Raw genomic sequence first — 57,671 nt, forward strand, 5'->3', positions numbered from 1 at the left:
AGCGTAATTTCACCTTGAGCAATGGATGCACGAATACCGCCACCATTCTGCATCGCAATTTGTGTTGGCACAGATTCATTAGCTTTAGAAAGCATACCATCTGCAATCAAGTTTCCTAAATTGGTCTCTTTCGTACGAACATCAGTACGTTCACCATTCAAGGCAACTTCACTGTACCCTACTACTTCTTGTTTTAATTCCTCCAGCGGTTCACTTAACTCATCAAGTTTATTACGCGCCCATTCATCTTCTTCATAAACATATTCACCGTTCTCATCTTGACTAACGAGATCAAGTAATTCACCATTCCACTCTGACAGTACGCCTTCATCATCGAAAACAATGTCTAAAGAGCCTAAATATTTATGATATTCATTGGCTTGAACGATTAAAGTTGGTTCTCCATCTTCATTTTTTACAACTGGCTCTTCTAATGTCGTATGAGAATGTCCTCCAACAATCACATCGATACCTTGAACAGCTTCAGCTAATTCCTGATCTGGCGTATAACCTAAATGTGAAAGTGCAATAATTTTATTAATTCCTTCTTCTTCAAGCGCTGCTACTGTATTGCTAGCCATTTCAACTGCATCTTCAAAAACAATGGCTTCATCTGGGTTCGCCAAAAATGAAGTGTCCTCTGTTGTTAAGCCAAATAATGCTACTTTTTCGCCATCTACTTCTTTAATAATGGCAGGATAGATCTTACCGTTTTCTCCAGGATATCCAAACTCATTTACTTTTAATTGGCTTAAAATCTCATCATTCTCAACATTCACATTTGCACTAACAAATGGAAAATCCGCATTGGATACAAAGTCAGCCAACACTTGCGAATCTTTGTCAAACTCATGATTTCCAAATGTCATAGCATCATAACCTAAACGATTCATAAATTGTAAGTCCGCTTGTCCTAGGTACATATTGAAAAATAATGTACCTGAGAATACATCCCCAGCATCAACTAATAGTGTATTTTCTTTTTCATCTCTTAGTTGATTCACTGCAGTAAACAATCTTGGAACATTTTCTAAATGAGCATGGGTATCATTTGTATGAAGGATACTCATTGAGAATGGCCCCTCATTTTCCTCTTCTACCGCGATGTCTAACTCAACTAATAACGGATCATGATCACTAGCTCTACCATGCTCCTCCATGTATAGAGAATTGATATTTAAAATATCTACTTTTGCAGCTTCTGCTAAATGATTCGATACTAAAATATGATCAAGTACTTGCATATTTCCTTGGTAATTATACGTATACTGTTCGTTTTCCGGTAAAGTATCAACCATATTCGTTAACTCTTCACCTTTTAATGTTTCTAATGTGGGAGTGAATTGAAAATCATTCATATCCCCTAATACAACAACATTCGCATCTGGGTTTTTAGACTCTATATCTTTCACAAACCCATTTACAGCTTCTGCTAACTGTATTCTTTGTGCTTCACTCACTAATTCCGGAGGTTGATTCTTCCCAAATAGTGGTTCATCACCTGACTTAGAATTAAAGTGATTAGCAACGACAATCACATCTTCTCCATTAAATTCAAACTGTGCTGCTAGCGATTTTCTTGTATCTTGGAAAATTTCATTCGTCGGATCGATGCGACCTGGGTTCAATGTTAATTGACCGTCTTCATACGTAACTGCGTCGTTAGCCCCGCCTTTGGGTGCCTCTTTTAAAGTAACTCTTTCTGGATTATAGAGATATCCTACTCGGATATTCCCACCCGGCTGACCACCATCTTGCTTGTCTTCTGGTGCAATATCTGCCCAGTCATACGTCGGACCACCATTTGCGGCAATGGCTGCAATTAATTTCTCATAACTAGCTTTTGCCGTTGTTATACCATCATCAGTCGGGCCATTATCATCTTGTACCTCTACAAGACCAATAATATCCGGTGAATTTAACTCATTAACCATTGACTGCGCTATTCTATTTGTCTTTTCTTGGCTTGTACCTTCATAATAATTTTCAATATTATAAGAGGCAACTGTTAATTTTCCTTCATCCTTGCCAAGTTCTGTCGTTACTTCTTCTTTTTCCGATTCAATAAGATCTGGTAAAGAATCCATATCCACTAACACTTTAAAGTTGCTATAACCATAACTAATTACACCGGTGACTGTACCATCAAAACGATCACCCGTTTTAGCTACATAATTATCCTCTTCTAATAAAAGATGCAGTCTTTCTGGATTTGCATTATCTTCCGTTAATAAAACCCCACCTTGATCCGTATAGAGTTTATCCTCTTCTTGATTCGCAATGACAGGTATTTCACCATATTTTTGAGGTGCAACAACTTGAGGATTCTCCACTGCGACGCGCATACCCTCTAGACTCTCATAAAAATCGATACCATCTTCCTCAGGGTCAAAAGATTGCATTTCATCATTATCAATAATATCATGAGGTAAAGGAAGATCTTTGCCTAAAACAATTGCTTCTGGCAGGTCATTTCCTGATGATTCAATGCTTACCCTCCCATTTTGGGCATTGATTTCAGTCATGGCTAAATCTGTTTCTAACTTTTCACTATATCCGTCAAGAACCCATTCTTTCACAAGCCCATCCACTGTAACCTTATCTCCAACTTTTACTTGATGCGTAGGCTTGTAGACGAGAATCCCTTCTGATGTATGGGGATTATCATCGGGTGTATCATCTTGCATATAAAAATTACTGTTATCTACTACTTTTGTTACAATACCTTGTACAGCTGTTACGTTCTGATTTACATAAGGAGACTCATGCCCCGCTCCTTGTATATCACCAATGCGCAGACCTTCAACACCATCAGATGGCTCTTCCTCTTCCCCATCATCAGGGTTTCCATCAGCAAATGTAAATGCAGTTGGATTTTTCAAGCCAGGTACGGTAAAATATGCTTCAAGATTGCCTGTTATTTGTACTTTTTCACCTATAATATCAGGGTTAGTCTGTAAGCCAAATGTCGCACGAAAGCTGCTAGACACTTGCACAGGTAAAATTTTTGACGAATCTTGTTCATTCGCATCATCAGCTATCGCAATATTATAGTCATTACTAAAAGGTGGATTAAAATTGTAATTATTCGTCGAAACTGTATGACCTACTATGTAACCTTCTACTGTTGCATTTCCTTCGTTATTTTCAATCGCTTCATTCACCGTCAATACATCTTCTTGTGCTGCTTGTCCCGCTAGAGGGCTGAAGCTAGAAAATATTAACATAAAAATCATCAATAAGGCCAACCATCGATTACTAGCTAATTTCATTCTGTTCCTCCTTCAAATTATTATTAATCTTTCAACAACTGAAATATACCAGTTTTTCTATGATTCGTGTTTATTTATAACAAAAATTCTACATTTTTTGCCAAAAATAAGCTGAAAGTACTTTCTTCATTCATCAATTAATAGGTATTTTGTTTTATTATTATGAATTTTCAGTACGAATTGCTTAATAACTATTAAAATATTGCTCCTTCAAACGAAGATCACACTCTTACCCTTTTACTGGATAAAAAAAACACTGAGGCTATAAGCCTCAGTGTTCTATAAAATCTATTACACACGGTCACTTCCAAAGAAGTTTTTGAAAGATTGTAATGTTGTATCACGGTTAAGCGCGGCAATTGATGTTGTTAAAGGAATACCTTTAGGGCAAGATTGCACACAGTTTTGTGAGTTACCACAGTTAGCAAGACCACCGTCACCCATAATTTCCTCTAAACGATCTGCCTTATTCATTTCACCCGTTGGATGAGAGTTGAATAAACGCACTTGAGAAAGTGGTGCCGGTCCGATAAAATCAGATTTGCTGTTTACATTTGGACACGCTTCTAAACATACACCACAAGTCATACATTTTGATAATTCATAAGCCCATTGGCGTTTTTTCTCTGGCATACGAGGCCCTGGACCTAAATCATATGTTCCATCAATCGGAATCCATGCTTTTACTTTTTTCAATGAATCAAACATGCGACTACGATCAACTTGTAAATCACGTACTACCGGGAATGTTTTCATTGGTGCTAAACGAATTGGTTGTTCTAATTGGTCGATCAGAGCTGTACAAGATTGACGCGGTTTGCCATTAATGACCATAGAACAAGCTCCACAAACTTCTTCCAAACAGTTCATGTCCCAAGTAATTGGTGTTGTATGCTCCCCTTTTGTATTTACCGGGTTTCTTCGAATTTCCATTAGAGCAGAGATCACATTCATATTTGGACGATAATCAAGTTCAAATTCTTCTACATAAGAATCTGAATCAGGACCATCTTGTCTTGTAATTTGAAATAATACGGTTTTAGACTTTACTGCTGCTTCTGACACGATTAATTACTCCCCTTTCATCGAGTTTTCTCTTAATGTTTCGTTGTATAGTCACGTTTACGTGGCTTAATCAAGCTGATATCCACTTCATCGTAATGGAATTGTGGCGCTGATTTGCCATCAACGAATTTAGCCATAGTTGTTTTTAAGAATTCATCATCATTTCGATCAGGGAATTCTGGTTTATAATGGGCACCGCGGCTTTCGTTACGGTTATATGCACCAATTGTAATAACACGAGCTAATTGAAGCATATTTTGTAATTGACGAGTAAACGCCGCCCCTTGGTTACTCCATTTTGCTGTATCGTTAATGTTGATATTTTCATATCTCTCTAACAATTCAACAATTTTAGCATCTGTTTTTAATAAACGATCGTTATGACGAACAACTGTTACATTATCAGTCATCCATTCACCAAGTTCTTTGTGAAGGATATATGCATTTTCTGTTCCATCAAGAGACATGATTTTATTCCATTTCTCTTGTTCTTGTTGAACTGCACCTTCGAATAATGAAGAAGATAAATCTTCACTTGATTTCTCTAATCCTTCAATATATTCAAGCGCTTTTGGTCCAGCAACCATACCACCATAAATGGCAGAAAGCAATGAGTTAGCTCCAAGACGGTTACCACCATGTTGTGAATAATCACACTCACCTGCAGCAAACAATCCAGGGATATTTGTCATTTGATCATAATCTACCCATAAACCACCCATTGAATAGTGAACAGCTGGGAAGATTTTCATTGGTACTTTACGAGGGTCATCACCTTGGAATTTCTCGTAAATTTCAATAATACCACCCAATTTAATATCTAATTCTTTCGGGTCTTTATGTGAAAGATCAAGGTAAACCATGTTTTCACCATTGATACCTAGTTTTTGGTTTACACAAACATCAAAGATTTCTCGTGTAGCAATATCACGAGGAACTAAGTTACCGTATGCCGGATATTTTTCCTCTAAGAAATACCAAGGTTTCCCGTCTTTATATGTCCAAACACGACCACCTTCACCACGTGCAGATTCACTCATTAGACGTAGTTTGTCATCTCCTGGTATAGCAGTTGGATGGATTTGAATGAACTCACCATTTGCATAATACGCGCCTTGTTGATAAACGATTGATGCAGCAGAGCCTGTATTAATAATAGAGTTAGTTGATTTACCAAAAATAATTCCCGGTCCACCAGAAGCCATAATGACAGCATCTGCTGCGAATGATTGGATTTCCATTGTTTGTAGGTTTTGCGCTACTACCCCGCGACAAACTCCGTCATCATCAATGACAGTTCCCAAGAACTCCCAACCCTCATATTTTGTTACTAACCCTGCTACTTCGTGACGACGCACTTGCTCATCCAATGCATAAAGCAATTGTTGACCTGTTGTCGCACCAGCAAAAGCAGTACGGTGATGCTGTGTTCCGCCAAAGCGTCTAAAATCTAATAACCCTTCAGGTGTACGGTTGAACATAACACCCATACGGTCGAATAAGTGAATAATTCCAGGTGCTGCTTCTGCCATTGCCTTAACTGGAGGTTGGTTAGCTAAGAAGTCACCACCATAAATTGTATCATCAAAGTGAATCCAAGGAGAATCCCCTTCACCTTTTGTATTTACTGCTCCGTTAATACCACCTTGGGCACAAACAGAGTGAGAACGTTTAACCGGCACTAAAGAAAATAATTCTACTTGTCCGCCAGCTTCAGCAATTTTAACAGTTGCCATCAATCCGGCTAATCCGCCACCGACAACAATAACCTTTCCTTTACCCATATCTGACTCACTCCCTTAATACTAATACCTCTAAAAAAAACCGAACAAATTATAGAAAAATGTATGTATTCATTACACGAAAGCAAAAATAGCACGAATACCTACAATTGATAATGCGATAAAAATGACTAAAGTTACATAAGTTGAAATCAATTGTGATCTAGGAGATACTGTAATTCCCCAGCTTACCATGAAGGACCATAAACCATTTGCAAAGTGGAAAATTGCAGATAATACACCAACGATGTAAAATGCTAACATGAATGGGCTAGACAAAATATCAGCCATCATATCATAATTTACTTCGGCACCGAACATTGCTGCAATACGAGTCTCCCAAACATGCCAAACGATGAAAATCAATGTAATTACACCGGTTACACGTTGAACTAAGAACATCCAGTTTCGGAAAAATCCGAATCTTGAAGTGTTATTTTTTGCTGTAAACGCAATGTAAAGACCGTAAATTGCATGATATAACAAAGGTAAGAAAATAATAAATATTTCTAGGAAATATCTAAAAGGAAGACTTTCCATGAAATGTGATGCGCTATTAAATGCCTCTTCTCCCCTAGTTGCAAAATGGTTCACTACTAAGTGTTGGATCAGAAAGACCCCAACAGGTATAACTCCAAGTAATGAATGCAATCTGCGATTTAAAAACTCTCGATTACCCGCCATAAGTTTACCCCCTTGAATTTGTAGCATGACACGCTGAATATGTACATAACAAATCCTTCGCATCACTAAGAAAATGCAAATCATTTTCAAAACATTTATATGACATGTCCATTTTACTCCCATCGCCCATTAGCGTCAAGAAAACGGATACAGATTTTGTCGATATTACGAAAATTTTTTCTATTCTAGTTTCACTCAAAAAACCAATGATATAGTTTTTTCAACCCTATTTGGCGGTATATTAAAATAGCTTAAATCACGCAATAATATTCATATTTTACGCATAAAAATGCATTTACATTAGATTATTATTAGTGTTAAGATTATTCCCATAATTTACACCAGTTTTACAAACTAAAAATTTTTCCCTTTTCACTGTACGTATTCGTTTTTTCCAAGTAAATTGTATATATTAGACTTTATGAAAGAGGGGAGATTTAGCATAATATGCCATCTCAAGAAGCCCAAATAGAACAAACCGAAAACATGGCAGAATCAATTGAACCAAACAAAGAAATGATTTCATCCTTTGGCTATGAATTAATTAGAGAAGAACTTTTACATGATTTACTAGGTAAAGACGCACCAGATATCTTATACTGGGCAGGCAAGAGACTAGCACGTAAATATCCTCTTCAAACAGAAGAAGACTTATTCAGCTTCTTTGTCGAGGCTGGTTGGGGAAAATTAACGAAAAACCTCGAAAACAAAAAAGAAATCGAATACGAGTTAACAAGTGAAGTCATTCAAAAGCGCTGTAAAGAAAATGCTCACGCAACATTCCAATTAGAAGCTGGTTTTATTGCTCAACAAATCGAACAGAAAAAAGAAGTGATTTGCGAAACATTCGAGCACCCACGTAAAAAAGGTGGAAAGGTCCTCTTCACAGTCAAATGGGATAAAAAGGACTTTATCCACACCTAATAAATATACCCAACAGTAAAAAAAATCCAAACATCATTCTTTTTAAGGCGTTTAAATGGTGTTTGGATTTTCCTATCTTATACTACTGCTAGCTCATTTAATTTTTTATTAAATCCCCAGCTAAATTAAACGTTTGATGTAAAGCTTGAGCAGCATTTAACATATGCGCTTGGTCGATCACAGCCGAGACCTTTATTTCAGATGTACTGACCATCTTTACAACGATGTTATTAGCAGCTAATACATTAAACATCTCAGCTGCTACTCCAGGATTTGAAATCATTCCTGAACCGACAATCGAGATTTTCGCCAATTGTGATTCCCATTCAATCTGATCATAACTTAATGCTTCTCGATTTTTTTCTAGTATTTTTACAGTCTCTGTAAGATCTTGGTTTTTAATTGAAAAAGATAAGCCTGATGATTTATCATCTGTAATACTTTGTATAATAATATCAACATTTATATGTTCTTTCGCCAAGAGTGAAAAGATGGATGAAAGGCTTATTAAAGGGTCTTTAATCCCTAGTACAGATACCCTTGTAATATCATCTTCAAAAGCAACCCCTCTAACAACTAAGTTCTCTTCCATTTCCGCAACCTCCTCTATAATTGTACCTTCTTCTCGTTCCATACTAGAACGTACTTCAAGCTTTACATTGTAATTTTTTGCAAACTCAACTGCTCTTGGATGTAGAACGCCTGCACCAAGATTAGCTAATTCAAGCATTTCATCGTATGAGATAGATGGAAGCTTTCTTGCATTTTTTATATAGCGTGGATCAGTTGTGAATACACCTGTTACATCGGTGTATATATCACATTTGTCCGCTTTTAATACTGCTGCAAGAGCTACGGCTGTTGTATCAGAGCCACCCCGACCTAATGTCGTTATTTGGCCAGTCTCACTTAAACCTTGAAAACCCGCTACGATAACAATTCTCCCTTTCTTTAACTCTTGTGAAACAGGTTTTGTGTCAATATCAGTGATTCTTGCGTCACCATGTACTGATTCCGTTTTAATCCCTGCTTGCCAGCCCGTATAGGAAGTTGCCTCATAACCTTTTGAATTTAGTGCAATTGTTAATAAAGAGATCGTAACTTGCTCACCTGTAGATAACAACATATCCATTTCTCTCTTACTCGGAGCGGGTGATAATTCTTTTGCCATACCAACTAATTGATCAGTCGTTTTGCCCATAGCCGACACAACAACAACGATATCATTACCATTATTTTTTTCTTCAATGACACGGTTGGCTACATTTTGAATATGATCAACCGAGCCTACGGAGGTTCCACCAAATTTTTGTACAATTAAGCCCACTTTTCTCCCCTACTTTCAAGTCATTCGTTTTTATTCCCTGCCGCCTGTATGTACAACCAACACATTTCTACCCATATTCGGCATAAAAAAAAGCAATGAGATGAAACCCATCCCATTGCTGTGTAGTCAAACGTATGAACAATCTACGTACACACAGTGAGATAGCCCTCCAAGACAGATAGTCTTGACAATCCTGCATTTATTCAATGCAGAACCAGCGAAGAAAATATTGAGTCTTTCTTCACTTCGGCGAATATTCCCTTTCAAAGTCCTTCAAACGAAGCTCAATCTTCTAAGGAACTTTTACTAATGAAACTCGCACCTCTACCTTCACTTTCAAGTTAAAAAGTGATTTGATATAAAGTTAAAAACACTATACCATATTTGTTTTTTTCAGACAATGTCTATTCATGTAACTTTTCATAAAGTTCTTGTGCAACTTTTAATGGTAAGCCAGATTCCCTAAGGTCTTCTACACTAGCTGATTTCATTTTTTTTACAGAACCAAAATCTTTTAATAACTGCTTTTTTCTTTTTTCCCCAATACCATCAATTTCATCAAGAAGTGACTGAAATGCACTCTTTCCACGAACTTGTCTATGAAATGTAATCGCAAATCGATGCACTTCATCTTGAATACGTTGTAATAAATAAAATTCCTGGCTATTTCGAGCGAGGGGAATGATCATTAATGGATTTCCATAAAGAAGTTGAGATGTTTTATGCTTATCATCTTTGACTAATCCTGCTAGTGGAATATCTAAACCGAGTTCATTCTCAAGCACATCTCGAACGACTTCAACATGTCCTTTTCCACCATCAATGATAATTAAATCAGGTAGGGGTAGCCCTTCTTTTAAAACCCGGCTATATCTCCGTCTCGTCACTTCCCTCATAGATTCATAATCATCTGGTCCTTTAACTGACTTAATCTTATATTTCCGATACTCCCTTTTTGCAGGCTTACCATCGATAAAGACAATCATTGCTGAGACAGCATCGGTACCCTGGATATTGGAGTTATCAAAAGCTTCAATGCGATAGGGTGTGTAAATTCCTAGCTCCTCACCTAAGCTTTCTATTGCATTCACCGTTCTTTTCTCATCACGTTCAATAAGCGAGAATTTTTCTTTTAAAGCAATCTTTGCATTTTTATAGGCAAGTTTCACTAGTTCTTTTTTTCTCCCTCTTTGAGGAATAAATATTTTTACATCCAAAAGCTGCTCAGCCATCGTCACATCAACAGAGTCTGGCAAGTAAATTTCCTTTGGTTTAAAATGATTAGCTTGTTCATAAAAACGGCCGAGATAGGTGAGCATCTCTTCTTCAGGCTCATTATAGATTGGAAACATAGATACATCTCTTTCAATAAGTTTCCCTTGCCTAATAAAAAATACTTGTACACACATCCAACCCTTATCAACCGCATAAGCAAACACATCTCGGTCAGTAAAATCCGTCATTGTAATCTTTTGTTTTTCCATCGTCGTTTCTATATGGATAATTTTATCTCTGAAATCCTTTGCTTTCTCAAACTCTAGCGCTGCGGACGCTTCTTCCATTTTCGTTGAAAGTTCTTTTTTGATTTCTTTATAACCACCATTTAAGAAACGAGTAATCTCATCTGTCATTTGTTTGTATGTGTCAGATTTTACTTCATTTACACAAGGAGCTAGACATTGTCCGATATGGTAGTATAGACAAACTCTATCTGGTAAGGTGTTACATTTTCTTAAAGGATAAAGGCGATCTAATAATCTTTTTGTTTCATTGGCCGCCTGCACATTTGGATATGGCCCAAAATATTTCCCTTTGTCTTTTTTTACTTTTCTCGTGGTAATTAATCTCGGATGTCTTTCATTTGTTAATTTAATAAAAGGATAACTTTTATCATCCTTTAGCATGACATTATATTTGGGATCATGCTTTTTAATTAAATTTAACTCTAATAATAACGCTTCCATATCGGAAGAGGTCACGATATATTCAAAATCGTCAATTTCATTTACAAGCCTTAATGTCTTTCCATCATGTGAACCGGTAAAATAGGACTTAACCCGATTACGAAGCACTTTCGCCTTACCGACATAAATAATTGTCCCTTGGCGATCTTTCATTAAATAACAACCTGGTTGAGCTGGTAATAAAGGTAATTTATTTTTTATATTATCATTCATAGTTAGCTGTCACATCCATACCTAAAAAGAATATCATTGCAGGAGGAAACCATACCCTTCTTACTGATTTTGCCATACTTGTACTGTAAAAAAAACCCCGATCTTCTAAAAGTAGAAGCCGGGGTTTGTTTTATGGTACTTCTTATGCACCATGTTTTTGAAGCAATTCAACTAATGCTTCTTTCGGTTGGAAACCAACCACTTTATCTACTTCTGCACCATCTTTAAACACGATGAGAGTCGGGATGCTCATAACTCCAAATTTACCAGCAGTTTCTTGGTTATCGTCAACATCAAGTTTAACGATTTTTACTTTATCTCCCATTTCTCCATCAATTTCCTCAAGAACTGGTCCAATCATTTTACAAGGTCCGCACCATGGTGCCCAGAAGTCTGCAAGTACAAGACCTGAACCAGTTTCAGCAGTAAAGTTTTGATCTGTTGCATGTGTGATAGCCATAATATTTATATCCTCCTAATAAATAACTAAAAAATCTTATCGAAAGTATATCATCGATTAATAATGGATGCTATTATTTTGCTCGTATAGATTACCCATTTTTTTATTGTATCATACTGAACCTTTAAAAAGGATTCAATGTCTATATTATTCAACATTAATCTTTTTGCCAACATAGTAAAGAAGCGAGTAGTAAAATTCTACCCGCTCATATCAGATGTAAACGAAAATTATGCATTTACAAGTAATTCTTTAAACTCTTTTGTTAGTAATGGAAGGACTTCGAATAAGTCGCCCACAATACCATAATCCGCTACTTTAAAAATATTCGCTTCTGGATCTTTGTTGATGGCAACAATAATCTTTGAATTGGACATCCCAGCTAAATGTTGAATCGCACCAGATATACCGCAAGCGATATAAAGGTCAGGTGTAACTACTTTACCTGTTTGGCCGATTTGAAGTGAGTAATCACAGTAGTCTGCATCGCATGCGCCACGTGAAGCTCCAACAGCACCACCAAGGACATCTGCCAATTCTTTTAACGGCTCGAAACCTTCTTCACTTTTCACACCGCGTCCACCAGCAACAATGACTTTCGCTTCAGAAAGGTCTACACCTTCTGTTGCTTTTCGTACAACTTCCTTGATGACTTGACGCAAGTTTTTAACTTCTACAGATAAAGATGAAACATCTCCATTTCTACTTTCATCTTTTTCAAGTGGTGCAATGTTATTAGGACGAATAGTAGCGAAAAGAAGTCCATCTGTTACAATTTTCTTTTCAAATGCTTTTCCAGAGTAAATCGGACGAGTAAAGACTAAGTTACCACCCTCAACTTCTAGCTCTGTTACATCAGAGATAAGACCGGATTCTAACTTTGCCGCAATCTTCGGTGCAAGATCTTTACCTTGAGCAGTATGTCCGAAAATAATTCCTTCAGGATCTTCTTGATCAATAACGGCAAGTAAGGCTTGAGAATAACCGTCAGATGTATATTGTTTTAACAGTTCATCCTCAACTGTTACCACTCGGTCAGCTCCATACTGAATGAATTCAGCTCCTAAAGCGCTTACAGAATCACCAAATAATACACCTACAACTTCTCCACCTTCAGCAGATGTTTTTGCTGCAGCAACTGCTTCAAAAGAAACATTTCGCAATGAACCTTCTCTTACTTCACCTAATACTAAAACTTTTCTAGCCATTATTATACCCCCAACGTTTTTATTCTTTTATGCTCACTATTAGACAACTTTTGCTTCGTTATGAAGTAGACTGACTAATTCTTTTACTTGATCCTCTAATTCACCTTCAAGCACTTTTCCAGCTTCTTTTTTCGGTGGTAGGGAAATTTCAATTGTCTTTGTTTTCGCTTCTACATCATCTTCGTCTAAATCAAGATCGTCTAATTCAATTTCGTCTAAAGGTTTTTTCTTTGCTTTCATAATCCCTGGTAAAGAAGGGTAGCGCGGTTCATTTAAACCTTGTTGTGCAGTGACAAGTAATGGTAGAGAAGTCTCAATTACTTCAGAATCACCTTCTACATCACGAACAACTGTAGCTGTTGTACCTTCAATATCTAACTTAGTGATGGTTGTGATATAAGGAATAGCTAATAACTCCGCTACGCGTGGGCCAACTTGACCTGATCCACCATCGATTGCTACATTCCCACCAATAATCAAATCAACCTCTTTATCTTTAAGGAATTCAGCTAAAATTTTTGAAGTCGTAAACTGATCTCCTTCTTCAACGTCATCTTCTGTATTAATCAGTACTGCTTTATCAGCACCCATCGCTAATGCTGTACGAAGTTGTTTCTCGGCTTCTTCTGTCCCTACAGAAACAACCGTTACTTCACCACCATGTTCATCACGAACTTGGATTGCTTCCTCAATTGCGTATTCATCGTAAGGGTTGATGATGAATTCTGCTCCATCTTCATTAATTTTACCGCCTGAAATCGTGATCTTTTCTTCTGTATCAAATGTTCTTTTCATTAGTACATAGATGTTCATGGTTTCGCCTCCTAATTTTACAAACATTCCATTGCTTCATAAGATTTTGACAAATAAAACTAAATTGTTGACTGAGCGTATGCTCAGTCTTACAATAACCTATTCCCAAAAATGCTTTTCAAATCGATTATTATTTAACAATTTAAATTATTAAATCTATTATAATAGATTATAAACAAAATTGGTAATGAAAACGTTTATATTTAAAAAATTATTTTCCTGAGAAAACTGGATTTCGCTTTTCAACAAAAGCAGAAATACCTTCCTTTGCATCCTCACTTACGAAAACTTGACCAAAAAGTTCTGCTTCCTTTTTCACCCCATCATAATAACGGTTGGATTTACTATAATTCAGTAATTCTAATGTTGCACCGACAGATACTGGGCTCTTTTTGGCGATTTTTTGTGCCATTGAATAGGCATTTTCTAACAGCTTTTCTTCAGGGTAAGCATGATTGGCTAAACCGAGTTGTACAGCTTCTAACCCCGTAATTGGATCACTCGTTAAAATCATTTCAGCTGCTTTTGCCGTTCCAACAAAACGAGGTAATCGTTGTGTACCAGCAAACCCAGGAATTAATCCAAGCTGCAATTCTGGTAGTCCCATTTTTGTATTCTCAGCAACTAAGCGAATATGACAACTCATTGCAAGTTCCAAACCTCCACCTAAAGCTGCACCATGAAGGGCTGCAATAATAGGTTTCTTGAAGGTTTCTATTCTCTCAAAGAGCCCTTGTCCATTTTCTGCTAGATGTGAGAAACCTTCACCACTTTCGATAGAAGTAAATTCCTTAATATCTGCTCCAGCAGAGAAGAAGTGGCCTTCTCCATGAATGAGGATCACCCTAATTTCTTGGTTTGGCTCAATCTGATCCAGTACTTCACCTAACTCCTCAATCAACCCAGATGATAGTGCATTGGCAGGAGGGCGATTAATGGTAATTGTTGCAACTTCATTATCAATCTTCCAATTTAAGTATTCCACTTTTTCTTACCTCCATTATTATTTTTAATTATTGGCTTTTGCACCCACTGATTAAAAGACGATGAACTTCGGGCGCTAACGCAGTTAAATCGTATTTTTGATCATTCATCACCCATGTTGTTGCAGTTTCATCCATTGTCCCAAAGATCATCTGTCTAGCTAATCGGACATCGAGATTACTAGCAAACTCACCCATTTTTTTTCCTTCGAGTAAGATTGAATCGATTAAGCCTAAATAACCTTTTAAGATTGCATTAATTTTTTGCCGTAAATCGATATTCGATTGCCTTAGTTCTAATTGTGTCACGATAGCTAAATGTTTGTCTTGAGATAAAATATGAAAGTGGGTTTCGACCATCATTAATAACTTCTCTGCTGCTCTTACTTTTCCTGCTATTTTCTCCTCAATCATTTCAACAAAGTGACCCATTTTGTTTTCAAAGAGGGAAATTAAGATATCTTCTTTGTTCTTAAAATATAAATAAATCGTCCCATCAGCCACGCCTGCCTGTTTGGCAATCTTTGAAACTTGTGATTGATGGTAGCCATTCTCAGCAATGACTATCACTGCCGCATCAATAATCTGTCTGTATTTTGGTTTGTTCTTCTTCAAAATCATTCTCCCCCTATATTACTCTTGCTCCTAACAAAGAGTATACCGGAATGGAGATACTCGTTTCCACCTAATCAACAGAACAACCATTCCGAATGATAAAAATGAATGAATAGTCATTCATAAAATTATATTATTATCTAATGATTGTTCTGTCAAGAAACTTTGCATAATTATTATGTTTTTAAGGTGGACAAGCTCTAGGTTTCAAAAAGAATGAGCCACTTGGCCCGATTATTTGATCGCCTCATTTTGCTCTTCAGCAAATTTCTTTTTATCTTCCTCAATTAAAGCTCTTCTCAGTATTTTTCCTACTGCTGTTTTAGGTAGTTCCTCACGAAATTCATAAATTCTCGGTACCTTATAAGCAGCTAAGTGTTTTCTAGCAAACTCATTTAATTCATCTTCTGTAATATGGACACCCTCTTTTTTAACAATATAAGCTTTAACTGTTTCTCCTCGGTAAGGGTGGGGCACGCCAGCTGCTACTACTTCCTGGACTGCTTCATGCTCATATAACACTTCTTCTATCTCTCTTGGATAAATATTAAATCCACCGGCGATAATCATATCTTTCTTGCGGTCAACCACATAAAAATAACCATTTTCATCCATATACCCTAAATCCCCTGTTAATAACCAGCCGTCTTTTAATGTTTGTTCCGTATCATCTGGACGGTTCCAATAGCCTTTCATGACTTGTGGACCTTTTACACAAATCTCTCCAATTTCACCAACAGGTAAAAATTCGCCATTTTCAGTAGACATAATTTTTGCATCAGTGTCTGGCCAAGGAATCCCAATACTTCCCTTTACTCTCGGTTCATCCCAAAGGAAATTAGCATGTGTCACAGGTGAAGACTCTGTTAGCCCATACCCTTCTACTAATTTACCGCCAGTGATTTCTTCAAATTTTTGTTGGACCTCAACAGGTAGTGCCGCTGATCCACTGATACAGGAATCGATGGAAGAAAGGTCAAATTCTTTAATTTTAGGGTGATTCAATAATCCAATATAAATGGTCGGAGCACCTGGGAAAAGTGTTGGCTTTTGCTTCTGAATGGTCTTCAAGGTTGTTTCAACATCAAACTTTGGTAGTAAAACCATTTTGTTAGCTTCCATAATTGTTAAGATCATAACAGTTGTCATACCATATACATGGAAAAATGGCAATATCCCTAGAATAACCTCTTCGCCCTTTTTCGTTTGATATAACCATGCTTTACACATTGCAGCATTGGATACTAAATTTTTGTGGGTAAGCATAACTCCTTTCGGAAATCCAGTCGTCCCACCTGTATATTGTAATAGTGCTAAATCTTCATTGAATTCTATATCATATGTTTGAACTGGTCTTGCTTCACCTTTTAATATTTCTGTTAATAAGTGATAATTGCCTTCATGTCTGACATTGACTGATAAGCCATATTGCTTTTTCTGAATAAATGGATACACAATATTTTTTGGAAATGGTAAAAAGTCCTTGATAGCGGTTACAATTACATGTTTCAATTCTGTTTGAGGTAGTATTTTAGTCACTCTCGGAAAAAGTATATCCATTGTGATAATCGCAATCGCTCCTGAATCCTTCATTTGGAATTCAAGTTCTCTTTCCATATAAAGTGGATTTGTTTGGACCACCACTCCTCCTGCGAATAGAACACCATAATAACTTATGACTGACTGCGGGGTATTAGGTAACATGATAGCGACTCGATCGCCTTTCGTTATTCCGATACTTTGCAGGTAGCCTGCAACTTTTAGAGCGGATTCATAGACATAACGATACGTAAATTCTTTCCCCATAAAGTGTATGGCTTTTTTTTCAGGGAACTCATTTGCGGCAGCAACTAAAAACTCCTGAACAGGCTGTTCTGGATAGGCAAGTGTTGATGGGATTTCATTAGGGTACAGCTTCAGCCACGGTTTTTCTTCAGACATTTACGACCCTCCCCAAATATTATATTTTTAGAACATTTAAAATTGTTCACTTTTTATTATAATATACACTTGTAAGCAAGACAAATGAAATTATATAAATCTGTGCCTTATTTCCTAAAGATGCCTCTTTATCTTATGCTAAATAGCACAAACCATAGCCACCATGAGGGAAGGAGAAAAGTTGTATGAGTAAATAAAGTATGGCGCTCTTTGACTTAAAAAAAACTAGACAACCATTCGTTGTATTCCACATACGAATAATTGTCTAAATCTAATTAATGAATCAATTCCTTTATATCATAAAGATGACGCCCGCTAAGATAAATAATACGCATAATACAAGTAATATTTTTGCTAATCTCTCCATTCAATTACGCTCCCTAAGATATGCTCGCACCAATAATATAAGAAATTCCGATAGATAATATCATAGATATCAGTCCAACAGCAATATTATTATTTTGTATTTCATCATCTACTTTTATTTTCGGACTCATGAATTCAAAAACAAAATAAGCGACTAACAATAAAATAAAACCGAACACACCCCAACCAATCATGACAAGTAAATGATCATTATGCATAATCGAATGACGAAACACATTTGCTATCCCAAAAATCTTACCACCTGTAGCCATTGCCACAGCAACATTTCCTTTTTTAATCTCTTCCCAATTCTTATATTTCGTTACAAGCTCAAATACTGCTAAAAAGACAATCATACATAGAATAACCACACTAAAGTAGGCAGCGGTATGAACAAATTCATTTTCCCAAAACTGATTCATTTTATGTTCTCCCCAAAAATTTTTAATGAATTCTTTTTGTGCTTACATGTTTTTTCATCCATGTGTAAGATAATCGCTATTTAAATTCTACCACAGTCACACCAGTTCCACCTTCACCAGCTTCCCCAAAACGAATAGATTTGACCGAACGGTGATTTCGTAAATACTCTTGCACACCTTGCCTTAGAGCACCCGTGCCTTTTCCGTGAATGATAGACACGCGCGGATAACCTGCTAGAAGAGCATCATCAATATATTTCTCGACTCTCAAAAGAGCGTTTTCATATCTTTCGCCTCTGAGGTCAAGCTCCAAACTAACATGATAATCTTTTCCTTTTACAGTTGCCATTGGTTTTGTTTCCACCGGCTTAGTTGTTTTAATAAACTCTAAATCTTTTTCTTCCACCTTCATTTTTAAAATGCCGATTTGGACACTCCATTCCTTTTCAGCTAGTTTTTCTAATAGCTGGCCTTTTTGACCGAAACTTAATACCTTTACTTCATCTCCAGGCTGGAATTGATGAGTTTGATTTGCACTTTTTTTCTTTTGCTTCTTCACTATTTCAGGTGCGGCGTCAGATAGACGTTTTCTTGCTTCAATCAGTTCATGCTCTTTAACTTCTGCATGCTTTTCTATGCGCATTTGTCTAAGTTCGCTAATAATGCTTTCTGCTTCTTCTTTCGCTTTCTCTACAATAGATGCGGCTTCTTCCTTTGCTTTTTGTTCTAGCCCATCTTTTTCTTCATAGTAGGAAACCATTTGTTTTTGCAAATCTTTATGAAGCTTCTCAGCGTTTTTTAATAATGCATATGCTTCTTCACGCTCTGCCTCCGCTTGCTTTTTACTACTTTCCAATGAGGCAATCATATTTTCTACTTTGTTACTATCAGCACTTATATATTCCTTGGCATTGGTAATTACACTTTCATTTAAACCAAGTCGTCCTGAAATTTCAAAAGCATTACTGCGACCAGGAACGCCAATCAATAATTTATAAGTAGGACTCAACGTTTCTACATTAAATTCAACACTGGCATTTACAACCCCCTCACGATTGTAACCATAGGCTTTTAACTCGGGATAATGGGTTGTTGCAATGACTTTAGCTCCTCTGTTATACACTTCATCTAAAATAGAAATGGCTAAAGCTGCCCCTTCTTGCGGGTCTGTTCCTGCACCTAATTCATCAAAAAGGACTAAACTATTACCGTCCACTTTTTCTAAAATATCAACTATATTGACCATATGTGACGAGAAAGTACTTAAACTCTGTTCAATTGACTGTTCATCACCGATATCAGCATAAACAGCGCCAAATACCGCTACTTCTGACCCGTCTAAAGCAGGAATTTGTAGTCCTGCCTGTGCCATCAATGTAGAAAGACCAACTGTTTTTAATGTGACTGTCTTACCACCTGTATTCGGTCCCGTAATAACGATGGAAGAATAGGTTTCTCCCATCGTTATATCGTTCGCTACGACTTCATTGGCTGGAATCAATGGATGACGAGCTTTGAAAAGCCTAATATGACCTTTGTCGTTTACAGATGGTTTACTTGCCTTTATGCTCTTTCCATATCTTGCTTTTGTGAACATAAAATCCATTTCACCTAAAACATAAACAATAGTTTGTAGTTCATTATTATACTCATTCGTTAATAATGATAGCTGAATCAGGATCTTCTCAATTTCTTGCTGCTCTTTTACCCTGATATTTTGTAATTCATTATTTAGTTGGACAATAGACTGTGGTTCTATAAATAATGTCTGCCCAGAAGAACTTTGATCATGAATAATACCACCATAATGACCACGATATTCTTGTTTAACAGGAATAACGAAACGATCATTACGAATAGTAATAATCGCATCAGAAAGCATTTTCTGTGCGCTGGACGAACGAATCATTGATTCTAATTTATCTCGTACCCGACTCTCTCTCGTTCTTAATTGTGTCCTTAATTGGCGTAAGTTTTCACTCGCACTATCAAGTACATCTCCATTTTCGTCAATGCTATTTCTAATCGCCGTTTCTAGCTCAGCTAGAACAATGATTTTTTCGCTATAGCTGAACAAGATTGGTATTTCATTTTCTTCTTCATCAGCAAAATCTTCAATGAAACGCTTCATTTGTCGACTTACATGAATCGTACTGGCTATTTGCATCAGTTCATGGGGACTCAACATTGCACCAATCTTTGTTCGTTTTAAGTGAGGAGTAATGTCAAAAATCCCCCCTAAAGGTACACTACCTCTCATACGTAACACTTGAGCTGCTTCATCCGTTTCGTTTTGCAACTTAATCACTTCGGAAAAATCTGTTGACGGTACTAAATCTTCCGCTTTTTTCTTCCCAAGGCTTGAGGACACATAGGTTAAAAGCTGTTCTTTCACTTTATGAAATTCGAGCATTTTCAAAATTCTATCTTGCATGAAGTAATCCCCCTTCATTTTCCGTATCTATCCGCTCTCTTTACTTACGATTCTTTAAAAACTGTAATAAATCATCGGCTTCAAATGTATTAAGCACCGTATCTTTTAATAACCATGCTTTTTTTGCTGCTGATACACCCACTTCCATATGATCGAGTGTTTCTGTTTTATGAGCATCCGTATTAATGACAATCTTCACATTAGATTCTTGTGCTAATTTTAATGCTTCTGTTGCAAGGTCTAACCGATTCGGGTTAGCATTTAATTCAAGTACCGTATTGGTTTCTTTTGCTAATGCAATTAATTTCTCAATGTTGACTGCATAACCATCCCGTCTCCCAATCAACCGCCCTGTCGGATGAGCAATAATATCAACATGTGGGTTTCTCATCGCATTTTCTAATCGGTGCATGATTTGCTCTTCTGATTGTGAAAAAGCTGAATGAATAGAAGCAATAACAATATCCATCTCTTTCAACACATCATCTTCATAATCTAGGGAACCATCCGGTAAAATATCCATTTCTATCCCCGACAAAACTTGAAAATCATCATATTTTTCATTGATTTCGTGAATGATTTCTTTTTGTTTTAATAACCGTTCTTTTGTTAATCCATTCGCTACTTTTAAATATTGCGAATGATCCGTAATAGCCATATAACGATAACCCTTTGTGCGACAGGCAGCAATCATCTCTTCAATTGAATTAGCACCATCACTCCATGTTGTATGCATATGAAGATCGCCCTTGATATCTTCGTTTTCTATAAGTGGCGTGTTTGCAGTATATGTCTCAACTTCCTTACCATCTTCACGAATTTCAGGAGGAAACAAAGGTAATTTAAAATGAGCATAAAAATCTTCTTCTGTTTGGAACGTTTTAATCGTTCCTTTTTCTATATCTTCTACACCATACTCACTGATTTTTTCTCCCCGTTCCTTCGCCAATTGACGCATACGAACATTATGGTCTTTAGAACCGGTAAAATGGTGAAGTGTAGAAGCAAACTCTTCAGGAGTTACAATTCTAAAATCAACAGAGACATCATATTTTTCTGCAAGCACTACAGAAACTTTTGTTTCTCCTGCCGCAATCACTTCTTTAATCTCACCTATTTGTAAAAGCTGTTCTTTCACTGAAGCAGGAACCGTTGTTGAAATAATAAAGTCCAAATCTTTAATCGTTTCTCTCATTCTTCTAATACTACCTGCTCGAGAAAAATGGTCGATATCTATAAATGAAGATAGAAATCCTTCAATTTTCTCAGCAATCGGTAGCATAAAAGCAAGAGGCAAGCGTTCCGGTCTAGTACCCACATTAGCTAATGCTTCGAGAATTTTTTCTTCTGTTTTCTTTCCAAATCCGGCTAAAGCTTGTACTTGATGATCATTACAAGCTGTCCTTAAATCTTCAGCATTCTTAACCCCAAGCTCTTTATACAATTTAGCAATTTTTTTACCACCTAAACCCGGCAATTGCAAAAGTGGAATCAAACCTGCTGGTACTTCCTTCTTTAATTCATCAAGTGCACTAGTTGTGCCTTCTTCTACAAACTCTGTGATAACTGCAGAAGTACCCTTACCAATACCAGGTAACTTCGTATAATCCTCTATTTCATCCAACGTTAAATCACTTGTCTCTAACGCCGTTGCTGCTTTACGAAAGGCAGCCGTTTTAAAAGGGTTCTCGCCCTTTAACTCCATATAAATAGCAATCGTTTCTAATAAATGAACAACATCCTTTTTATTAATTGTCATAAGTGTATCGCCTCATTTACATTCATATTTTCTTAGTCTTTCCCGTTTTCTTACTACCTATAAAATCATACAATATTTCCACCGTTCCAGACAGTCCGCCTCTTATTGGTGACCTATCAAAAAAAAGATTGGCTTTAAATAAAGAAAACTTCTCTTCCTAAGGTAGAGAAGTTAAGAAGCTACATAATCAATCCATAACTCTTTTATCTGCTGGGAAAACACTGGTGTGTGCTCAATAATAAAGTTTGCCATAAACGAGCCGTCTAGAGTTGACTGCACACTATCTATTGGTAATAATGCTGCTATGTATAATAAGATAAACATGATAAGATAAACTTCTATAAATCCTAAAATACTTCCAGCCCAACTGTTTAATTGTTTTAATATCGGAAAACTTGCGAGAAAATCTAGCATACTGCCGATAATTTGTAATACAATCTTAACTGCAAAGAAAATGATTGCAAATGCAATTGCGCGATAATAAGCTGTCTCTAAGTCTGTGTTACCTAAAATCGTTTCAAGCTGTGAATTCCCGAAGTTCGGATATGGAATCCATAAGGTTAATTTAGGAGCTAAAGGCTCATAGTATAGTCTTGCCACAACGAAGGCGACAATAAAGCCTAATAGATGGATAGCTTGAAGAATTAATCCTCTTCGTAGACCTATGAAAAACCCGAAGATTAACATGATAATAATGGCAAGATCAAGCATAATTCGTGTCAGTCCTTTACTCTATTTAATTCTTCTTTAAGACGTTCTACTTCGTCTTTAAGTTTCAAATAATCGTTCATTGTGTTCACAGCTGTTAAAACAGCAAGTTTACTAATATCGAGCGAAGGATTCTTTGCACTAATATCTCTCATTGTTTCATCCACCATGGATGCAACTAAACGGATGTGGCTGGAGCTCTCCGTGCCGACAATTGTATACGGGATACCATATATATCAACCCTTGTCCGGTTTTTATCAGTATTTGACAACATACAAGCCCCCATTCTGAAGAATCCTAAACATTATCATAACACGAACCATTTTTTGAGGGAAGTCAAAGCTTGTCAAAAAGACAGAGGAATTGTCAAAATAGGAGGAATCAATTATGAGTCAAATAGTATTAAAAAAATCTACAGCAGAACTTCAACTAATGAAAACACATTACCAAGCTCTACTATCACCGAAACAGCCTCCCGGTAGTATTTTCACTGCCAAAACAAACAATTGTACAATTACTGCCTACAAATCAGGTAAAGTATTATTTCAAGGAGCAGGCTGTCAATCAGAAGCTGATAAATGGGGGGGCTCTAATAGCGAAGTCGCACCGAAAAAGAAAGCCAGCTCGCCAAAAGGATCCAAATTACCGGATCATTTTGCATCCCTATCAGTTGTGGGCTCAGATGAAGTTGGGACAGGAGATTACTTTGGACCAATGACTGTAGTAGCAGCTTATGTAAGTGCAACAAACATCCCACTATTAAAAGAGCTTGGCGTGCAAGACTCTAAGAATTTAAATGATCAGAGAATTATCCAAATCGCTAAACAAATTAAAGATGTCATTCCCTTTAGTTTACTTACACTACATAATGAAAAATATAACAACATGCAGCAAAAAGGAATGTCTCAAGGAAAACTAAAAGCTCTCCTTCATAACCAAGCTATTAATAGTGTGCTTGAAAAAATGTCTCCAGAGAAGCCAGACGCCGTCTTAATCGATCAATTTGCTCAAGAAGGAGTATATTATAATTATTTAAAATCTCAAGCCAATATACAAAGAGAAAATGTATATTTCAGTACGAAAGGTGAATCTGTACATATCGCTGTCGCAGCTGCATCAATCCTTGCACGCTATGCGTTTCTCCTTCGTTTCGAGGAATTAAGTAAAAAGGCTGGCTTTCCACTAACAAAAGGTGCCGGCCCTAAGGTTGACGAATGCGGTGCGAAATTAATACATATCCATGGTGAAGATTCTCTAACGCGCTTTGTGAAACTGCATTTTGCTAACACCGATAAAGCAAAAGCTCTTTATATAAAGAAGTATAAAGCATAAAGCAATAGGGCTCCGCTCTTTTATGAAGAGCGGATTTCTACTTTTACTAGCGCCTCTCAAGCTCTCAGCTTGTGTTCTACTTCTAATACAGGGCGCTTCTTCTGGGACCAGTGATTCCTCATCTTACCACTATCTTACTCTTATTTCTTCCTATATTTATAGTCTCTTAAATAGTAATTTTTCTTTTCAACTACACTGTACAAAAAAAGTGATACTACCGAAAAATAACAGTAAGTATCACTTTGATGATTATTTATCCACGAAGGACAGCACCAGTTTTTTCTTCTAATGCTTTTAACACTTTGTCATGGGCTTTTACAACATCTTCATCTGTAAGAGTCCGTTCTGGATCAAAATATTTCAGTGAATAGGCAATTGATTTTTTACCTTCTTCCATTCGATCTCCTTCATATAAATCAAATACATGAACGTCTTTTAGTAATTTGCCGCCTGCTTCACGAATGACAGTACTTAATGCTTGAGCTGTCGTTGTTTGATCGACCACTAAAGCAATATCTCTCGTAATAGATGGGTAACGAGGAATAGCTTCATAGCGTAAAGGTTTAATTTCAGCATGTAATAATTTCTCTAATGATAATTCAAAAACATACGTTTCTTTTAAGTCTAATTCTTTTTCAACATTCGGATGAACTTGACCAATAAACCCTATACTCGTTTCATTTAGAAATACTTCTGCTGAGCGACCTGGATGTAGTCCGTCTTTCTCAAATTTGGCAAACGTGATTTGTTCTAACAAACCAAGTTTACTAAATAATCCTTCTAGAATTCCTTTCAGAACAAAGAAATCAACTGGCTTTTTCTCCCCTTGCCATTGATGTAACTCCCATAAACCTGTAATGGCCGCAGCTAAATGTTCTTTTTCCTCAGGCAACTCATTCTCAGCTGTACGTAAGAAAACAGAGCCTGTTTCGTAAATAGCAGTAGCGTCAATTTGTCTCGCACTATTATATTTAAGGACTTCTAGTAAATGCGGAGTTAAGCTAAGCCGTAACACACTACGCTCTTCACTCATCGGCATCGCAAGCTTAATTGGGTCTCTAGCTTCTAAGGAATAGTTTTGCGCTTTATCTTCACTCGTTAATGAGTAAGTGATGGCTTGATATAATCCCGCCCCTTCCAAGTATTGACGAACGATACGTCGTTTCTTTTGATAAGGCGTTAAACTACCTGCTGAAGCCGTTCCACCGGGCAATGTTGAAGCAAGATTATCGTATCCGTATAGGCGACCCACTTCTTCTACAAGATCCTCTTCTATTGTAATATCACCACGTCTTGTTGGCACTGTTACTGTAATTTCATTCTCTTCAACCACTGTCGTGAATTGCAATCTTTCTAAAATATCTTTTGCTTCACTCACTAGTAACGATGTTCCAAGGACACGATTGATTTTATCAATGGTAATGGTGATAACAGCAGGTTCTACTTTTAACGTGTCAACCTCTACTGATCCCTCTAATACTTCTCCACCTGCGTATTGCGTGAGTAATTGCGCTGCTCTTTCTGCTGCTGGACGAACACGCTGTGGATCAACACCTTTTTCATAACGCGCACTCGCTTCACTCCTTAATCCGTGATCTTTCGAGGACTTTCTAATCGCACCTCCAGTGAAATAAGCTGATTCAAGTAGTACGGTCGTTGTTTCATTACCAACTTCTGAATTCGCTCCACCCATTACACCAGCTAAAGCAACTGGTACTTCCCCATTTGTGATAACTAGGTGATCTGTTGTTAATTCTCTCTCAGCATCATCAAGCGTAGTGATTTTTTCACCTTGGTTGGCACGGCGAACAAGAATCTCTTTCGAACCTAGGCGATCATAATCAAACGCGTGTAAAGGCTGACCGTATTCAAGCAAAATATAGTTCGTAATATCAACAACATTATTATGTGGACGAATACCAGCTGCTGTTAAACGAGCTTGTAACCATAGTGGTGACGGAGCGATTTTTACATTTTTAATTACTTTAGCGACATATAATGGGTTATCATCTGCTGCTTCTACATTTACAGTGATGTAATCAGCGGCTCTCTCAGAAACAGTCTCTACCTTTGGCTGCGGTAACTTCACATCTTTTTCTAAAATAGCAGCGACTTCATAGGCAACACCAAGCATACTTTGGCAATCTGCACGGTTCGGTGTTAACCCTAGTTCTAATACTTGATCATCTCTGTGCAATTGCTCTAATGCATTGGTTCCAAGCTCTGTATCTGCTGGAAACACATAGATACCTTCACTATAATCTTTAGCGACTAGCTTACTTTCAAAGCCTAGTTCTTGAAGAGAACAAATCATACCATTCGAAGCTTCACCACGTAATTTTGCTTTTTTAATTTTAAAATTCCCCGGTAATACTGCACCTACAGTTGCAACTGCTACCTTTTGTCCTTTATCAACATTAGGAGCCCCACAAATGATTTGCACAAGTTCGCCATTGCCAAGGTCTACTTGACAAATATTTAATTTATCAGCACTTGGATGTTTCTCTTTTTCAGATACATAGCCGACGACGACACCCTTAATTCCTTCATCAAGTGTCTCTACACCTTCAACTTCGATTCCGCTCTTTGTGATCTTCTCTGCTAATTCTTCTGGTGTAATCCCAGATAAGTCAACATATTCTTGTAACCATTTATATGAAACGTACATATCGTTGTCCTCCCCCTTTATTCATGAATTGAGAATTGCTTTAAGAATCTACTATCATTTGTATAGAAATGACGAATATCATCGACACCGTATTTTAACATGGCAATACGCTCAGCTCCCATGCCAAAGGCAAAACCTGTATATTTTTTAGAATCAAATCCTGCCATTTCAAGTACATTTGGGTGTACCATTCCTGCACCTAAGATCTCAATCCAACCGGTTTTTTTACATACATTACAGCCTTTTCCAGAACAAATCATACAAGAAATATCCATTTCTACAGATGGCTCAGTAAATGGGAAGAAACTTGGACGAAGGCGAATTTCTCTCTCTTCACCAAACATTTTTTTCGCAAATACTTCTAGCGTACCCTTTAAGTCTGTCATACGAATATTTTCATCTATCACAAGTCCTTCAATTTGCATAAATTGATGAGAGTGAGTCGCATCATCATTATCACGACGGAATACTTTTCCTGGACAAATGATTTTCACTGGACCTTTCCCCTCATGCTTTTCCATCGTTCTAGCTTGCACAGGCGAAGTATGTGTGCGTAATAAAATATCCTCTGTAATATAGAATGAATCTTGCATATCACGTGCAGGGTGACCTTTTGGTAAGTTCAATGCTTCAAAATTATAATAATCCTTCTCCACTTCTGGTCCTTCCGCTACGGTATAGCCCATTCCAATGAATAAGTCCTCAATTTCTTCAACAACCCTTGTTAATGAATGATGATTACCGGTATGTACAGGACGACCTGGTAATGTCACATCAATCGTTTCTGCAGCAAGCTTAGCTTGAATTTGCGCTTCTTCTAACTGCACTTGTTTTGCCGTTATTCCTTGCGTAATTTGATCACGCACTTCATTTGCTAATGCACCCATTTTCGGACGTTCTTCTGCAGAAAGTTTCCCCATTCCTTTTAGTACTTCTGTGATCGGGCCTTTCTTACCTAAATAAGCAACGCGGATATCATTTAATTCTTTTAAATCCATTGCCGCAGAAACCTTCTCTAACGCTTCTGCTTGCAATTCTTTTAAACGCTCTTGCATCTTGAAACTCCTCCTTTTAATACTTTTTTGACAAAATAAAAAACCTTATCCCATGAAAGGGACGAGGTTTGGAATCGCGGTACCACCCTTTTTAATACAACAATAAAAAACATGCTATATTCGCTTCATTTCGATAACGGCAAAAAGCCGGTGCATCTTTACATCGAAAATATTCGATGGTCCCGATGTCTGCTCAAGAGCTGAAATTTCGAGTAAGTCGCTCATAAAAATGCTTTCAGTCTCAGGCATTTTCTCCCTATTATGAACAAAACATACTTTACTTTGTCTCTATCATAGCTTTTAATTATTTCATTTTGCTATTTATTATATTACATTATGAGTCGACATTCAAATTGTTCTCACGATTTTTTTACTCATTATTCGTTTCGCAAATAATATAGCAATATACCTGCTGCTACAGCTACATTTAAGGACTCACTCTTACCGTATAAAGGAATATACAGATTGGCTGTAGTTTGTGTAAGTAACTCTTTATTTACACCGTTCCCTTCATTACCAACGAGCAATGCAAATTCATCCAGTGGAGCAAAGCTTTGATATTCTTTGCCTCCTTCTAATGCTGTACCGTATACAGGAATATTATTTTCCTTTAACTCCTTCATCCATACATCCAACTTGCCATGGATAATTGGTAGATGGAAGTGACTACCTTGAGCAGAACGTAAAACCTTTGGATTATAAGGGTCCACTGTGCCGTGACCGATGATAACCGCATCCATGCCAGCCGCATCAGCTGTACGAATCATTGTTCCTAAGTTTCCGGGATCTTGCACTTCATCTAATAGTAATAATTTCTTCAAACCAAGCGAATCGAAAGACCTCTCTTCTTCTTGATAACATACGGCCACAATTCCTTGCGGTGTTTGTGTATCAGTTAAGTCTCCAATCACATGTGGCGGTAGGATATAAACGGAACAGTTTCCTACATTCCAGCTTTTTGGTATATCCTTTTCCTCACTAATCATTAACTCTTTTACACGATTTTCTTTTAATGCTTCTTCAACAAGATGAAATCCTTCAACAAGAAAAGTACCTGTTATATCTCTTTCTTTCCTTTTGAGAAGCTTTTTCCACTGCTTCACCTGTGGATTTTTTGCTGATTGTAAGTACTTCATTTTTTCGCTCCTTCAATAAAACACGTGCCATTAATATTTCATTATACCGAAAAACACATACATAATAAATCTTAAATGAGAAACCCTATAATCGTAACGAATTCTAACGAAGGATGTGTTTACTTTTATGAACTTAAATTTACGTAATGCCATCTTACACAATGTTTCAGGTAATTCACAAGATGAATTAAAAGATACTATTGTTGATGCTATACAAACAGGCGAAGAGAAAATGCTCCCTGGCCTTGGCGTATTATTTGAAGTCATTTGGCAAAATTCATCTGAAACTGAAAAGAAAGAAATGCTAGAGACGTTAGAAAACGGCTTACAATAAGAAAAAAAACAGCCTTTCATCAGGCTGTTTTTTTCTATTCAAAAGTTATTTTTGCAACTGTATCGTTATCTAGTCTTTTAATAACAGCTGTAATCAGTTTTACTGCGTTTTCAAAATCATCACGATGAAGAATACCCGCATGTGAATGAATATATCTTGTTGCAATTGTAATTGAAAGCGCTGGCACACCTTTATATGTTAAATGTATGGAACCTGCATCCGTTCCACCACCTGGTACAGAATCAAACTGATATGGAATATTGAGCTCATCTGCTGTATTTGTTACAAAATCTCTTAAACCTTTATGTGACACCATAGAAGCGTCATAGAGTATAATTTGAGGACCATCACCTAATTTACTTAACGCATCCTTTTCTGTTACACCTGGTGTATCTCCTGGTATCCCAACATCAACAGCGATACCGATATCAGGCTTAATCATTTGTGCAGCTGTTTTTGCCCCACGCAAGCCAACTTCTTCTTGTACCGTTCCAACCGCATATACTGTATTTGGATGGTTCTCATTTTTCAAACCTTCTAGCACTTTAATTGCAATCGCCAAACCGATTCTGTTGTCCCAAGCTTTCGCAAGTAACATTTTCTCATTGTTCATCACAGTGAATTCAAAATATGGAACAACCATATCCCCTGGTTTTACGCCCCAACCTAATGCCTCTTCACGGCTAGAAGCACCGATATCAATGAACATATCCTTGATTTCAATTGTTTTCTTACGCGCTTCTGCTGGCAAAATATGTGGTGGCTTCGAACCAATTACCCCAGTCACATCTCCTTTAGATGTTACAATCGTCACACGTTGGGCTAACATCACTTGAGACCACCAGCCTCCAACTGTTTGAAACCGCAAAAACCCTTTATTATCAATACTTGTCACCATAAAACCTACTTCATCTAAATGACCAGCAACCATAATCTTTGGCCCATCTGCTTGACCAATTTTTTTAGCGATTAAACTACCAAGTCCGTCAGTTGATAATTCATCAGCTAAGGGTTCTATGTATTTTTTCATCACTTCACGCACTTCTCGTTCGTTACCTGGAACCCCTCTTGCATCAGTTAGTTCTTTTAGCATCGTTAATGTTTCATCAAGCTTAGACATATTTCGACTCCCTTAATATTATTTAAGCCCATTATACATGGTTAGTCCTTCTTTTGTAAAAACTTAAACTACTTCTTACTGTACTTCATTTCTATAGAACTTATACATATGTGTTAACAAGCGGGAAGACTTAAAGGTACTTTGAGGTTTAGACGCTCACTTATTTTCCGGATGAACCAAACCCTCCACTGTTTCTTTCTGATTGTGTTAAATCACTTACTTGGGCAAGCTCAACTTGAAAAACTGGTGCGATTACCATTTGGGCAATTCTCATATGTTTTTCTACACGGAATTCTTCTTTTCCATGATTAATCAAGATGACCTTCACTTCGCCTCTATAGCCCTCATCAATCGTCCCTGGACTATTTAAAACCGTTACACTATGTTTAAGAGCTAAACCACTTCTTGGCCTTACTTGTGCTTCCGTTCCTTTTGGTAACTCCATCTGAATACCTGTGCTAATTAAAGCTGACTGTCCTGATGGTATGATTACATCTTCAACTGAAAATAAATCTAGCCCAGCGTCCCCCTCATTTGCACGGTAAGGCATTTTAGCATCATTGCGAATCAATTTAATGTTTAATATATTCGTCATTGTTTATCCCTCATCTTATTATAGAATGATGTTATTATCATGTTGCATAAAATTACTTACTAATGGGTATATAAACCGTAAATGTCCCTCAGTTTTTTCGATTAAAGAGACAATTATTTTTTACATAACAAAAAAATTATAACAAATTTAAACAAAGTTGAAACCTTTTTCGTTTTTATTCGTAAACACTTAAAAAATGTACAAAGGGGTATTCTTAATGTTATTGATCATTCGCCTATTACTAATCATTTTGATTATTTTGCTCATATATAGTGCTGTTAAGTATGTTACAAATCCGATGCGTAAATTAGAAAAAGCTCATAAACAAAAAAAATATTTTTTTTATGACGACGCAAATAACGCTCAGAAAAATTTCTTCATTACTTATAAAGGGGTTATGTTTGAAGGTGAAAAATATCTAGGTACAACAGATAACTCCTTTGATGTGGTTTCAATTTTCATTTGGCCTCATCAGCCATCAGAGTTACAAGGACTTGTTGGCGAGGACTTTATGTTTATCGAAAGCAAATTAAAAAACCATTATATGAATGCAAAAATCGACTGGAAGAGCCCTGTGAAAGAGCTAATGGATAAAAAGCGTAACCAGTGAAAGATGAGCCCAAACTTTAAGCCCTAACAAACCTTTACAAAGTTTGTTGGGGCTATATTTATATCTCTAAGTAGCATTTGCTAGATTTTTATTACATCAGTATTTTCCTCTTTTTCTGCAATCAAATAATTCCCCTCTCAAAGTCAATAAACAAAAAAAAGCCAGGATACACGACCCTAACCTTTCATTTATGAAACTTTTTTCACCTTTGTTGTTTTAAAAAATTCTTGCCATTTTATCACAGTCACTTTCTCTCTAATGAGATAGAGAAGAATGGACAAAGACAGTAGAATCATAACAATCATTGTTGGTGTAAATCTACTGATAAATTCACCAAAAACAGTATAAAAGATTGCTAATGGTATATTTGTTAACAAAGCACCTTTGCAGAAATCACGAAATTTCGGGTTTTTTTCTAGCAAGCAAAAGTTAAGTAAATGAAAATGAATAAATGGAATCAAACGAAGAATGGAAATTTGACCAATGGTTAAATTACGATATTCTCCAAACCATTTCTTTTTTAAATGAGACAGTTTTTCATGAAAGGTAGGAAGTTGATAAATTAATACATAAAAAAATAAACAAGATAACATTAACCCTACTAGAGATAAAATACTACCAAATAAACTGCCAAACAATACACCACCAGCAATACAAACAAGTGGCACAGGGATAAAAAGGAACTGCCGCAAAATATGAAATAAAATAAATGCGAATGGAGCGAGAATACCTGCTGTCTCAATAATCCCCTTTGCAAGAGCAAGATGTTCATTCACCTGATAAACGCCCACCTTCCATGAACTATAAGATTCTTGGATGTTAGTACATCATATGGCAAGGGCACTAAAATTATGCCCACTCCATGATGAGGTAAACGAGGAATATCAACTGTAACACAGATAAGATAGGAAGACCAAATTTAAAAGAAAAATGCTTTGTCTTATGTCTATAACGCCTCATTCCCCAAGTCATTCCTATAGCTCCAAACAAAAGAGCAACCAGCCACAGATTTTGCTCCCTAATGCGGTATTCTCCCTTTTGCGCTTTTCTTTTATCTATTTTCATCATAATTGCTGCAATGCCATTTATTATAAAAAAGACGATTATGATAGCAAAAATCATTCATTACACCCCTATTCTCATTTCGTTATCGAAATTATAGCTGATAAAGTAAATTAATCGTATTTATAAGTTCGTACTCGTGCCAAAGGTCATTAGTTTAATACGCTTGAGATGCTCACTAACATATACTTGAACTTTGCAGGAGTATATTTCGTTTTCTTCCACTTCAATAGACTAAAATCATAACAAAAAAAGCCACCCCCGAAAGAGCGACTCTTAAACTTTCTTATTTAGAAAGGTTTTGTTTTGCAACATTTGCTAATTCTGCGAATGCATTTGCATCAGAAACAGCTAATTCTGCAAGCATTTTGCGGTTTACTTCGATACCAGCTAGTTTTAATCCGTGCATTAAACGGCTATAAGAAAGACCGTTCATACGAGCAGCTGCGTTAATACGAGTAACCCATAACTTACGGAAGTCGCGTTTTTTCTGACGACGATCACGATAAGCATAGTTGTAAGATTTCATTACTTGTTGGTTAGCAACTTTATATAATGTATGTTTAGAACCGTAATAACCTTTAGCTAATTTTAATACCTTTTTACGACGTTTGCGAGTAACTGTACCGCCTTTTACACGTGGCATAATATTTCCCTCCTATTTTGCGAGTTTACTTAAGACCTACTAACATATTGCGGATACGCTTGAAATCACCAGTAGATACAAGAGTACCTTTACGAAGCTTACGTTTTTGTTTTTGAGATTTATTCGCGAACATATGGCTTCTGTAAGCGTGAGAACGTTTTAATTTTCCAGATCCTGTTCTTTTAAAACGCTTAGCAGAACCACGGTGTGTTTTCATTTTTGGCATGTGGAATTCCTCCTCTTACTTTTCGTTTTTAGGTGCAAGTATCATAAACATGCTTCGGCCATCCATTTTCGGATGAGATTCAACTGTTGCGACTTCAGAGCAAGCCTCTGCAAATCGAACAAGAACACGCTGTCCAATTTCCTTATGCGTAATCGCACGACCTTTAAAACGAATGGAAGCTTTTACTTTATCGCCTTTTTCAAGGAATTTGATTGCGTTACGAAGCTTTGTATTAAAGTCATGTTCCTCTATCGTTGGACTAAGGCGAACTTCTTTAACACTGATAATTTTTTGATTTTTACGTGCTTCTTTGTCTTTCTTCTGTTGCTCGAACTTAAACTTACCGTAGTCCATGATACGGCCTACAGGAGGCTTTGCATTCGGTGCTACAAGAACAAGATCAAGATTTACACGTGCGGCTATTTCTAGCGCTTCATTTTTAGATTTGATTCCTAGTTGCTCGCCATTCTGGTCAATAAGACGAACTTCACGGGCACGGATACCCTCGTTTAACAACATATCTTTGCTAATAGTTAGACACCTCCATGGTTTTATATGAACACAATGTTTGGGTCACTTTTCTAAAAGAAGCTTCCAGCTGCACCGAGTGATACAATTGAGGCAAATAAAAAAGTGCGGGTGAAGACACCCACACATTACGTACAATGTTAAAATTCACGTAAACCTGCTAACTGCCTAAAAGCGTCAATCAGGTGAGAAGCGGGCGCTTCTTCTTTACTCAAACTGTATTCAAATTACCTTAGAAAATATATCACAAAGCATAATATTTGTCAAATGGTATTGTTTTTTCACAACATAGAAAATGATATCAAAAGTTGCGGTGTTTGGCAACAACTTTTGAAATTTTTTTGTACCCACCTTTATCCAGCTTAACAACATGCATAAAGTGACGTTTGAGTTAAGCATGGATAAAGACTCTGGGATTCGATCATACACGTTGTTTGTAATATTTTTATCCTCTTTGAACTTCCTTCTCAATCAATTGTTTAAATTCATTAAAGGAGATGGTTTCTGACTTTTGTTCCCCATATTTACGTACATTAACCGCCTGTTCACTTACTTCATTATCGCCGACAACGAGCATATATGGGATTTTCTGCATTTGTGCTTCACGAATTTTATAACCCATTTTTTCATTACGATCATCGATTTCAACGCGAATTCCTGCAAGCTGTAAATCTTCTTTTACTTTTTTCGCATAATCAAAATGGATATCATTTGAAACTGGAATAACCTGGACTTGAACAGGAGCTAGCCATGTTGGGAATGCACCTTTGTATTCTTCGATAAGGAAAGCAACAAAACGTTCCATCGTTGAAACAACACCACGGTGAATAACAACAGGGCGATGCGGCTTGCCATCTTCCCCAACATAAGATAAGTCAAAACGTTCAGGAAGCAAGAAGTCTAACTGAACAGTTGATAACGTTTCTTCTTTACCTAGAGCTGTTTTTACTTGTACATCAAGCTTAGGACCGTAGAATGCGGCCTCCCCTTCGGCTTCATAGTATGGCAAGCCAATCTCATCCATTGCTTCTTTTAACATCGATTGTGCCTTTTCCCACATTTGATTATCATCAAAATACTTTTCAGTATCCTCAGGATCGCGATAAGATAGGCGGAACGAATAATCATTAATGTCAAAGTCTTTGTATACTTCGAGAATTAAATTAACAACGCGTATAAATTCTTCTTTAATTTGGTCTGGACGAACGAATAGATGGGCATCATTTAATGTCATACCACGTACACGTTGCAATCCTGATAATGCTCCAGACATCTCATAGCGATGCATTGTACCTAATTCAGCGATACGGATTGGTAATTCTCTATAGCTATGGATTCCTTGTTTATAAATCATCATATGATGAGGACAGTTCATTGGACGAAGAACAAGCTCCTCATTATCCATTTTCATTACAGGGAACATATCTTCTTGGTAGTGATCCCAGTGTCCTGAAGTTTTGTAAAGTTCCACATTTGCCATAATTGGTGTATATACATGGTCATAGCCTAAACGCACTTCTTTATCCACGATATAACGTTCAATATTACGGCGAATTGTTGCGCCTTTTGGTAACCATAGCGGTAACCCTTGTCCAACCTTTTGGGAGTTCGTAAAGAGGCTTAATTCCTTACCAATTTTACGGTGATCACGCTCTTTTGCTTCTTCAAGCAAACGCAAGTGTTCGTTTAAGTCATCTTTTGTAAAGAATGCAGTACCATATATCCGTTGTAGCATCTTATTGTCGCTATCTCCACGCCAATATGCGCCAGCAATACTTAAAAGCTTAAATTCTTTAATTTTCCCTGTAGAAGGAACATGAACCCCTCGACAAAGATCAAAGAATTCGCCTTGTTCATAAAGGGTAACTGTTTCACCTTCTGGAATGGCGCCAATCAGTTCAACCTTATATTCGTCGCCAATCTCCTCATAGATTTTTAAAGCTTCGTCTCTACTCACTTCTTTACGAACAATCTCAATATTTTCATTGATGATTTTCTTCATTTCTTTCTCGATTTTCGGTAGATCTTCAGGTGTTAATGACTCCTCCATATCGATATCGTAGTAGAAGCCACTCTCAATAACAGGACCTACACCTAATTTAACGTTTTTATATAAACGTTTAATCGCTTGCGCCATTAAATGAGCGGAACTGTGACGCATAATTTCAAGCGCCTCATCACTGCCTTGGGTAATGATCTCCACAGCCGCATCCTCTTCAATTGGACGACGAAGGTCGAATAATTCATTATTCACTTTACCTGCTATGGCTTTCTTTTTTAAGCCAGGGCTGATTGATGATGCGATTTCTTCCGTTGTTGTTCCTTTGGAGAACTCCTTTACTGCTCCATCTGGAAACGAAACTTTAACCATTTCTGACATCATAACTTCCTCCTTGTTTTTGAAAAATAAAAAACTCGCCCCTAATAAAAGGGACGAGTATCATATACACGTGGTTCCACCCTACTTCTCACTTTAAAAAAGTGACTCGTAGCAAGTTAACGGTCTTGTTGCCGCCAATACTTAATCGACGCCTTAGACATCTTTATGTATTGGAGTTCAAAGGTGGTAAGCATTCCATTCGTGTTAGGAAGATTGCAGCCTTGTCTTCCCTCTCTATAAACCGTAAAAGAATACCCATATCCTTATCATTACTGTTCATTGATAATTTCAATATGTAAGTATTATAGTTTTTAATTTACGGAAAATCAAGAGGGTTCACTTATATTTTTACATGCATGCTGTTTACGCATATTAAATTCACTTATATGAAGGATTTCCAATCTCTCTTCAAAAATATTTTTAATTGTACGAACTAAAGGTTGTTCCTCACTTTCACTATATAAACATATTTCCTGAGGAGCGATTGAGAGTAATGGTGCGATTGTAACTGAATCTACATAGACAGGGTGATTAATTAATAATCTTCTATCTATCATCGCCGTTAGGTCCATTCGAGAAAGCTCTTCGAAATGCTGATTAAAAAAGCGAACTTCTTCACCTAAATATAAATGAATCGTGGGTAACTTACTTTCTCTATCCTTAATAAAGTCTCTTAAGGTTTGAATAAACATTTGATATTCCTGTTCCATTTTATATTCATCAATAGACAACTCAACATACTTTGTCATATCGTCTAAAAGCGGTTTAAGACGAAACTTTATAAAAGCATCATAGGAAAAAGAGATATCATCATGCACTAGGCGATCTATAGCCGATCGTAATTGCTCGTGTATATCCACTCTATGTAAAAAAGTAGATAAATCTTCTCTTTGCCCTTCCAATATGGAATGAATGATTTCAAGAATTTGTTGTTGTTCTTCTGAATCTTGATAATAAAACTTTTCGGCCATTATCTTTCTAAACCAACTATCGCATTTACTCTCCATTAAAAAAGCAGAAAATGTTCGTTTTACTTCTTCAATAGATCGTCCACTGCATTGTTCAGGATACATTCTTACTATATATTGACCTTCATTATGAAGAATTGTCGTTTCGCCTTCCGTATAGTTCTGAATCCGGATTGCGTGCTGAAACAGCTCCTCGGCTTCATGCTTATTCCGGAAAATGATCTCTATCAACCAAATCCCCCCTTAACATCTATCTGATTCATATATATGGGAGACTTGGCCAAAATAGAAGTCATGAAGAAAAACTATTGAAAATTATCTTGCCTAAACCCTTCGATTCGGTCCTTCGACAAGCACAGGATCGGTTAAATACTTAATTCTCTCCATTACTCTTCTTGCCTTCATCCGCTCCTCTTCCCCTCGTTGACTATAGGTAAGATGATGTTCAAGTCCTTTATAATCAAAGTTTGAGGTGAAAAAGGTCGGTAACTTTTCAAGCATACGATATTGTAGAATCGGCGACAAAATTTCATCTCTTGTCCAACTAGACATCGTTTCTGCACCCATATCATCAAACATAAGTACAGAAGCTGATCGAATAGCTTCAAGTTTATCATTTAAAGTCGAATCACTAATTGAGCTTTTCAATTCCCTAAATAATTCAGGCACATAGACAATCATTGATGAAACTTGCTTCAGTGCAAGTTCATTGGCAATCGCACCTAATAAATATGATTTACCGACACCAAATTGGCCGTATAAATATAACGCCTTCTGACCATCACCCTTTTTAAAATTCATACAATAGCTAAGAGCTTTATTGACTGCTTCCATTCTTTTTCCATCATCGTTGTACACCGTATCAAAGGTTGCATTTAGTATGTCTTTAGGGACATATAAACTTTGAATCAACTTCTCATTTTTTCTTTTTTCATCATGGATTTGCTTTCGTGGGCATTTATCATATTTAATATCAATCAGTCCACGTTCAATGACGAGCTCTGGGTGGTAGCCTTGCATAAAATTGATACAACTATCTAGGCTCGGACAGCGATTACATTCCTTACTTAGCTTGCTATATTCATACAATTTAATTAAGCTTCTTTCAACCATATCTGCTGACAGTTCATCCTTATGTGCCGTCAAAAAGGCACGGACATCTGGATCATTTAAAGTCTCTGCTCGTTGCTTTTCATATCTCGTTTTAAAATCTTGATTTCCAGCAAGTTTTTTAAGCGTATCATTGATTCTTTCCATCTATTGTCCACCCCCATTTCTTCTCTTCATTAGTTCTTGAAATTCCTTCATATTAAGATCTACATGATCATCTTTCTTATCATGCTTCTGTTGGACGACAGTCTCATTTTTACTTGTTTCCTCGTCAAACCAATCAGGTAAAAGCTCTGTCCTCGTGACAGCTTTTTTCGTATTAGATTTGGATGAACGTTTCCCTACTTTTTTATTCTCTGCCCATTTCAAATATTGTTGGTGTTCTTTCTTCGCCAAAGCCATGGCATTAGCCGTAGTTTGAATGCTCTTTCTCGCCCAATGACTTGCGATTGTTTCCACATATGCCTTTGTCAGCTTTTTATCTGTTTTACGCATCACATAATCAATCAAAACATTCATCACACCGGGAGGCAACTTTTGGTGAAACATCACATCTTCAAGTATTTTCAATTCCGCTTTTGAAGGTTCCGCCCCCCCAGATAAATCTTTCAAAAATTGAATAGGCGAAGTTGTATCAAAGTATTGAATAAGCTCTTCTTCTTTACTTTTTGGCTTTTCAGTTATTGAGAGACTATGAACAGGCTGAGTTTGCGTAATTAATGATGGCAATTCGTCACGATGATTCATTTGATACCAATCCCTTGCCGATTTCCGCAATTCATCCATCTCAACTTCATCATCTTCGTTCATCGCGCTTATAAGAATATTCTTCATTTCCATAACATCAATATCATATAAAAACGCCAAATTACTAATGGCATCCTTTACTGTTTGCGTAAGTGCTTTTCGGGGAACAAGTGATTCACTAAGGCCCGCTTCCAATAACGAGAAATTAAATGTTTGCCATGGAATTTGAATTTTACCCGCTTCCATTCTATCTACCCATTCACCTTTAGGAGAAACAGATAAGTCATCATTATATTCTTTAGCAAGCTGGTGACCAGATGTATAAACCTCATGAAAGGCTGTTGTTACATCCTTATAATCAAGATGGAGGTTTGAATACTCCTCATCACTAAAAAAACGCTTTAGTCTCGTATATTGAGTTTTACCGATTTTTTTATAAAGAAAGATATTGAGCATACCATCTAAGAAAAATGTACTTGGAGAGAGGGGTGGCTGTAATTGATAAATAAATTCACGATTTTCCCCTTCTTTCACATAAACTTTTAGCAAGCCAATTCCTTCAAGTTTTTTTCTTGCTTCATAAATTTCTTTTAAACTTAAGTCCATCATACTCATCAGACCATGATGGTTACGCGAAGATGAAGACCAAATACGGTTTTCCTCCACTTCCATCCATAAGGTCATATATAAACTGTACGCAATGGTCCCAATAAGTGGCTGATAAAGAAATACTAAGATTTTTCGATCATAGTCATGTAACAGCCCATTTAAAGCCACTGTATAATGATCACTAGGGATGACTTCAGTCCAATGCTGGGCCATGAAAAATACCTTCTTTCTTTCATATCTTGAAAAAAATGAGCAAAGAAGCTAAATTCACTTTAGCCTATTTGCTCACCTTTACGCTTGTTCCTTCTTCATTAACTCTTTTAGCTCTTCTATAAATACATTAATATCTTTGAATTGACGATAAACAGAAGCAAAGCGAACATAGGCGACATCGTCAACTTTCACTAGCCTGTCCATAACCATTTCGCCAACATCATCACTTTTCACTTCTGATACTCCGTTGCTTCTTAATTCCTTTTCAACTTGAAAAGTGATATCCTCTAGTTCTTTTAATGCAACCGGTCGTTTTTCACAAGCTTTTATTAGTCCACGCAATATTTTCTCTCTGCTAAACTCTTCTCTTGTTCCTTCTTTTTTCACAACAATCAAAGGAATTTCCTCTACCTTTTCAAAAGTTGTAAACCGATAACCACATTTTTCACACTCTCTTCGTCTTCGTATCGATTTACCTTCATCAACAGGACGAGAGTCTAGCACACGAGTATTATTATGTTGGCATGAAGGGCATTTCATACAATCAACTCCGTCTCATCTTTACGTTCCTAAAATGTATCTTTACTTACTATCATATAAAAAAGGAGTTGTTAGTACAAGTAGATATGTTTTTTTCATAATAAAAAGAGTGCAATTATTCGCTTGCACTCTTGAAGACTTCTTCTTTATTATAACACATTGGCTTTTGTTGCGTTCTTAACTTGAACAGGACCCATTCCACGAGGAATTTCTATATTCTCACGTGTATCAGCACCTAAAGCTTCTGCTATATAGTCAGCCGCGATGTGAGGATTAAGATCACCGCAAGTATAAACATCGATGCTTGCATAGCCATGCTCCGGAAAACTGTGTATAGTTAAATGCGACTCTGAAATAATGACAACCCCACTTACACCTTGTGGTGCAAATTTATGGAATGCCACCTCTCGCACTTCTGCCCCTGATTTTAGTGCAGCTGCTACAAATGTTTGCTCAATAAATGACATATCATTCAATTTTTCAAAATCGCATCCCCAAAGCTCTGAGATGACGTGACGACCCATTGTTTCCATATTCAAATTTCCCCCTTTACTAATTGACATGAATTTCTACTGGGCAAAGCATATAACTACCACGGGGGAAAGTTAGTCCAAAGAGGTCCTAACCCTTTAAGTAGCCATTTAGCGCCTTACTCGTTGAGAAGTTCACGATTTTTAGTATACTTTGTTTAATGTTCTTTTGCAATAAATCCTAGAAAATTTATTTAAGTGAATTTCAGTAATAATTACATTTTCACATAAAGAAAGGGGACTAAACATTGTTATCATCAGTGTTCATCCCCTCCATTAACCAAGGGAAATGTCACAATTTATTCAAATTTTCCAGAGACATCATTCAGAAATACGCAACGAAAAGACAAACAAAAAGCTTTTTTTATTTAAAAGATTGCCCCAACCTGTGATCATCTATGTAGTAATCAGTTTAACATTTCATTTTACCTACATAGTAAAAATGCAAAAAAGGCAATCCCATTAAAGGATTGCCTACATAAAATTATGCGTTCACTGCCGATTTATTTAGTTCTTCAGCTACATATTTCACCAAGTCAACTACACGACAAGAATAACCCCACTCGTTATCATACCAAGCTAAAACTTTTACTTTATTCTCACCAATCATCATTGTGGAAAGCCCATCAATAATAGCAGAGTGTGGATTTGTTGTGAAATCGATTGAAACAAGTGGTTCTTCTGTTATATCTAATATACCTTTTAATTCATTTTGTGCCGCATCTTCAAACGCAGCATTTACCTCATCAATTGTTACATCCCTCTTTAAATCAACAACTAAATCAACAAGTGATACATCTGGCGTCGGCACACGAAGAGCCATCCCATGTAACTTGCCTTTTAATTGTGGTAACACAAGAGACAATGCTTTCGCTGCTCCTGTTGAAGTAGGAATAATTGACTGCGCGCAAGCTCTAGCACGGCGAAGATCCTTATGTGGATTATCAAGGTTCTTTTGGTCATTTGTATACGCATGTACAGTCGTCATTAAACCGTTTTCAATGCCGAACTTATCTTCTAATACTTTTGCAACTGGCGCTAAGCAGTTTGTTGTACAAGAAGCATTAGAAATCACATCATGTTCAGCAATGTTAAGCGCTTCATCATTCACACCCATCACAATGGTTACATCTTCATTTTTCCCTGGAGCCGTTAAAACAACTTTCTTGGCACCTGCATTTAAATGAAGCATCGCTTTATCTTTTGAGTTGAACTTACCTGTAGCTTCAACAACGATATCAATCTCCATTTGTTTCCAAGGAAGTTCCTCAGGGTTACGATTGCTTAGTAATTGAACTCTTTTTCCGTTCACTACAAGCGCATCATCTTCGGGAATCACTTCACCTTGGAATGCACCATGAGTAGAATCATATTTAATTAAATGTGCTAACGTTTCTGGTGGATAACTAGCATTTATTGCTACTACTTCCAATGTATCATCAAGAATGGCCTTTCTAAACACCATTCGTCCTATTCTCCCAAACCCATTAATCGCTATTTTCGCCTTCATCTTACGGCCCCTTCCGTATAAATGTTATACTTTTTTAACCATTTTCATGCTAATAGTATAACATATTAACCACAAAATGTGATGAGCAAATTGCGGATATTTTAAAGTTCCACTATTCAGAAATATTGTGGATGTAAAGAGAGCATAAAACGCGTGACATTACGTGAAAAATGCATCTTTACGCCCTATTTCTTAAGTGAAAAAAAATAATCCACTTATTATTGTGGACGAAAAGGGTTGAAATATTACTAATGAAACGTAGAAGTCTAAGTAGTAATTGTGTTTTACTGTTTATCTTTTAATTGTAACAGTAAATCATCTAGTTGCTTCTCTGTACTAGCGAGATCGCCATTATTATCAATTAAAAAATCCGCTAGCTGTACTTTTTCTTCCAATAGCATTTGTGATCGAATACGTGCATTCGCTTCTTCTGCATCAAAACCATTTCTCTCCATCAACCGCTGAAGCTGATTTTCTTTATTAACATACACTAAAACGGTGTAATCCACCATATATGTGAGTTTACTTTCAAATAAGAGCGGGATATCTAGAACGACCATTTTTTCACCATTAGCAACTGCCTCGTCCTTTTGCTCGTTCATTCTCTTCCTAACAGCCGGGTGGACAATACTGTTGAGCTTCATTCTTTCTTCTTCACTATAAAAAACAATGGAACCCAATCTTTGACGGTTAATCTCCCCATTTTCTAGAAGAATCTCTTGGCCAAAATGAGAGACAATTTCATCATAAGCAGCCGCACCTTTTTCAACTGCTCGTTTCGCTTCAACATCTGCATCTATTACTGTAATTGCTCTTTCTTTAAACATGGTGGAAACTGTGCTTTTACCGCTTGCAATTCCACCAGTGAGTCCGATAATAACTGTCATTCTTACTCTCACACCTTTTTATCAAATTAAATTTTCCAGATTCCAAGTATAATTAAAATTAATCCTGGTATAAACGAACATCGTTGCATCCATTGAGATTTAGAAAATATCGAGCCAATACTCATCCCACCAAAAACAAATAATGAACTCATAACCGCAACACATATAGCTAAATAATATGGTGAAAACCCAAGCATAGCCGCTCCAATACCTGCACCAAACGCATCCAGTGACAAAGCAAACCCTAATAAAAAGGCTTCAATACCAGTAATTGTACCTGACTTATCAATATCGGCTACCATCGGTTTTCTTAAAATGTTAATAACTACACCCAAAGACTTGATTTCAAAATTCAAAAGAATTTTCTCATGTGGAAGAGCATCTTTATCCTTTTCCTTTTCAGGGCGGAAAAACTGATACAGTACCCAAGCACCTAATACAATAAGGATGATACCCCCAATACTGTTTGCAAAAGCAGGTGAAATAAACTTTGCTATTGTATGACCAATCCCCATTGAAATGAGAAGAGTAAAAGCTGAACAACAAGCAATAATTAAAATCGATTTAATTGGAATCTTCATTTTTCTTAATCCATACGTTAAACCTACACTAAAACTATCTAAGCTAACAGCTATAGCTAGTATTATAAGTGTCATCATCTGCGTCATTTAAAAGAGCTCCTTCCATGAAATGGCTAACATATTATATGGAAGAAGCCCATCCAATGTTATCTATAATCTAGGCTAAGATGACAAAAGAAAAATGTGGTTATTTTATTTCGGCTGACATTGTGGACAATAAACAGTCCCACGTCCTCCAGCAATGATTCTCTCAAGCGGTGTAGCACAAACTTTACATTCCTCTCCACGCCGCCCATACACAAATAGCTCTAACTGAAATAATCCTATTTGGCCTTGGGAGTTCACATAAGAACGTATCGTACTGCCTCCTCGTTCCACAGCTTCGGACAATGTTGCTTTAATTTCCGAATAAAGCTTTTCTACTTCCTCTTTTGTTAATGTTTTAGCAGAGCGCTCTGGGTGAATACCTGCTTTAAACAAAGATTCATCGACATATATATTGCCTAAGCCTACAATTAGTTTTTGATCCAAGAGAGCCGCCTTAATGGGCCGTGCTGTCTTATTCAATAAATTTTGTAATATCTTTGGCGAAAAGGCATCTGATAAAGGTTCTACACCTAATTGTGAAAGTGGTAGTTGACCAAGCTCATCTCCACGCTTAAATAAATGCATGGTGCCAAATTTGCGCACATCTTTATACCTTAACTCTGTTCCATCCGTAAAGGAGAAAATCACATGTGTATGTTTTTCAATCGTTTCTGATTTCGGATAAACCCCGTATCTCCCTTCCATTCGTAAATGAGAAACAAGGGCAAGATCATCCGTATAAAGAATCAAAAATTTTCCGCGACGGGCAACCGCTTTAAATGTTTCCCCTTCTAGCGCCTTTGTAAATCGAACGACATCGTCCGGTTCTTTCACCATTTTCGGCCAGTGTACCAACACTTGGTCAATCGTCTTTCCGATAATCAACTCTTCTAAAGTTCTTCTTACTGTTTCTACCTCAGGTAATTCAGGCATCCATAATGACTCCTTTTTTCAATCCGATTGTGAACTCACTTACTTCGCATCAAACCATGTTGGGCCGTATGAATAATCTACTTTTAACGGTACTTTTAACTCTACGGCATGCTCCATTACATCTGGAACAATTTCTTTCAGTTTTTCTATTTCTTCTACCGGTGCTTCAAATATCAGTTCATCATGCACTTGTAATAAAAGCTTGGATTGTAATTGTTCATTCTCTAAGCGATCAGCCATGTCTATCATCGCTTTTTTAATAATATCTGCGGCACTTCCTTGAATGGGTGTATTCATAGCCGTTCTTTCCGCAAAGCTGCGAAGATTAAAATTCCGACTTGTGATTTCCGGTAAATATCTACGACGGTGAAGTAAAGTTTCTACGAACCCTTTTTGTTTTGCTTCTTGCACAATATCTTCCATATATTGTTTAACTGCAGGGTAGCTTGTTAAATAGCGATCAATAAATTCTCCAGCTTCTTTTCTTGTGATAGATAGACTTTGTGAAAGGCCGTAATCACTTATCCCGTAAACAATCCCAAAGTTAACTGCCTTTGCATGACGCCGCATATTTGCCGTCACTTCTTCTTTTGAAACATGAAAAACTTCCATAGCTGTCTTCGTATGGATATCTAAATCTTCCTTGAATGCGGAGATTAGCTTTTCGTCACCTGCAATATGAGCGAGAACCCTTAATTCAATCTGTGAATAATCTGCTGCAAAAATAACCCAATCTTTCTTTGAAGGAATAAATGCTTGTCTAATCTTTCTACCTTCTTCTAAGCGAATCGGGATATTTTGTAAGTTAGGGTCTGTAGAACTTAATCTCCCCGTTTGCGTTAACGCTTGATTAAAACGGGTATGCACTTTATCCGTTTCTTTATTGACCACCTTTAGTAAACCTTCAATATAGGTGGATTGTAGTTTCGCTAATTGACGATATTCAAGGATTTCTTTGATAATCTCATGTTTGGATTCTAATTTTTCTAATACATCTGCTGAAGTAGAATAGCCCGTTTTTGTTTTCTTCATAACTGGTAAACGCAGCTTATCAAATAAGATTACCCCTAATTGTTTCGGAGAATTAATATTAAATGCTTCTCCAGCATACGCGTGAATTCGATTCTCAATGGCCGCAAGCTTCTCTAATAGCTCTGTTCCCATTGAACGCAGGCGTTTCAAATCCACTTTAATACCTGCCGATTCCATATCAGCAAGAATCAATGATAAGGGTAATTCTAATTCGTAAAAAAGAGCAGACTGCTGGTTCGTTTGTAGCGACGTATCCAATTTTTCATAAAGCGAATCCATTGCCACTGCTTTCCTTACAATATGAGGAGCAAGCTCTTCTTCCTTTGGAATACTCCTTTTTGCTCCTTTCCCATAAAAAGCTTGATCGGATTGAACTGCAGAGTATCCGTGATTACGCGCAATAGAAGCTAAATCTTCAATTGTTTCAGAAGGGTTGATAATATAAGCTGCTAAAAGGATATCAAAGTGGATACCTTTTAAATGAATACCATGATGTCTTAGTGAGACTTCAGACCTTTTCGCATCATATACGACCTTTGGAGAGGCATCATCTTCTGCCCATTTTTTAAACACATTCGATTGACAAGCGTTTTTTGTTGAAATAAAGAAGTTTCCATTTTTGTTTGTGACTGCAATTCCAAGAATATCTGCGTAATGATAATTATCCTCTAACACCTCGATATATAATGCACTATCTCCATCCAATTGTTCCTCGGTAAAATCAGTAACAATCTCAAAATTAATTTCTTCAAGCTCGGCTGTTCCGTCTTCTGCTAAATCAAAGCTTATCTTTTCTAATAAAGAATTAAAACCGAGGTCTTTAAATAAATGATATAGTTTATCTTCATTCCATCCTTCATAAGCTATTTTATCTAGCTCTACTTCAATCGGCGCTTCTCTTAAAATTGTTGCTAATTCTTTACTCATTAAAGCTTGGTCTTGAAATTCCTCTAACTTCTCTTTTAATTTGTTACCACTCACTTGATCTATCGATTGAACTAATTGTTCTAATGTCCCAAACTCCTTTAATAATTTTAGTGCAGTTTTCTCCCCGACACCTGGCACACCCGGGATATTATCGGAGCTATCTCCCATTAGCCCTTTCATATCAATGATACGTTCAGGTGAGATACCATACTTTTCCTCGATATGCTGAGGGGTGTACTCTTCTATATCAGTAATCCCCTTTTTCGTAATTCCTACTGTTGTCTTTTCCGAACTTAGCTGTGTTAAGTCTTTGTCCCCTGAAATGACCTTTACTTCAAAATCATCTTGTTCAGCTATTAAAGATAACGTGCCAATAATATCATCTGCTTCATAATTCTCTAGCTCATACCGAGCAATTTGATAAGCATCTAGTAACTCTCTAATCACCGGGAACTGTTCTGAAAGTTCTGGCGGCGTTTTTTGCCTTCCACCTTTATATTCAGTAAACGTTTTATGTCTAAACGTAGTTTTACCGGCATCAAATGCAACAAGAATATGAGTAGGTTTTTCATCTTCCAAAATGCGCATAAGCATCATCGTAAATCCATAGACTGCATTCGTATGTATGCCTTTATCGTTATTTAATAATGGAAGAGCAAAAAAAGCTCGATAAGCAATACTATTTCCATCTATTAATACGAGTTTTTTCTTTGTCATCTCGCCACCAACCTCCTTCGCTTCTTACAAAGTCATTTCATTGAATACACTTCGAAAAAGCCATTATCTATTCTATATTTTATCATGTCTAAAAGAATAAAGAAAAATTAGGAATAGAAATTCATAGGGCTATCGTTCTTTAACGAAGAGATTTACAAAATTTGATGAAGTATATGGTATTTGTGGAGGTGGGAACTGTAGAAATTTTTAGGTGATGGCCACTTCTTTAGCGCATAGCAGCACCACTTACAATATTATAAATTGGAGTTGTTTAATATCATTCATTTGATTATTGTTTATCACAGACTAGAACTTCTTTCTAAAAAAAGAGAGAGCGGGGTAGCTCTCTCTTCTTCACATCATGTGATGAAGGGGTTTTACAATACTAATTGTAACCCCCTATTGTTAATGGCATAAAAAAACAATGTAAACTTTTTGTAAAACTCTTTATTCGCTATCAGGTAACTTCTTATAAAACGTAAGTAAAAAGGCCGTGCCCTTTCCACTCTTGCTTTCAACAGAAATCAATCCTTTATGTGCTTCTAGTAAATGCTTCACAATTGCCAGACCAAGACCTGTACCACCTGAATTTCTACTCCTTGCTTTATCTACTCGATAAAACCTTTCAAAAATTCGCGGAATCTCACTTTCTTTAATGCCTATCCCCGTATCAATTATTTTTATATACACTTTTTGTTGATCTTCTGTTACACGAATAGACACTTTACCTTCATTTGGTGTGTAAGAAATAGCATTGGAAACAATATTAAGGAATATTTGCTTGATTCTGTTAACATCAGCTTCCATTTCGATTATTTCATCTTCACATTTATAATCTATGGTAATTTCTTTTTCCTCCGCACGTCTTTTAACCATCATTACTACTTCATTTAAGACACCAATAATATTCACCTCTTGTATAGAAAGGTGAAATCCTTGTTGCTCAATTTTTGATAAATCAAGCAAATCTTGAATGAGTGTTTGCAATCGTTCACTTTCTTGGAGGATAATCGTTAAAAATTGTTTAAGGGCATCTTGATCATCCATTGCCCCGTCTAAAAGCGTTTCTGAGAACCCTTTTATAGAAGTTATAGGTGTTTTTAATTCATGTGAAACATTCGCAACGAAATCTCTCCGCACCTGCTCCAATTTCTTTATCTCAGTAATATCATGGAAAACCAAAAGTACACCTTTCCATACATCATTCGTGCCGATAATCGGAACACCGTAGACTTCGAAATGTTTTCGATGAATACCAATAAGGATTTGTATTTGCTTTCTTACCTTTTGTTCTGTCATAAATAATTCTTCAATAAGCTCAGTGATTTCTTTATATTCAATGACATTATAATACAGCTCGTCCATGTATTCTGTCACATCAGCATGAAAAACTTCTCTATATGTACGATTCACAAGGTTAATATAACCCTTACTATCTATTAAAATTAATCCACTACCCATGTTTTCAATGAGTGTACTGAGTCTATCTTGATGCATCTCTCTCGATTTCTCCATATCTTGCAAATTACGTGCAAGAATATTAATTGAGCTATTTAACTTACCTGCTTCACCGACATCATTATCATACGTTCTTGCCCGATAATTCCCTTTCGCTAACTCAATAGCGACTCTCGTTGCAGAATCAATCGGTCTTGTATATCTATTCGTAATAGCGGCCCCTAAGAATATAATCAAAATTAATGCTAGGCTAAGACAGATAATTAGGATCCACCAGATTTGCGAGTAACCACTTTTTACTTCATCTATTTCGGCACTTAAAAATAAATAATACGAATTCGTACCTTCATTTAATTCCTTCCAAAAGTAATGATAATCGTCGCCTACGACTTTACCAGCCTGCCCATCAGAGTCAGGTGCACCTAATATTTCACTTATTGTCTTACGGTTTTTCAATTGAATATCTTTATTCACGCTATCAAATATCACTTGATCATTTGCATCGGCAATAGTAACATTAACACCTAACCAGCTAGCAAACTGGTCGACCTTCTCTTGAGTAAGTTGTTCAATTCCACCTATTTCCTCAATCTGGCCTGCTACTAGCTGAATCTCTTTAGATAAGCGTTCATCTATAACATTTATATAATAGGATTTAAATAGCTGACCTAATAACAAGCCTAAACAAAGTAAAACAGCGATAATCAACGTAATGATAGCAAAAAATAGTTTTGAACGAAAAGTTTTCATTCAGGCTTAGGCTCCTCTAGCTTATAACCAAGCCCACGAATCGTTTTAATATATGTTGGTTTTTTTGAATTTTGCTCAATTTTATCTCTTAAGTGACTAATATGAACATCTACAATCCTTGTATCACCCGCAAAATCATAATTCCAAACAGCACTCAGCAATTGATCGCGTGTTAATACTCTACCTTTATTTTTAGCAAGATATAATAGTAGTTCAAACTCTTTTGGTGTCAGCTCAAGTAATTCGTCTAGATAATAGACCTCATATCTATCTGGATAGATTTTCACTCCAGCTATACGTATACTATCATCCTCATCTTCTGAAACAGGTTCGTCAAATTGGGCTTGTGACCTTCTTAAAATGGCCTTTACCCGCGCAACGACTTCTCTCGGACTAAATGGCTTTGTCATATAATCATCTGCACCTAACTCTAGGCCAAGAACTTTATCGAACTCATCGTCTTTTGCAGTTAACATGAGTATTGGTGTATTCACTTTCTTTTGTCTAATTTGTTTACACACTTCAATTCCATCCAGCTTAGGTAACATCAGATCTAACACAATCAAATCTAGCTGTTCACTTAAAGCAAGATTTTTGCCTTCTTCTCCATCAGATGCTGTTAGTACTTCATAACCTGCTTGTTGCAAATTATATTGTAGTAACGTTACAATTGACTGCTCATCATCAACCACTAGAACTTTTTTATCCATAAAAGCCTCCGATAAATAGATTCCCCATTAGTATAAACCAATTACTTTAGTAAAACCCCTTATATAAATGTATTATAATATAAAAAAGAAAAAAAAGCGTGCCCACGACAAAAAACTAAGCAGTATAAATTACTTTTGCTTAGTTTTTTTGGTCAACTATCCTTACAATTCATGATTAGAAGTTTTCTAGCACTTTACTGTTGAGACTCTCAAGTGGATAGGGTGGACATACTTTCATTCGGCCATATAATACTGTTTCATTTTCTTCATTCGTTGCTTGTACCTTCATTTCAATACTATGCTTCTCTTCATCCACATGAATTACTTCCATCAAGAATTCAATTGTAGAATAGTGATAAACAGGTTTAACATATTCTAACTCTTGCTTAAGTATGTGGCTACCCGGTCCAGGGAGATATTTTGAAACACTAGATGAGACCATACCATTCAGCATAATATTGGGTACAATTGGTTTTTTATAAGGCGTTTGTGAAGCATAGTCATGCTGTAAGTATATGGGATTTGCATCATCTGTTAACCCTAGATATAATAATAAATCCCTATCTTCAATTTTTTCCGTAAAGGTCAGCTTCTCTCCAACCGAAATTTCCTCAAGTCTTCTACCTATTTTTCTCTTCTTCCCTAACATGGATGCACCTCCGATTTTTGTAACCGCTTGCAAAAGATTAAAATATAAACTAATTTTTCTGTTTATTTATAATTATATTAACATTTTATTTTAATAAGTAAAAGAAAAATAGTAATAATAATTTCCTTTCTATTGTAAAGTTAACAAAAAATAAGCGAAGCTCAGGTAAAAGACGGAACTTCGCCAACAAGTACTTTCTTTATAGATTAGTTTTGTGACAATATCGATATCACCTGACGCACCGACTCAGCTGACTGATCTAATGCAACCTTTTCTTCTTTTGTTAAATCTAATTCGATGACTTTTTCAATCCCATTTGCACCAAGGATTGTTGGCACACCTAAATAAATGCCCTGATAACCAAACTCTCCTTCTAAATAAGCGATTGCAGGAAGTATTCTTTTTTGGTCCTTGATCATAGCCTCTACCATTTCTACTAAGGCTGCTGCAGGTGCATAGTATGCACTACCATTCCCTAATAAACTAACAATTTCTCCTCCACCCTTTCGCGTTCGATCGACAATTTGTTCTAAACGATCTTTGGAGATTAATTTTTCTAAAGGGACACCGCCTGCATATGAATACCTAACAAGTGGAACCATATCATCACCATGACCTCCGAGCACAAACCCTGTTATATCTTTTATGGAGATCTGTAACTCTTGAGCTACAAACGTACGGAACCTGGCACTATCGAGCACACCCGACTGGCCAATAACTCGGTTTTTAGGAAAGCCTGTTTCTTTAAATATTGTATAAGTCATCGCATCCACAGGATTTGATAACACAATAATAAGCGAATCGGGAGAATACTGTGCAATTTCCTTCGCTACATTCTTCATAATCGTTTCATTTGTTTGAACTAGATCTTCCCGGCTCATCCCTGGCTTTCGTGCAATTCCAGCAGTAACCACGACAATATCTGAATCTTTCGTATCTTCATAGTTTGCTGTACCTAAGATATTTGCATCAAATCCTTGAACTGGACTTGCTTCTAACATGTCTAAAGCTTTTCCCTTTGTCGGATTTTCCATTTGGGGAATATCAACTAATACAACATCTGCTAATTCCTTTTGTGCCAATAAAAATGCAGTCGTCGCTCCAGTAAAACCGGCTCCGATAACAGAAACTTTCTTACGCTTGAGTGTAGACACTTGCAACATCTCCTTATGTATTCATTTACAACTATTCAATTTATAACCGCTTCTTGTGAGATTAAAACATGAGGAAACAACTTAATTTCATATATGATGGAATTTATCTTCCACTGAATTTTACATCACAATCAATAAGGATGAGGTTTTTAAATAAAAAGAAAGCAGGCTCAATTTTTAAATTGAACCTGCTAGATCAAGTTAATTAGTCCATGTTTTTGATTAGGACGTCACCGAATTCAGAACATTTCACTTCAGTAGCTCCGTCCATTAGACGAGCAAAGTCATAAGTTACAACTTTAGAAGCAATAGATTTTTCCATAGATTTTTCAATTAAATCAGCCGCTTCATTCCAGCCTAAATGTTTAAGTAAAAGCACACCTGAAAGAATAACAGATGAAGGGTTTACTTTGTCTAAACCTGCATATTTAGGAGCTGTTCCGTGTGTAGCTTCGAAAATCGCATGTCCAGTTTCGTAGTTGATGTTTGCTCCTGGAGCAATACCGATTCCACCAACTTGTGCTGCTAACGCATCAGAAATGTAGTCACCGTTAAGGTTCATTGTTGCTACTACATCAAATTCCGCTGGACGAGTTAAGATTTGTTGTAAGAAGATATCAGCAATTGCATCTTTAACGATGATTTTACCAGCAGCTTCAGCATCAGCTTGCGCTTTGTTTGCTGCATCTACGCCACTTTCATCTTTAATGCGGTCATATTCAGCCCATGTGAATACTTTATCGCCGTATTCTTTTTCAGCTAGTTCGTAACCCCAATTTTTAAATGCACCTTCAGTAAATTTCATGATATTACCTTTGTGTACAAGTGTTACTGATTTACGACCTTCGTTGATTGCATAGTCAATTGCAGAGCGAACTAGACGAGTTGTTCCCTCTTGAGAAACAGGTTTAATACCGATTCCAGATGTTTCTGGGAAACGAATTTTATTGACACCCATTTCATCTTTTAAGAAAGAGATTAATTTGTTTACTTCATCTGTACCTTTAGCATATTCAATACCTGCATAGATATCTTCAGTATTTTCACGGAAAATGACCATGTCAGTATCTTGTGGGCGCTTAACTGGTGAAGGAACACCTTCAAACCAGCGTACTGGACGCAAGCATACGAAAAGATCTAATTCTTGACGCAATGCAACATTTAAAGAACGAATTCCTCCACCAATTGGTGTTGTAAGTGGTCCTTTAATGGCGATTAAGTATTCATTAATTACATCTAAAGTTTCTTTTGGTAACCATTCGCCTGTTTGGTTAAATGCTTTTTCACCAGCTAAAACTTCTTTCCAAGCAATTTTACGCTCACCTTTATATGCTTTTTCAACCGCTGCATCTAAAACACGAGAAGCAGATGCCCAAATATCCGGCCCAGTTCCGTCACCTTCGATAAAAGGAACGATTGGTTCATTTGGTACATTTAAAACACCATTATTTACTGTAATTTTTTCTGCTGCCATAATAATTTCTCCCTCCAATTTCCTTGTGTTAAAAGTAACACATCACAAACTTACCAGAATCAAAGGCTAGAAGGCAAACCCTCTAACCTTTCAGTAGCTTGCTTATCTTTATTTATTATTATCATCTGTTTTGAAAAAACTCAATAAAAAGTTTACCCTCTTTGTTCAACAGGAACGTAAGCTTGCATTCCTGGACCTGTATAATCAGCACGTGGACGGATTAAACGATTATTAGAGTATTGTTCTAAAATATGAGCTAACCAACCAGAAACACGGCTAACTGCAAAGATTGGTGTAAAGAGATCGTGATCGATACCTAAGCTGTGGTATACAGATGCCGAATAAAAATCAACATTAGGAGGAAGATCTTTTTCTCCAGTCACAATTCCTTCAATTTTTGTAGACATTTCATACCAATGTGGTTCGCCTGTCAATTCTGTTAATCTCTTAGACATTTCTCTTAAATGTTTCGCTCTTGGGTCGCCTTTTCTATATACACGATGACCGAAGCCCATTATTTTATCTTTATTCGCTAATTTTTCACGAATAGCAGGTTCAACATTATCTAATGTACCGATTTCTTTAAGCATTTTCATTACAGCTTCGTTAGCACCACCGTGTAGAGGTCCTTTTAATGCACCAATAGCTGCTGTAATACCTGAGTACATATCAGATAATGTCGCAACACAAACGCGAGCTGTAAAAGTAGACGCATTTAATTCATGATCAGCATGTAGGACAAGTGCTTTATTCATTGCTTCAACTGCTACATCTTCTGGTTCTTCCCCATTTAACATAAACAAGAAGTTAGCAGCAAAACTTAATTCCTTTTTAGGAGCAATTGGCTCTAAGCCTTTTCTCACACGCGCAAACGCAGCAACAATAGCTGGCACTTTTGCTTGTAAACGGATGGCTTTTCTATAGTTCGCATCCTCTTCCATTACATCTGCTTCTTCATCATAGAGACCAAGAAGAGATACAGCGGAGCGAAGAGCTGCCATCGGATGAACTTGATCAATTGGATAAGTCTTAAAATGAGCAAGAACCTCTTGTGGCAAATTCATATTTTCTGCCAATTGTGCTTTTAATTCATCTAGTTGTGATTGTGTAGGTAATTTACCATGCCATAATAAATAGATGACTTCCTCAAAACTAGCATTTTCTGCCAAATCATCAATGTTATAGCCTACATATGTTAAAGTATCATCAATGATTGAACTGATAGCAGATGTAGTAGCCACTACACCCTCTAGACCGCGTGTCGCTGTCATAACAAACCATCTCCTTCTTTGAAATATTTTCCCCAAACCCTCTGTCTGCATGAATCTTATTCATTAAGTTGTTATCAGATAAACCTGATAGCTCTATTGGCTATTGTAGCCGATTTAATCCAGCTAATATGTATTAAGCTGGGAGACAGACTAAATGACATTCTTAGTCAGATTTCCATCTGACTGAACAATCTCTGAACGTATGCTCAGTACAAACATGTACAAACATTAATGAAAGAAAATGCTTACATTTTCTTTTTGGTATAAAGTATCTACTATTTTCATAGACTCAACTATCAAACCTATTTGTACATGTATATTATAAACAATTATCTGACTTTTGTGAAACGAAAAATTCATAAAAATACAAGTGATTGATAGCTTTCTACCAATTATTGAATATACTCAAATATCTTCATGAATAAATAGGCGATACCCGCTCCGATTAGCGGACCGACTGCTACTCCTTTAAATAATGTAATAGCTAGAATTGTTCCTAGAACAAGAGCAGTCGTAATATGTGGATCTTCTGATAGGAGGGTAAGCCCACCCTTTGCTAATAATGCAACGATAATGCCTGATATACAAGCAACCCAAGCATAAGGTGATTTAAATGCATCTGCTAGATCTTTGAACCCGATTGCTCCACTTGCAATAGGGGCTAAGACAGCAATCGTAATAATCGTTACACCCCAATTAATACCCTTACTTTGGATAAATGAAAACACTTTTAACTCTGTTCCGACTAATTTTAACAATAGGAGGACAGCAATCGCAAATATAAGAGATTGATTTTTAGCCACAATACTGATAGCTAAAAGCAGTAGTAAAAACAGGAATGACTCCATATTCTATCTCACCTTCCTGTTAATGATGTTATTTTAACATAATTTCGAAAAAAGATAAAATTAATTTCTAATTCGCTCATTTCGCCAGTAAAGATAATGAGGACAAAAGAGCATATTTTAGGTTAAAAGATTAAAATTAGCGTCTAGAAAACAATGTCAGATTATTCAACCTTTTTCACTTAAAATACATTAAGGAGGAGCGCCAAACAATGACAAGTGCCCTACATTACCAAATCATGAGATTCTTTTTTGTCTTAGTCATCATATTTACTTTATTATTTGCTAGTTTTTACTTGTCATCCATTGCTTATCCTTTTCTAATTGGGTTAGGTATTGCATACATCATTAATAGGACAGTCAATTTTTTTCAATATACATGTAAAATACCACGATCTTTTTCTGTTTTCATTTCTTTATCATTACTAATAGGCGTCATTCTGGGCGGCGCAGTTATTTTAATCACTGAATTGGTCTCTGGGGCAGCTCACCTATCAAAAGTTGTGCCAGCACATGTACAAGTGTTTATTACACATATAGAACACTGGATCGCCAATCAATTTATGCCTGTGTTAAATAAACTAACCAGTTTATTTAAGCATCTAGGAACAGAACAACAAGCAAGCGTTATGGCCAATATAGAAGAAATAGGTAAGAATATAGGACAATCATTAGGACTTTTTCTACAATCTTTTTTTGAAAAGCTGCCTGCGTTATTCTCATGGATACCTAATGCAGCAACTGTCATTATTTTTTCTCTTTTGGCTTCATTCTTCATTAGTAAAGATTGGGAAAGAATAAAACTATTTTTTCTTAATCTGGCACCTGAATATGTAAGACGCAGTAGCATTACCGTCTTCACTGACCTGAAATCTGCCCTTTTTGGCTTTATAAAGGCACAAGCAACTTTAATTTCAATAACTACTCTTATCATCTTGTTGGGCTTATTAATATTAAACATAGATTATGCGATGACAATCGCCATTATCGCCGGTATGGTTGATATTCTTCCTTATTTAGGAACAGGTATCATCTTTATTCCATGGATTATTTATTCCTTTTTTATTGGTGAAACAACCATTGCAGTTGGACTTTCTATCCTGTACGTGATTATTATCGTTCAAAGACAAGTGATGGAACCAAAGATTTTATCTTCCAATATTGGTTTAGATCCATTGGCGACTTTAATCGCTTTATTTATTGGCTTTAAACTATTTGGATTCCTCGGGCTGATTATTGGTCCAATTATTCTTGTCATCCTTTCTACTTTGTACAGAGCAAAAGTATTCACAGATATTTGGTTTTATATAAAAAATGGAAGAGAGGAGAAATAGAAG

General features: G+C 36.6%; 50 protein-coding genes, 1 riboswitch and 3 other annotated features (1 of these 54 running past the window's edge). Of the genes, 5 read left to right on the forward strand and 45 right to left on the reverse strand.

Features of this window, described 5'->3' with window-relative positions; all coding sequences use genetic code 11:
• The 4 genes from MHI57_RS08520 to MHI57_RS08535 form a co-directional block, all read right to left on the reverse strand.
• On the reverse strand, positions 1-3,272 hold the 5' portion of the coding sequence (locus tag MHI57_RS08520) for a 5'-nucleotidase C-terminal domain-containing protein (protein ID WP_095372352.1). It extends 607 nt beyond the left edge of the window; 3,272 of the gene's 3,879 nt are visible here — the first part of the coding sequence; it begins with the start codon at positions 3,270-3,272; the stop codon falls past the left edge of the window.
• Between the two features lie 291 nt (positions 3,273-3,563).
• A complete protein-coding gene (gene sdhB / locus MHI57_RS08525) occupies positions 3,564-4,337 on the reverse strand; it encodes a succinate dehydrogenase iron-sulfur subunit (RefSeq protein WP_095372351.1) in 774 nt (257 codons plus the stop codon).
• A gap of 32 nt (positions 4,338-4,369) precedes the next feature.
• Positions 4,370-6,121 (reverse strand): succinate dehydrogenase flavoprotein subunit, encoded by a 1,752-nt coding sequence (gene sdhA / locus MHI57_RS08530; protein ID WP_095372350.1) that lies wholly within the window; start codon positions 6,119-6,121, stop codon positions 4,370-4,372.
• A gap of 72 nt (positions 6,122-6,193) precedes the next feature.
• Positions 6,194-6,802, reverse strand: coding sequence for a succinate dehydrogenase cytochrome b558 subunit (locus tag MHI57_RS08535; RefSeq protein ID WP_095372349.1), 609 nt, complete (start codon positions 6,800-6,802; stop codon positions 6,194-6,196).
• 447 nt (positions 6,803-7,249) lie between these two features.
• Between MHI57_RS08535 and MHI57_RS08540 the strand changes: the two genes are divergently transcribed.
• A complete protein-coding gene (locus MHI57_RS08540; RefSeq protein ID WP_340975833.1) occupies positions 7,250-7,726 on the forward strand; it encodes a YslB family protein in 477 nt (158 codons plus the stop codon).
• Positions 7,727-7,823: 97 nt separating this feature from the next.
• Here MHI57_RS08540 and MHI57_RS08545 read toward each other — a convergent pair whose 3' ends face one another.
• The 13 genes from MHI57_RS08545 to zapA all read right to left on the reverse strand — a co-directional run bounded on the left by MHI57_RS08545 (position 7,824) and on the right by zapA (position 23,211).
• Positions 7,824-9,053 carry an aspartate kinase gene (locus MHI57_RS08545; protein WP_095372348.1) on the reverse strand — a complete coding sequence of 410 codons (1,230 nt, stop codon included), beginning with the start codon at positions 9,051-9,053 and terminating at the stop codon, positions 7,824-7,826.
• A gap of 154 nt (positions 9,054-9,207) precedes the next feature.
• Positions 9,208-9,388: riboswitch (Lysine riboswitch) on the reverse strand.
• A gap of 69 nt (positions 9,389-9,457) precedes the next feature.
• The gene (gene uvrC, locus MHI57_RS08550) at positions 9,458-11,230 is read right to left on the reverse strand and encodes an excinuclease ABC subunit UvrC (RefSeq protein WP_095372347.1); all 1,773 of its coding nucleotides are present in this window, start codon (positions 11,228-11,230) and stop codon (positions 9,458-9,460) included.
• 142 nt (positions 11,231-11,372) lie between these two features.
• Positions 11,373-11,690, reverse strand: a complete 318-nt coding sequence (gene trxA, locus MHI57_RS08555; RefSeq protein WP_095372346.1) for a thioredoxin — start codon at positions 11,688-11,690, stop codon at positions 11,373-11,375.
• Positions 11,691-11,920: 230 nt separating this feature from the next.
• Positions 11,921-12,898, reverse strand: a complete 978-nt coding sequence (locus tag MHI57_RS08560) for an electron transfer flavoprotein subunit alpha/FixB family protein (protein WP_340975837.1) — start codon at positions 12,896-12,898, stop codon at positions 11,921-11,923.
• Between the two features lie 39 nt (positions 12,899-12,937).
• A complete protein-coding gene (locus tag MHI57_RS08565) occupies positions 12,938-13,711 on the reverse strand; it encodes an electron transfer flavoprotein subunit beta/FixA family protein (RefSeq protein ID WP_095372344.1) in 774 nt (257 codons plus the stop codon).
• 211 nt (positions 13,712-13,922) lie between these two features.
• A complete protein-coding gene (locus MHI57_RS08570) occupies positions 13,923-14,696 on the reverse strand; it encodes an enoyl-CoA hydratase (protein WP_340975838.1) in 774 nt (257 codons plus the stop codon).
• Positions 14,697-14,724: 28 nt separating this feature from the next.
• The gene (locus tag MHI57_RS08575) at positions 14,725-15,309 is read right to left on the reverse strand and encodes a TetR/AcrR family transcriptional regulator (protein ID WP_340975840.1); all 585 of its coding nucleotides are present in this window, start codon (positions 15,307-15,309) and stop codon (positions 14,725-14,727) included.
• 234 nt (positions 15,310-15,543) lie between these two features.
• Positions 15,544-17,250 carry an AMP-binding protein gene (locus tag MHI57_RS08580; protein WP_322909656.1) on the reverse strand — a complete coding sequence of 569 codons (1,707 nt, stop codon included), beginning with the start codon at positions 17,248-17,250 and terminating at the stop codon, positions 15,544-15,546.
• Between the two features lie 380 nt (positions 17,251-17,630).
• A complete protein-coding gene (locus MHI57_RS08585) occupies positions 17,631-18,038 on the reverse strand; it encodes a DUF350 domain-containing protein (protein ID WP_095372340.1) in 408 nt (135 codons plus the stop codon).
• A gap of 76 nt (positions 18,039-18,114) precedes the next feature.
• Positions 18,115-20,472 (reverse strand): endonuclease MutS2, encoded by a 2,358-nt coding sequence (locus MHI57_RS08590; RefSeq protein WP_340975848.1) that lies wholly within the window; start codon positions 20,470-20,472, stop codon positions 18,115-18,117.
• A 40-nt stretch (positions 20,473-20,512) separates the two neighbouring features.
• A complete protein-coding gene (gene polX, locus MHI57_RS08595) occupies positions 20,513-22,231 on the reverse strand; it encodes a DNA polymerase/3'-5' exonuclease PolX (RefSeq protein ID WP_340975850.1) in 1,719 nt (572 codons plus the stop codon).
• Positions 22,232-22,402: 171 nt separating this feature from the next.
• Complete coding sequence (locus tag MHI57_RS08600) at positions 22,403-22,942, reverse strand: CvpA family protein (protein WP_095372338.1); 540 nt, start codon at positions 22,940-22,942, stop codon at positions 22,403-22,405.
• A gap of 8 nt (positions 22,943-22,950) precedes the next feature.
• The gene (zapA, locus tag MHI57_RS08605) at positions 22,951-23,211 is read right to left on the reverse strand and encodes a cell division protein ZapA (RefSeq protein ID WP_095373635.1); all 261 of its coding nucleotides are present in this window, start codon (positions 23,209-23,211) and stop codon (positions 22,951-22,953) included.
• 116 nt (positions 23,212-23,327) lie between these two features.
• On the opposite strand from zapA, the gene rnhC reads away from it, so the two are divergent.
• Entirely contained in the window at positions 23,328-24,272 is a 945-nt protein-coding gene (gene rnhC / locus MHI57_RS08610; protein WP_322909659.1) for a ribonuclease HIII, read from the forward strand.
• A gap of 253 nt (positions 24,273-24,525) precedes the next feature.
• Here the strand turns inward: rnhC and pheT are convergent, their stop codons facing one another.
• The 3 genes from pheT to MHI57_RS08625 form a co-directional block, all read right to left on the reverse strand.
• On the reverse strand, positions 24,526-26,940 hold the full coding sequence (pheT, locus tag MHI57_RS08615) for a phenylalanine--tRNA ligase subunit beta (protein WP_340975853.1): 2,415 nt from the start codon (positions 26,938-26,940) through the stop codon (positions 24,526-24,528).
• A 17-nt stretch (positions 26,941-26,957) separates the two neighbouring features.
• On the reverse strand, positions 26,958-27,995 hold the full coding sequence (pheS, locus tag MHI57_RS08620; RefSeq protein WP_307312687.1) for a phenylalanine--tRNA ligase subunit alpha: 1,038 nt from the start codon (positions 27,993-27,995) through the stop codon (positions 26,958-26,960).
• Between the two features lie 54 nt (positions 27,996-28,049).
• Positions 28,050-28,299 (reverse strand) — a binding site (T-box leader).
• A gap of 73 nt (positions 28,300-28,372) precedes the next feature.
• Positions 28,373-29,131, reverse strand: a complete 759-nt coding sequence (locus MHI57_RS08625; RefSeq protein WP_322909661.1) for a TrmH family RNA methyltransferase — start codon at positions 29,129-29,131, stop codon at positions 28,373-28,375.
• Positions 29,132-29,258: 127 nt separating this feature from the next.
• Between MHI57_RS08625 and sspI the strand changes: the two genes are divergently transcribed.
• A complete protein-coding gene (gene sspI, locus MHI57_RS08630) occupies positions 29,259-29,465 on the forward strand; it encodes a small acid-soluble spore protein SspI (protein ID WP_095372333.1) in 207 nt (68 codons plus the stop codon).
• A 34-nt stretch (positions 29,466-29,499) separates the two neighbouring features.
• On the opposite strand, the gene MHI57_RS08635 is transcribed toward sspI, so the two are convergent.
• Positions 29,500-30,585 (reverse strand): M42 family metallopeptidase, encoded by a 1,086-nt coding sequence (locus MHI57_RS08635; RefSeq protein WP_095372332.1) that lies wholly within the window; start codon positions 30,583-30,585, stop codon positions 29,500-29,502.
• A 160-nt stretch (positions 30,586-30,745) separates the two neighbouring features.
• The gene (gene dut, locus MHI57_RS08640; RefSeq protein WP_095372331.1) at positions 30,746-31,180 is read right to left on the reverse strand and encodes a dUTP diphosphatase; all 435 of its coding nucleotides are present in this window, start codon (positions 31,178-31,180) and stop codon (positions 30,746-30,748) included.
• 217 nt (positions 31,181-31,397) lie between these two features.
• Here dut and MHI57_RS08645 point away from each other — a divergent pair, with 217 nt between their 5' ends.
• The gene (locus MHI57_RS08645; protein ID WP_095372330.1) at positions 31,398-31,790 is read left to right on the forward strand and encodes a sigma-w pathway protein ysdB; all 393 of its coding nucleotides are present in this window, start codon (positions 31,398-31,400) and stop codon (positions 31,788-31,790) included.
• Between the two features lie 188 nt (positions 31,791-31,978).
• Here the strand turns inward: MHI57_RS08645 and MHI57_RS08650 are convergent, their stop codons facing one another.
• From MHI57_RS08650 to MHI57_RS08760, 23 genes are all read right to left on the reverse strand, one after another.
• Entirely contained in the window at positions 31,979-32,566 is a 588-nt protein-coding gene (locus tag MHI57_RS08650) for a TVP38/TMEM64 family protein (RefSeq protein ID WP_095372329.1), read from the reverse strand.
• Between the two features lie 73 nt (positions 32,567-32,639).
• Positions 32,640-32,912, reverse strand: coding sequence for a DUF1294 domain-containing protein (locus tag MHI57_RS08655; RefSeq protein ID WP_340975864.1), 273 nt, complete (start codon positions 32,910-32,912; stop codon positions 32,640-32,642).
• 226 nt (positions 32,913-33,138) lie between these two features.
• Positions 33,139-33,498, reverse strand: coding sequence for a 50S ribosomal protein L20 (gene rplT, locus MHI57_RS08660; RefSeq protein WP_095372327.1), 360 nt, complete (start codon positions 33,496-33,498; stop codon positions 33,139-33,141).
• A gap of 25 nt (positions 33,499-33,523) precedes the next feature.
• Complete coding sequence (gene rpmI, locus MHI57_RS08665; protein ID WP_095372326.1) at positions 33,524-33,724, reverse strand: 50S ribosomal protein L35; 201 nt, start codon at positions 33,722-33,724, stop codon at positions 33,524-33,526.
• Positions 33,725-33,739: 15 nt separating this feature from the next.
• Positions 33,740-34,243 carry a translation initiation factor IF-3 gene (gene infC, locus MHI57_RS08670; protein WP_095372325.1) on the reverse strand — a complete coding sequence of 168 codons (504 nt, stop codon included), beginning with the start codon at positions 34,241-34,243 and terminating at the stop codon, positions 33,740-33,742.
• A gap of 102 nt (positions 34,244-34,345) precedes the next feature.
• Positions 34,346-34,466: a sequence feature (ribosomal protein L20 leader region), on the reverse strand.
• A gap of 231 nt (positions 34,467-34,697) precedes the next feature.
• Positions 34,698-36,632 carry a threonine--tRNA ligase gene (gene thrS / locus MHI57_RS08675; RefSeq protein WP_328197300.1) on the reverse strand — a complete coding sequence of 645 codons (1,935 nt, stop codon included), beginning with the start codon at positions 36,630-36,632 and terminating at the stop codon, positions 34,698-34,700.
• A 46-nt stretch (positions 36,633-36,678) separates the two neighbouring features.
• Positions 36,679-36,911, reverse strand: a binding site (T-box leader).
• Between the two features lie 47 nt (positions 36,912-36,958).
• Positions 36,959-37,831 (reverse strand): putative sporulation protein YtxC, encoded by an 873-nt coding sequence (gene ytxC / locus MHI57_RS08680; RefSeq protein ID WP_157733922.1) that lies wholly within the window; start codon positions 37,829-37,831, stop codon positions 36,959-36,961.
• A gap of 93 nt (positions 37,832-37,924) precedes the next feature.
• Positions 37,925-38,857, reverse strand: a complete 933-nt coding sequence (gene dnaI, locus MHI57_RS08685; protein WP_095372322.1) for a primosomal protein DnaI — start codon at positions 38,855-38,857, stop codon at positions 37,925-37,927.
• Entirely contained in the window at positions 38,858-40,279 is a 1,422-nt protein-coding gene (locus MHI57_RS08690) for a replication initiation and membrane attachment family protein (RefSeq protein ID WP_307312683.1), read from the reverse strand.
• Positions 40,280-40,357: 78 nt separating this feature from the next.
• A complete protein-coding gene (gene nrdR, locus MHI57_RS08695; RefSeq protein ID WP_095372321.1) occupies positions 40,358-40,819 on the reverse strand; it encodes a transcriptional regulator NrdR in 462 nt (153 codons plus the stop codon).
• Between the two features lie 149 nt (positions 40,820-40,968).
• Positions 40,969-41,352: an adenosylmethionine decarboxylase gene (gene speD, locus MHI57_RS08700; protein WP_095372320.1), complete on the reverse strand. Its 384-nt coding sequence runs from the start codon at positions 41,350-41,352 to the stop codon at positions 40,969-40,971.
• A gap of 481 nt (positions 41,353-41,833) precedes the next feature.
• Positions 41,834-42,859 carry a glyceraldehyde-3-phosphate dehydrogenase gene (locus MHI57_RS08705; RefSeq protein ID WP_095372319.1) on the reverse strand — a complete coding sequence of 342 codons (1,026 nt, stop codon included), beginning with the start codon at positions 42,857-42,859 and terminating at the stop codon, positions 41,834-41,836.
• 284 nt (positions 42,860-43,143) lie between these two features.
• On the reverse strand, positions 43,144-43,746 hold the full coding sequence (gene coaE / locus MHI57_RS08710) for a dephospho-CoA kinase (protein ID WP_095372318.1): 603 nt from the start codon (positions 43,744-43,746) through the stop codon (positions 43,144-43,146).
• A gap of 26 nt (positions 43,747-43,772) precedes the next feature.
• Positions 43,773-44,414: a sporulation membrane protein YtaF gene (gene ytaF / locus MHI57_RS08715; RefSeq protein WP_095372317.1), complete on the reverse strand. Its 642-nt coding sequence runs from the start codon at positions 44,412-44,414 to the stop codon at positions 43,773-43,775.
• 105 nt (positions 44,415-44,519) lie between these two features.
• Positions 44,520-45,347, reverse strand: a complete 828-nt coding sequence (mutM, locus tag MHI57_RS08720) for a DNA-formamidopyrimidine glycosylase (protein ID WP_095372316.1) — start codon at positions 45,345-45,347, stop codon at positions 44,520-44,522.
• A 39-nt stretch (positions 45,348-45,386) separates the two neighbouring features.
• The gene (gene polA / locus MHI57_RS08725) at positions 45,387-48,023 is read right to left on the reverse strand and encodes a DNA polymerase I (protein WP_095372315.1); all 2,637 of its coding nucleotides are present in this window, start codon (positions 48,021-48,023) and stop codon (positions 45,387-45,389) included.
• A gap of 447 nt (positions 48,024-48,470) precedes the next feature.
• The gene (pnpS, locus tag MHI57_RS08730; RefSeq protein ID WP_095372314.1) at positions 48,471-50,231 is read right to left on the reverse strand and encodes a two-component system histidine kinase PnpS; all 1,761 of its coding nucleotides are present in this window, start codon (positions 50,229-50,231) and stop codon (positions 48,471-48,473) included.
• The gene (locus MHI57_RS08735; RefSeq protein ID WP_307312682.1) at positions 50,228-50,941 is read right to left on the reverse strand and encodes a response regulator transcription factor; all 714 of its coding nucleotides are present in this window, start codon (positions 50,939-50,941) and stop codon (positions 50,228-50,230) included. The genes pnpS and MHI57_RS08735 overlap by 4 nt, the downstream gene beginning before the upstream one ends.
• A gap of 175 nt (positions 50,942-51,116) precedes the next feature.
• Entirely contained in the window at positions 51,117-51,590 is a 474-nt protein-coding gene (locus MHI57_RS08740) for a MaoC/PaaZ C-terminal domain-containing protein (protein ID WP_095372313.1), read from the reverse strand.
• A gap of 206 nt (positions 51,591-51,796) precedes the next feature.
• Positions 51,797-52,744, reverse strand: coding sequence for a malate dehydrogenase (gene mdh, locus MHI57_RS08745; RefSeq protein WP_233435212.1), 948 nt, complete (start codon positions 52,742-52,744; stop codon positions 51,797-51,799).
• Positions 52,745-52,949: 205 nt separating this feature from the next.
• A complete protein-coding gene (gene icd, locus MHI57_RS08750; protein WP_180317068.1) occupies positions 52,950-54,221 on the reverse strand; it encodes an NADP-dependent isocitrate dehydrogenase in 1,272 nt (423 codons plus the stop codon).
• 149 nt (positions 54,222-54,370) lie between these two features.
• Complete coding sequence (gene citZ / locus MHI57_RS08755) at positions 54,371-55,489, reverse strand: citrate synthase (RefSeq protein ID WP_307312681.1); 1,119 nt, start codon at positions 55,487-55,489, stop codon at positions 54,371-54,373.
• Positions 55,490-55,881: 392 nt separating this feature from the next.
• On the reverse strand, positions 55,882-56,337 hold the full coding sequence (locus MHI57_RS08760; RefSeq protein ID WP_095372309.1) for a DUF441 domain-containing protein: 456 nt from the start codon (positions 56,335-56,337) through the stop codon (positions 55,882-55,884).
• Between the two features lie 209 nt (positions 56,338-56,546).
• Between MHI57_RS08760 and ytvI the strand changes: the two genes are divergently transcribed.
• Complete coding sequence (gene ytvI / locus MHI57_RS08765; protein WP_340975880.1) at positions 56,547-57,668, forward strand: sporulation integral membrane protein YtvI; 1,122 nt, start codon at positions 56,547-56,549, stop codon at positions 57,666-57,668.
• Positions 57,669-57,671 lie beyond the last annotated feature (3 nt).

It is taken from the genome of Cytobacillus sp. FSL K6-0129 (genome assembly GCF_038007625.1).
Classification (GTDB): Bacteria; Bacillota; Bacilli; order Bacillales; family Cytobacillaceae; genus Cytobacillus; species Cytobacillus kochii.

Coding starts and splice junctions, on each gene's coding strand:
- sdhA (WP_095372350.1), bottom strand. CDS start 6,121: ATGGGTAAAGGAAAGGTTATTGTTGTCGGTGGCGGATTAGCCGGATTG.
- MHI57_RS08535 (WP_095372349.1), bottom strand. CDS start 6,802: ATGGCGGGTAATCGAGAGTTTTTAAATCGCAGATTGCATTCATTACTT.
- MHI57_RS08540 (WP_340975833.1), top strand. CDS start 7,250: ATGCCATCTCAAGAAGCCCAAATAGAACAAACCGAAAACATGGCAGAA.
- uvrC (WP_095372347.1), bottom strand. CDS start 11,230: ATGAATGATAATATAAAAAATAAATTACCTTTATTACCAGCTCAACCA.
- trxA (WP_095372346.1), bottom strand. CDS start 11,690: ATGGCTATCACACATGCAACAGATCAAAACTTTACTGCTGAAACTGGT.
- MHI57_RS08560 (WP_340975837.1), bottom strand. CDS start 12,898: ATGGCTAGAAAAGTTTTAGTATTAGGTGAAGTAAGAGAAGGTTCATTG.
- MHI57_RS08565 (WP_095372344.1), bottom strand. CDS start 13,711: ATGAACATCTATGTACTAATGAAAAGAACATTTGATACAGAAGAAAAG.
- MHI57_RS08580 (WP_322909656.1), bottom strand. CDS start 17,250: ATGTCTGAAGAAAAACCGTGGCTGAAGCTGTACCCTAATGAAATCCCA.
- MHI57_RS08585 (WP_095372340.1), bottom strand. CDS start 18,038: ATGAATCAGTTTTGGGAAAATGAATTTGTTCATACCGCTGCCTACTTT.
- MHI57_RS08590 (WP_340975848.1), bottom strand. CDS start 20,472: ATGCAAGATAGAATTTTGAAAATGCTCGAATTTCATAAAGTGAAAGAA.
- polX (WP_340975850.1), bottom strand. CDS start 22,231: ATGACAATTAATAAAAAGGATGTTGTTCATTTATTAGAAACGATTGCT.
- MHI57_RS08600 (WP_095372338.1), bottom strand. CDS start 22,942: ATGCTTGATCTTGCCATTATTATCATGTTAATCTTCGGGTTTTTCATA.
- rnhC (WP_322909659.1), top strand. CDS start 23,328: ATGAGTCAAATAGTATTAAAAAAATCTACAGCAGAACTTCAACTAATG.
- pheT (WP_340975853.1), bottom strand. CDS start 26,940: ATGTACGTTTCATATAAATGGTTACAAGAATATGTTGACTTATCTGGG.
- pheS (WP_307312687.1), bottom strand. CDS start 27,995: ATGCAAGAGCGTTTAAAAGAATTGCAAGCAGAAGCGTTAGAGAAGGTT.
- MHI57_RS08625 (WP_322909661.1), bottom strand. CDS start 29,131: ATGAAGTACTTACAATCAGCAAAAAATCCACAGGTGAAGCAGTGGAAA.
- sspI (WP_095372333.1), top strand. CDS start 29,259: ATGAACTTAAATTTACGTAATGCCATCTTACACAATGTTTCAGGTAAT.
- MHI57_RS08635 (WP_095372332.1), bottom strand. CDS start 30,585: ATGTCTAAGCTTGATGAAACATTAACGATGCTAAAAGAACTAACTGAT.
- dut (WP_095372331.1), bottom strand. CDS start 31,180: ATGACGAATATATTAAACATTAAATTGATTCGCAATGATGCTAAAATG.
- MHI57_RS08645 (WP_095372330.1), top strand. CDS start 31,398: ATGTTATTGATCATTCGCCTATTACTAATCATTTTGATTATTTTGCTC.
- MHI57_RS08655 (WP_340975864.1), bottom strand. CDS start 32,912: ATGATTTTTGCTATCATAATCGTCTTTTTTATAATAAATGGCATTGCA.
- rplT (WP_095372327.1), bottom strand. CDS start 33,498: ATGCCACGTGTAAAAGGCGGTACAGTTACTCGCAAACGTCGTAAAAAG.
- rpmI (WP_095372326.1), bottom strand. CDS start 33,724: ATGCCAAAAATGAAAACACACCGTGGTTCTGCTAAGCGTTTTAAAAGA.
- infC (WP_095372325.1), bottom strand. CDS start 34,243: ATGTTGTTAAACGAGGGTATCCGTGCCCGTGAAGTTCGTCTTATTGAC.
- thrS (WP_328197300.1), bottom strand. CDS start 36,632: ATGTCAGAAATGGTTAAAGTTTCGTTTCCAGATGGAGCAGTAAAGGAG.
- dnaI (WP_095372322.1), bottom strand. CDS start 38,857: ATGGAAAGAATCAATGATACGCTTAAAAAACTTGCTGGAAATCAAGAT.
- MHI57_RS08690 (WP_307312683.1), bottom strand. CDS start 40,279: ATGGCCCAGCATTGGACTGAAGTCATCCCTAGTGATCATTATACAGTG.
- nrdR (WP_095372321.1), bottom strand. CDS start 40,819: ATGAAATGCCCTTCATGCCAACATAATAATACTCGTGTGCTAGACTCT.
- speD (WP_095372320.1), bottom strand. CDS start 41,352: ATGGAAACAATGGGTCGTCACGTCATCTCAGAGCTTTGGGGATGCGAT.
- MHI57_RS08705 (WP_095372319.1), bottom strand. CDS start 42,859: ATGAAGGCGAAAATAGCGATTAATGGGTTTGGGAGAATAGGACGAATG.
- coaE (WP_095372318.1), bottom strand. CDS start 43,746: ATGACAGTTATTATCGGACTCACTGGTGGAATTGCAAGCGGTAAAAGC.
- ytaF (WP_095372317.1), bottom strand. CDS start 44,414: ATGACGCAGATGATGACACTTATAATACTAGCTATAGCTGTTAGCTTA.
- mutM (WP_095372316.1), bottom strand. CDS start 45,347: ATGCCTGAATTACCTGAGGTAGAAACAGTAAGAAGAACTTTAGAAGAG.
- polA (WP_095372315.1), bottom strand. CDS start 48,023: ATGACAAAGAAAAAACTCGTATTAATAGATGGAAATAGTATTGCTTAT.
- pnpS (WP_095372314.1), bottom strand. CDS start 50,231: ATGAAAACTTTTCGTTCAAAACTATTTTTTGCTATCATTACGTTGATT.
- MHI57_RS08735 (WP_307312682.1), bottom strand. CDS start 50,941: ATGGATAAAAAAGTTCTAGTGGTTGATGATGAGCAGTCAATTGTAACG.
- MHI57_RS08740 (WP_095372313.1), bottom strand. CDS start 51,590: ATGTTAGGGAAGAAGAGAAAAATAGGTAGAAGACTTGAGGAAATTTCG.
- citZ (WP_307312681.1), bottom strand. CDS start 55,489: ATGACAGCGACACGCGGTCTAGAGGGTGTAGTGGCTACTACATCTGCT.
- MHI57_RS08760 (WP_095372309.1), bottom strand. CDS start 56,337: ATGGAGTCATTCCTGTTTTTACTACTGCTTTTAGCTATCAGTATTGTG.
- ytvI (WP_340975880.1), top strand. CDS start 56,547: ATGACAAGTGCCCTACATTACCAAATCATGAGATTCTTTTTTGTCTTA.